This is a genomic window from Pseudomonas sp. PGPPP4, from assembly GCF_002256045.1.
Classification (GTDB): Bacteria; Pseudomonadota; Gammaproteobacteria; order Pseudomonadales; family Pseudomonadaceae; genus Chryseomonas; species Chryseomonas oryzihabitans.
The window spans coordinates 223,731-281,080 of record NZ_NKID01000006.1; the positions used below are offsets into that span (position 1 = coordinate 223,731).

Below are 57,350 nucleotides of genomic sequence, written 5' to 3' on the forward strand. Positions count from 1 at the left end.
GCTGGCGCCCGAGTTGCCAGAGCAGGCCCAGGGTGACCATGACGCAGGCCCGCTGCACCGGCACCTCGAAGCCGGCCAGCAGTCCGTAGCCCAGCGCGGTGGCGATGGTCAGCACTGCCGCGGACAGGCGCCAGGGCAGCCGCCTCGGCCAGCAGCCACGCCGCGCCAGGAGGACCACCCCGGCATAGACGCCTAGGGCGATCAGGCCGATGTGCTGCCCGGAGATGACCATCAGGTGCACGGTGCCGGTGTCCTGGAACAGCTGCCACTGGGCATCGGTGATGCCCGAGCCGTCGCCCACCACCAGGGCGGCGAGCAGCCCGCCCTGCCCGGCCGGATCGCGCCTTTGCAGGTATTGCCGGATGCCGTCGCGCCAGGTCGCCAGGCCACTGGCGGCGGTCAGGCGCTGACCATCCTTGACGCTGCCGGTGGCGCCTATGCCCTGGGCCAGCAGCCAGGCTTCGCGATCCTGGCCGAGGGGATTGACCAAGCCGGCGGGACCGCGCAATTCCGCGGCCAGGCGCCAGCGTTCGCCGGCCAGCGGGCGCGGCCCGCCGTGCCAGTTCAGGCGGATCCGCGCCGGCAGCTCAGGCGCGCGGCGGCTGGTCGCCCCGGCGAGCACGAAACCCACCGAGTCGGCGTCCACCGTGGGCAGCCCGCTGATCTCGCCGTCGATCCATAGCACCCGCTGTTCCAGCGCCCGATCCAGGCGATCGTCCAGCGCCCAATGGCCATTGAGCAGCGCCCAGGCCAGGCCCAGCCCGAGGGCACCGAGCGCCAGGAAGCGGGTGAACAGCAGCACCAGAGCCACCGCCGCCAGGGCCGCCAGCAGGGATAGCGACGGCAGCGTGGCGAAGGCGCGCAGGAGCAGCACGCCGAGGGCAAAGGACAGCAGAGCGGCGCGCATCAGGACTCCATCCATGGAGAGCCGAAAGGGCTTCAGAAGCGCGGATTAGAGCAGTTTGGGCGCCACAGGGCCAGGGGCATGGCGCCACCTGGCCCTGCAGGCGATCAGTCGTAGCGCAGGGCTTCGGCCGGTGAGGTGCGCGAGGCGCGCCAGGCGGGATAGAGGGTCGCCAGAAAACTCATGCTCAGGGCGGCCACGGCGATCAGCACCACGTCTTCCAGTTCCAGCCGCGACGGCAGGTTGCTGATGAAGTACATGTCCCCGCCAAACAGCTTGTGGCCGACCAGGCGTTCCAGGGCGGCGATCCAGCTGCTGACGTTGAGCGCCGCGATGATGCCCAGCACCCCGCCGATCAGGGTGCCGACCAGGCCGATCACCGTGCCCTGCACCATGAACACCGCCATGATCTGCCCGGGCGTGGCGCCCAGGGTGCGCAGGATGGCGATGTCGGCCTTCTTGTCGGCCACCACCATGATCAGGGTGGCGATGATGTTGAAGGCGGCCACGGCAACGATCAGCAGGAGCAGCAGGCCGATCATGGTCTTTTCCATCTGCATGGCCTGGAACAGGCTGCCCTGGGAGATCGTCCAGTCACGCGCCTGGTAGCCGTCGCCGAGGGCCTTGGCCACGTCGCGGGAGATGCGCGGCGCCTGGAACAGATCGTCCAGCGCCAGGCGGATGCTTTCCACCTGGCCCGGCTGCCAGCCCTTGAGCGGCGCGGCGTCGGCGACGTTGATCAGCGCCAGGGAGGCATCCAGCTCGGCGCCGACCTTGAAGGTGCCGACCACGGTGAAGCGCCGCAGTCGCGGGGTGATGCTGCCGGTGGCGCCGACTTCGGGGATGATCACCGTGACCTGGCTGCCCAGCTCCAGCTGGAAGCGTCGCGCGGCGATCTCGCCCAGCACGATGCCGAATTCGCCGGGCTTGAGGGCGTCGAGACTGCCCTGGGTCATGCGCTCGCCGACGATGGACACGCGTTTTTCCTGGGCCGGATCGATGCCGTCCACCAGCAGCGGCTGCATGCGCCCCCGTACCGAGAGCATGCCCTGCAACTGGGTATAGGGCACCGCCGCCAGCACATGGGGCTGCTGCTCGGCCTTGGCCGCCAGCGGGCGCCAGTCGTCCAGCGGCTGGGCCGCGCTGATGAAGGCATGGGGCACCATGCCGAGGATGCGGCCGCGCATCTCCTCCTGGAAGCCGTTCATGACCGACAGCACCAGGATCATGGCCAGCACGCCCAGCGCCAGGCCGAACATGGAGACCAGCGAAAAGAAGGAGATAAACGACTTGCGCCGCTTGGCGCGGGTGTATCTCAGGCCGATGAACAGCGAAAGCGGTCTGAACATGACGACCTCAGACCTGCCGGGCCGGCGTGGCGTCGACCAGATGGCCTTCGTCCAGGCGCAGCATCCGGTCCATCTGGCCAGCCAGCACCTGGTCGTGGGTCACCACCAGAAAGGCCGTGCGCAGCGAGGTGGACAGCTCCAGCATCAGGTCCTGGATGCCGTGGGCGGTGTGCTGGTCGAGGTTGCCGGTGGGTTCGTCGAGCAGCACCAGCTTGGGCTGGTTGACCAGCGCCCGGGCAATGGCCACGCGCTGGCGCTCGCCGCCGGACAACTCGGCCGGCTTGTGCCCCAGGCGATGACCGAGACCGACCCGCTCCAGCAGCTTGGCCGCGCGCTCGCGAGCCTCGCCGATGGAGGCCTTGCCGATCAGCAGGGGCATGCAGACGTTTTCCAGGGCGCTGAACTCGGGCAGCAGGTGGTGGAACTGGTAGACGAAGCCCATGGCGCGATTGCGCAGGAGGCCGCGGGCCTTCTCGTTGAGCGCCGACAGCTCTTCGCCGTCGAGCCAGACACTGCCGCTGCTGGGGGTATCCAGGCCGCCGAGCAGGTTCAGCAGGGTGGTCTTGCCCGACCCCGAACTGCCGACGATGGACACCCGCTCGCCCGGTTGCAGGGTCAGCTGGACATTGCTCAGCACCTCGACGGTCTGGGGGCCTTCCTCGTAGCGCTTGCCCAGGTCCTGGCAACGCAAAACGGCTCGATCATTCATAACGCAGGGCCTCGGCGGGTTGGGTACGGGCGGCGCTCCAGGAGGGATAGAGCGTGGCCAGGAAGCTCAGGGCAAAGGACGCGCCGCAGACCAGCAGGACGTCGTGCAGCTGCAGCTGCGCCGGCAGGTAGTCGATGAAGTACACCTCGGCGTTGAGGAACTGGTGGCCGGTGACCCGCTGCACCCAGGCCAGCGCGGCGCTGACGTTGAGCGCGGCGAGCACGCCGAGCAGGCAGCCGATGGCGGTGCCGATGACGCCGATGAAGGTCCCCTGGACCATGAACACCGCCATGATCTGCCGGGGCGTGGCGCCCAGGGTGCGCAGGATGGCGATGTCGGATTTCTTGTCGGTCACCACCATCACCAGGGTGGAGACGATGTTGAAGGCGGCCACGGCGACGATCAGTAGCAGGAGCAGGCCGATCATGGTCTTTTCCATGCCGATGGCCTGGTAGAGATTGCCGTGGGTGCGGGTCCAGTCGCGGGCGTACCAGTCGTTGCCCGGCAGTTGGCGAGCGATGTTCCAGGACACGTCCGGCGCCTGGAACAGGTCGTGCAGCTTGAGGCGCACGCCCTGCACCGCGTTCGCCGGCCAGCGCTGCAGCCGCGCGGCGTCTTCGATGTCGATCAGGCCCACCGAGCCGTCCAGCTCGCCGGCGCCGACGCTGAAGATGCCCACCACGGTGAATCTCTTCATGCGCGGAAACATGCCGGCCGGGGTCACGGCCACTTCCGGGGCGATGTAGGTGAGCTTGTCGCCGACCTTGACGCCCAGTTTCTCGGCGGCCAGGGAGCCGATGATGATGCCGAATTCGCCCGGCTTGAGGTCGTCGAGCCGGCCCTCGCGCATGAAGCTGGGGATGATCGAGACCTTGGGCTCCTCGGCCGGGTCGATGGCGTTGAGCAATACCGTCTGCACCGCCTTGTCGTGGGCCAGCATGCCCTGCAACTGGGTGAAGGGCGCCACCGCGGCCACCTGGCTGTTCTGCAGCGCCAATTCGCGCACGCTGCGCCAGTCGTTGACCGGCTGGTAGGACTCCACCGTGGCATGGGGAATCATGCCCAGGACGCGATCACGCATCTCGCGGTCGAAGCCGTTCATGACCGACAGCACCACGATCATCACGACCACGCCGAGGGCCAGGCCGATCATGGAGGTGAGCGAGATGAAGGAGACGAAATGGTTGCGGCGCTTGGCGCGGACGTAACGCAGGCCAAGGTAGATCGGCAGGGGTCTGAACATAGGCTCGCTTGCACGGCGGAAAGACGTAGGCGCCCTGCGGGTTGGACGGCGACACCGTGCCGGCTCGCCGGCTACACTCGGGGCCATCACCCACGGAGCGGCCCGACATGACCACCCCAGACGCGCGTGAACGGCGGGAATACTATCGCATCACCGACCGTATCGCACTGCAAATCAGCCCTGCCGACGGGGTCCCCGGCGAGACCGCGCCGCTGTTCGCACTCCTGAGCGAACTGCATCAGCTGGAATTCGAATCCCGTCACCTGCTGCGCAACCTGGACGAGCGCGACCGCGCCGTCACCGCCTGCCTGCGCCTGGTGCACAAGCGCCTGGACCTGCTCGGCCAGGCCTTTACCTGGAATCTCCTGCACGACAGCGGCGCCACCCGCGACGTGGTGCTGTCCGAAGGCGGCCTGGCCTTCGTCGATGCCGAGCCCTATGCCCTGGGCACCCGGCTCGACCTGCGCATGGCGCTGCCGCCCCAGGGCCTGGGCCTGCAGGTACTGGCCGAGGTGACCGGTTGCCAGGCCGTCAAGGGCGGGTATGAAATCGGCACCAGTTTCATCGACCTGGAAGACGCCCAGCGCCAGCTGCTGGCGCGCCACGTCCTGCGCCAGCAGGCCCGGGTGCGCCGTGCCGACCGCGGAGACGAGGCGTGAAACGCCCCTGGCTGGCGCTCCTGCTGCTCGGCACTGCCCTGCCCGGCTGGGCCGAGACCCTGCAGATCCCGCTGGGCCAGCAGGGCGATGCCGGCACCCCGCTGCCCCTGCGCGGCGACAGCCGCAGCCAGGTCCTGGAACGCTTCGGCCTGCCCGATCAGGAGCACCCGCCGGTCGGTCGGCCGGCAATCCGCCGCTGGGACTACAGAGATTTCAGCGTCTATTTCGAAAACGACCGGGTACTGGACGCGGTTCGCGATCCGCGGCGCCCGGTCCCCTCACCCTAGCGCCAAGGAGCCCTCATGACCCTTATTTACGGACACCGCGGCGCCCGCGGCGAAGCCCCGGAAAACACCCTGGCCGGCTTCGAGCTGTGCCTGGAACTGGGCGTCACGCGCTGCGAGCTGGACCTGCACCTCTCCCGGGACGGCGAGCTGGTGGTGATCCACGACCCGACCCTGAAACGCACCACCGGGCGTGGCGGCAAGGTCAGCGAAAAGGCGGTCGCCGATCTGGTCGCCCTGGATGCCCGCCAGGGCGGCCCGGTGTGGCCGCGCCCCTGCCCCATCCCGACCCTGCGCGAGCTGTTCGAGAAGTGCGCCTTCGAACATTGGCAGCTGGAGGTGAAGAGCGCCTCGCGGGTGCGGGCGGCGCAGACCGTGAGGGCCATCGCCCAGCTGGTCGAGGACTTCGGTCTGCAGGACAAGGTGACCGTCACCAGCGCCTCGCGCGAGGTCCTGCGCGCCCTGCAGCGCGACACCCCACAGCTGGCGCGTGGGCTGGTGGCGGAATACGCCTGGCTGGATCCGCTCAAGGTGGCGGCTCACTACGACTGCCACCTACTGGCGCTGAACTGGACGCTGTGCACCCCGGAACGGCTGCTCAAGGCGCAGCGCCAGGGCCTGCACGTCTCGGTCTGGACGGTGAACGACGCCAGCCTGATGCGCCGCCTGGCCGACTTCGGCGCGGACAGCCTGATCACGGATTTTCCGAGTCTGGCGCGGCGGACGTTGGGGTAGGCGCTGGCGCAGGTCGAAGCCCGGGACGTGTTGGGCTTCGCTGCGCTCAATCCAACCTACGAAAGCCAAATCTATCGGCCATCGCGGCCATGGGCCGCTTGTGTCTTGGCTTGGCGTTAGGATGAAGGTGAGAGCAGCAGGGGGCAGGCTGTAGGGCCGCAGTGTTTCGAGCACGTGTAGGAGCCGGTCCCGCCCCCTGCTGACCTCTGACGTCCCAGCCCGAACAGTTGATCGAGCTTCTACCTCGAACCGCACAAGCGTGGGCCTTCGTCAGGGGCGCTCTCCTCATCAGTATAGGAGGACTTGACGATGAAGGCAGCCTGGGTAGGAATCGATGTGGCCAAGGACACCTTGGCCGTCTGTGTGTTGCCGGATAAACGGCAGCGTAGCTACGCCAATACCGCCGAAGGTTGGGCGTACCTGCTCGATGAACTTAGCGGTTATGAGATTCAACGGGTGCTGCTCGAAGCCACCGGAGGCTTTGAGGCGGGTGTACTGCGCTATCTGGCGGCGGCTGGTCTGCCGGTGGTGCGAATCAATCCGCGTCAGGCGCGCGCCTTCGCCGAGGCCATGGGGAGCCAGGCCAAGACCGATCCCTTGGATGCCGCCCTGCTGGCTCGCCAGGCCCAGGTCCTCGACGCACCGCTTTATCAACCGCAGACGGAACAGGCCCAGGCGCTACAGGAGCTGGTCAAGCGTCGTACCCACTTGGTTGCCCAACGGGACGACGACCGGCGTCGCCTCGCCCAGGCGACCCTGCCAAGGGTGCAGGCCAATATTCGTCACTGCCTGGCCTTCCTCAATCAGCAGATCACCTCGCTTAACCACGACATCACCCAGGCCTGCCGAGAGTTGGATGACGAGCGTACCAGCGCCTGAGCAGCGTGAGCGGAATCGGACCGGTCAGCGTGGCAAATCTGCTGGCTTATCTACCGGAGTTGGGTCACCTAGACCGGCGCCAGATCGCTGCCCTGGTGGGCGTGGCGCCCTACAACGCCGACAGCGGTCCCAAGAAAGGCCTAAGACGCATCTCCGGTGGTCGCTCCGCGATCCGACGCGTGCTGTACATGGCAGCTTGGTCGGTGGTGCGGCACCAGGCCGACTTCAAACGACGCTACGAGGACCTGCGCCAGCGTGGAAAACCCGCCAAAGTCGCCCTGATCGCCTGCCTACGCGTCTTGCTGATTCGGCTCAACGCCATGCTCAGGGACGGTACACCTTGGCGATCTGAGCCGGCTCGAGAAGACAGTTGCTCCTACAAGCACGAACGTTACCGTAGGAGCGGCCGCATCGGCGGACCGCCATGGCCGCGATATGAGCCGACGCAGACCCGTAGCGTGGAAAACGGCGCAGCCTTTTCCACTGAGCCTTTGCTGCAGCTAGCGCCCTCACCCCAACCCTCTCCCACAGGGAGAAGGAGTTAGCAGACGGCCATGGCCGCGAGGCGAGCCGACTCAGAACAACCGATTCAAGCCATCGAAGGCCGCTACCCGGTAGGCCTCGGCCATGGTCGGGTAGTTGAAGGTGGTGTTGACGAAATAGCGGATGCTGTTCGCCTCGCCTTCCTGGTTCATGATCGCCTGGCCGATGTGCAGGATCTCCGAGGCCTGGTCGCCGAAGCAATGCACGCCCAGCACCTGCAGGGTCTCGCGGTGGAAGAGGATCTTCAGCATGCCCACCGGTTCGCCGGAGATCTGCGCCCGCGCCATGCTCTTGAAGAAGGCCTTGCCGACCTCGTAGGGCACCCGCTCCTGGGTCAGCTCGCGCTCGGTCTTGCCCAGCGAACTGATCTCGGGAATGGTGTAGATGCCGGTGGGAATGTCGTTGACCACCCTCCCGTTGTTGTCGTGCAGGATGTTGTCCGAGGCCGAACGCCCCTGGTCGTAGGCGGCGCTGGCCAGGCTCGGCCAGCCGATGACGTCGCCCGCCGCATAGATGTTGGCGACCGAGGTCCGGTAGTTCTCGTCGACGGTGACCTGGCCCCGGCTGTTGACCGAGATGCCCACGTTCTGCAGGCCCAGCTGGTCGGTGTTGCCGGTCCGGCCGTTACACCACAGCAGGGCATCGGCGCGCAGCTTCTTGCCGGACTTCAGGTGCAGGACGACGCCGTTTTCCTGGCCTTCGATGCGCTCGTATTCCTCGTTGTGACGAATGAGCACATTGTTGTTCTGCAGGTGATAGCTCAGGGCGTCCGAGATCTCGTCGTCGAGGAAGCTGAGCAGCTGGTCGCGGTTGTCGATCAGGTCCACCAGCACGCCGAGGCCGCTGAAGATGGAGGCGTATTCACTGCCGATCACCCCGGCGCCATAGATGATCAGCCGGCGCGGGGTATGGGTCAGCGACAGGATGGTGTCGCTGTCGTAGATGCGCGGATGGCTGAAGTCCACGTCCACCGGGCGATAGGGTCGCGAGCCGGTGGCGATGACGACCTGCTTGGCCACCAGGCGCTCCAGGTCGCCGCGCAGGTTGACGATCTCGATGGTGTTCTCGTCGGCGAAGCTGGCGGTACCGAAGAACAGGTCGACGCGATTGCGCGCGTAGTAGCCGGTGCGGGACGACACCTGACGGGCGATCACCCGCTCGGCGCTGCGCAGCACGTCGGGAAAGGAGAACCAGCGCGGCTCGCCGATGGAGCGGAACATCTCGTTGGTGTTGAACTGGATGATCTGCTTGACCGAATGGCGCAGCGCCTTGGAGGGAATGGTGCCCAGGTGGGTGCAGTTGCCGCCCACCACCTGGCGATTGTCCACCACCGCCACGCGACGGCCATTCTTGGCGGCGTTCATCGCCGCGCCCTCGCCTGCCGGTCCCGAACCCAGTACCACCACGTCGTAGCTATAGACCGCCATGCTTTCTCCTCAGAAGGTTAGCCGTCCGCAGGCGACGGCTGGAGCCGGACCGCCTCGCGAGAGGTCGGATCCGGCGCGAGATCGCCCCAGGGGGCTGCGACCTCTTGTCACGGGTCGCTATTGTGGCGCAAAACCCGGTCAAAACGAAAACGGGAGCCATGCGGGCTCCCGTTTTTTCTTGCAAGTCAGCCTTGCCTGGGCTTTGTCTGAAAAGACCTGCGCTCGTTCAGGCAGCGTTGAAAATCAACTCGGAATGCTCATTTACCACTCGTAAACTCCGCTTCCTCGTTGATTTTCGCCTTGCCTGGCCTTCGCTCGGCAACTTTTCAGACAAGCCCTAGGACGCAAGACTCAGGCCGGGAAGGCCGGCGGATTGACGCCCGCCATCTCTTCCAGCACCCGCACGACCTGGCAGCTGTAGCCGAACTCGTTGTCGTACCAGACATAGAGGACGACGCGGTTGTCGCTGACGATGGTGGCACCGGCATCGACCACACCCGCATGGCGGGAGCCGACGAAGTCGCTGGACACCACTTCCGGCGAATTCACGAAGTCGATCTGCTTGTGCAGCGGCGAGTGCAGCGCCATCTCGCGCAGGTACTCGTTGATCTCGTCCTTGCTGGTGGCGTTTTCCAGGTTCAGGTTGAGGATCGCCATGGAGACGTTGGGCGTCGGCACGCGGATGGCGTTGCCAGTCAGCTTGCCAGCCAGTTCCGGCAGTGCCTTGGCCACGGCCTTGGCGGCGCCGGTCTCGGTGATGACCATGTTCAGCGCGGCGCTGCGGCCACGGCGATCGCCCTTGTGGAAGTTGTCGATCAGGTTCTGGTCGTTGGTGTACGAGTGCACGGTCTCGACGTGACCGTTGACGATGCCGTACTTGTCGTTGACCGCCTTCAGGATCGGCACGATGGCGTTGGTGGTGCAGGAGGCCGCGGTGACGATGGTGTCTTCGGCGGTGATGGTGTCATGGTTGATGCCATGCACGATGTTCTTCAGGCTGCCCTTGCCGGGTGCGGTCAGCACCACGCGGGAAACGCCCTTGCACTTGAGGTGCTGGCCCAGGCCTTCGGCATCGCGCCACTTGCCGGTGTTGTCGACCACGATGGCATCCTGGATGCCGTACTGGGTGTAGTCGACGGTGGTGGGATCGTTGGAGTAGATCACCTTGATCAGGGTGCCGTTGGCACACAGGGTGCTGTTGGCTTCGTCGACGGTGATGGTGCCGTCGAAGGAACCGTGCACGGAGTCGCGACGCAGCAGGCTGGCACGCTTGACCAGATCGTTGTCGGCGCCCTTGCGCACGACGATGGCGCGCAGACGCAGACCGTCGCCGCTACCCTGGTGCTCGATGAGGATGCGTGCCAGCAGACGACCGATGCGACCGAAGCCATAGAGGACGACGTCCTTGCCCGTGCGCTGCTCGACGCCCTGCTTGCCGACCACGGCGGACAGCTCGCTGCGCAGGAAGTCCTTGAGATCGCGACCGGCGCCTTCGGCCTTGAATTTCAGGCTCAGGCGGGCAAGGTCGATGGAGGCGGCGCCCAGTTCCAGCTCGCTCAGGGCCTTCACCAGCGGGTAGGTGTCCTGCACGGACAGCTCGACGTTGTCGATCTGGCGGGCGAACCGGTGGGCCTTGAGAATGGAGATCACCGAACGGTTGACCAAACCGCGACCGTAAATGGAGGTCACAACATTGTTGTTACGGTACAGCTGACCAATCAGGGGAATCATGGCCTCGGCGAGCGCTTCGCGATCGATCCATTCTTCAAGGCACTGCTCAGGCTTCTGACTCACGACAAATCCTTCCCTATGTAGGAGCTGAAAAAAGGAACTACATTATGACCGCGCTGCCTGTCCCAGGCAATCTACGCGCGTCGCTGCACTGACAGCGTGAAAGCCCGGTCGTTACAATCCCAACCCTCCCGAAATCCACCGGAGTTCCGCCCGCGTGTCAGTTTTGCGTACCCCGTCAATTCCTGAAACCGCCGGCCGCCAGCAGTGGGGCAATCTGCCCGGCGCCGCGCTAGCCCTCGCCATCGCTGAAGCCGCCAAGGCCGCGACACGCCGCTTCACCCTGCTGATCACCCAGGACAGCCAGACCGCTGATCGCCTGGAGCAGGAATTGCGCTTCTTCGCCCCTGAACTTCCGGTGCTGAATTTTCCCGATTGGGAGACGCTGCCCTACGATGTCTTCTCGCCACACCAGGACATCATCTCCCAGCGTGTCGCCACCCTTTATCGGCTGCCGGAGCTGTCCCACGGCATTTTGGTAGTCCCTCTGGCGACCGCCCTACACCGCCTGGCGCCCACGCGCTTCCTGCTCGGCAGCAGCCTGGTGCTGGACGTCGGCCAGCGGCTGGATGTGGAAGCCACCCGCGCGCGCCTGGAAGCGGCCGGCTACAGATATGTGGATACGGTGTACGAACACGGCGAATTCGCCGTGCGTGGCGCCCTGATCGACCTCTTTCCCATGGGCAGCAACCTGCCCTACCGGATCGACCTGTTCGACGACGAGATCGAGACGCTGCGCACCTTCGATCCGGAGACGCAGCGATCCATCGACAAGGTCGACAGCATCCGCCTGCTGCCGGCGCGGGAATTCCCGCTGCATAAAGAGGCGGTGACCGGCTTTCGTGCGCGGTTCCGTGAAAGATTCGACGTGGACTATCGCCGCTGCCCCATCTATCAGGATCTGGCCAGCGGCATCACCCCGGCAGGCATCGAGTACTACCTGCCGCTGTTCTTCGACGAGACCTCGACCCTTTTCGACTATCTGCCGGCCAACACCCAGGTGTTTTCCCTGCCGGGTATCGAACAGGCCGCGGAGCAGTTCTGGACCGATGTCCGGAATCGCTACGAAGACCGCCGGGTCGATCCGGAGCGGCCGCTGCTGCCGCCGGCCGATGTCTTCCTGCCTGTGGAAGACTGCTTCGCCCGGCTGAAGGCCTGGCCGCGGGTGGTCATAGGCGCGGACGACCTGGAAGCCGGCGTGGGCCGCGAGCGCTTCGCCGCACGCGCCCTGCCGGACCTGGCCATCGACGCCAAGGCCAGCCAGCCGCTGGCGGCCCTGGAGCACTTCATCACCGATTTCCCTGGCCGGGTGCTGTTCACCGCGGAAAGCGCCGGTCGCCGCGAGGTGCTGCTGGAGCTGCTCGCCCGGCTGAATCTGCGCCCTGGCCAGGTCGACGGCTGGGCGGCCTTCCAGGCCAGCGCCGAGCGCATCGCCATCGCCCTGGCGCCGCTGGACGAGGGCCTGGTGCTGGATGACGCCGGCGTCGCCCTGATTCCGGAAAATCCGCTGTTCGGCCAGCGCATCATGCAGCGCCGCCGGCGCGAGAAGGGCCGTGACGCCGGCGAGAACGTCATCAAGAACCTCACCGAGCTGCGCGAAGGCGCGCCGGTTGTGCACATCGATCATGGCGTCGGCCGCTACATGGGCCTGATCACCCTGGAGCTGGACGACCAGCCCCAGGAGTTCCTGCTGCTCGAATACGCCGACGACGCCAAGCTCTATGTGCCGGTGGCCAACCTGCACTTGATCGCCCGCTATTCGGGCACCGACGATGCCCTGGCGCCACTGCACAAGCTGGGGTCCGAGACCTGGCAGAAGGCCAAGCGCAAGGCCGCCGAACAGGTCCGCGACGTGGCTGCCGAACTGCTCGACATCTATGCCCGCCGCGCCGCGCGCAAAGGCTATGCCTTCAAGGACCCGGCGGCGGACTACGCCACCTTCTCCGCCGGCTTCCCCTTCGAGGAGACGCCGGACCAGCAGGCCGCCATCGAGGCGGTGCACCGGGACATGCTGGCGGGCACGCCCATGGACCGCCTGGTCTGCGGCGACGTGGGCTTCGGCAAGACCGAGGTGGCCATGCGCGCGGCCTTCATCGCCGTGCACGGTGGCCGCCAGGTGGCGGTGCTGGTCCCCACCACCCTGCTCGCCCAGCAGCACTACAACAGCTTCCGCGATCGCTTCGCCGACTGGCCGGTACGCGTCGAGGTGATGAGCCGTTTCAAGTCGGCCCAGGAAGTCGCCGCCGCCGCGCGCGAACTGGCCGAAGGCAAGATCGACATCATCATCGGCACCCACAAGCTGTTGCAGGGCGACGTGAAGTTCAAGGACCTGGGTCTGGCCATCATCGACGAAGAGCACCGCTTCGGGGTGCGCCAGAAGGAGCAGCTCAAGTCGCTGCGCAGCGAGGTGGACATCCTTACCCTCACCGCCACGCCGATTCCGCGCACCCTGAACATGGCCGTGGCCGGCATGCGCGACCTGTCCATCATCGCCACCCCACCCGCGCGGCGCCTCTCGGTGCGCACCTTCGTCATGGAGGAGCAGAACGCGGTGATCAAGGAAGCCCTGCTGCGCGAACTGCTGCGCGGCGGCCAGGTGTACTTCCTGCACAACGAGGTCAAGACCATCGAGAAGCGCGCCCGCGAACTGGCCGAACTGGTGCCCGAGGCCCGCGTCGGCATCGGCCACGGGCAGATGCGCGAACGCGATCTCGAACAGGTGATGAGCGACTTCTACCATAAGAGATTCAACGTGCTGGTGGCCTCGACGATCATCGAGACCGGCATCGACGTGCCCAGCGCCAACACCATCATCATCGAGCGCGCCGACAAGTTCGGCCTGGCCCAGCTGCACCAGCTGCGCGGTCGCGTCGGGCGCAGCCACCACCAGGCCTATGCCTATCTGCTCACCCCGCCGCGCAAGGGCATGACCCCGGACGCGGAAAAGCGCCTGGAAGCCATCGCCGGCGCCCAGGACCTGGGGGCCGGTTTCATCTTGGCGACCCACGACCTGGAGATCCGCGGCGCCGGCGAACTGCTCGGCGAAGGCCAGAGCGGCCAGATCCAGGCGGTCGGTTTCACCCTCTACATGGAAATGCTGGAGCGCGCGGTCAAGGCCATCCGCAAGGGCGAGCAACCCAACCTGGAGCAACCCCTGGGCGGCGGCCCGGACATCAACATGCGCGTGCCCGCGCTGATCCCGGAAGACTACCTGCCCGACGTCCATGCGCGGCTGATCCTCTACAAGCGCATCGCCTCGGCGGCGGACGAAGACGCCCTCAAGGAATTGCAGGTGGAGATGATCGACCGCTTCGGACTCCTGCCGGAGCCGACCAAGAACCTGGTGCGCCTGACGCTGCTCAAGCTGCGTGCGGAAGGCCTGGGCATCGTCAAGGTGGATGCCGGGCCCCAGGGCGGACGGCTGGAATTCGCCGCCGACACCCAGGTGGATCCGCTGGTGCTGGTGAAGATGATCCAGGCGCAGCCGAAGAAGTACCGGCTGGAAGGCGCGACCCTGTTCAAGTTCCAGGTACCCATGGAGCGGGCGGAAGAGCGCTTCAACGTCCTGGAAGCCCTGTTCGACCGCCTGACGCCCGCCGCCAGCTGATCGAAGAGCCGCTCCCGGTCGATCCCGGGAGCGGCTTGAGCGCTATCAGTCCGCCAGCACCTCGGCCAGCACCTGCCGCACCTCGTCGATGCCGCTGGCCAGGACGGCTTCGATCTCGGCCATGGTGATTTCCCGCTGCACCTTGCCGGCCGCCGGATTCACCACCAGCGCCAGGCAGGCGTAGGGCAGGCCCAATTCGCGGGCCAGGGCCGCCTCCGGCATCCCGGTCATGCCGACGATGTCGCAGCCGTCGCGCTCCAGCCGGACGATCTCCCCCGCCGTCTCCAGGCGCGGCCCCTGAGTCGCGGCATAGACGCCATGGTCGCTGTGCGGCAGCTGCAGCCTGCGCAGTGCCCCGAGCAGACGCTGCCGCAGGGGCTCATCGTAGGGAAAGCTGAAGTCGATGTGGGTGACGTGCTCGAGGTCGGCCCCTTCGAAGAAGGTATGGCCGCGCCCCCAGGTGTAGTCCACCAGTTGATGGGGCACGCACAGATGACCGCTGCCCATGGCGGCATGGATACCGCCCACGGCGTTCACCGCGACGATGGCCTCGGCACCGGCCTCCTTGAGCGCCCAGAGATTGGCGCGGTAGTTGACCTGATGCGGCGGAATGCGATGGGGATGGCCATGGCGCGCCAGGAACAGCACCGGGCGCCCGGCATAGTGGCCGCGCTGCACGGGCGCCGAGGGCGCGCCCCAGGGCGTCTCGAAGGTCTGAGCCTGGTCCAGCTCCAGACCCGCGAGCGCGGTGAGGCCGGTACCACCGATGATGGCGTAGGTAGTCATGGGAATGTCCTTTAGATGAGGTCAGCCTGGCGCAACCGCCGCAGGGCAAAACTCCACTGCGGTTGCTGCCGGTAATCGAGATCGACGTGACGGCTGGCCCTCATGCTGGCCAGCCGCGGCGCGGGCGAGACGCCCAGCTGCTGCACCCGCGTCAGGGCCAGCTCGGCCGCTGCGCGGTCATTGCACACCAGCCCCATGTCGCAGCCGGCGCTGAGCGCGGCCTCGACGCGCTGGCCGGCATCGCCCGCCACGTGGGCGCCCGCCATCGACAGGTCGTCACTGAAGATCACGCCCTGGTAATCCAGTTCGCCGCGCAGGATGTCCTGCAGCCAGCGCCGGGAAAAGCCGGCCGGCTGGGGATCCACCGCGGGATAGATGACATGAGCGGGCATCACCGCGCCCAGGGTCGGCAACAGGGCCTGGAAGGGGCGCAGGTCGGTGCGCAGCAGGGTATCGAGATCGCGCTCGTCGGTGGGAATGGCATAGTGGGAATCGGCTTCGGCCCAGCCGTGCCCGGGGAAATGCTTCCCGGTCGCGGCCATACCGGCGTCGCCCATGCCGGCGATGAAGGCACCACCCAGCTCGATCACCTGCTCGGCCTTGCCGAACGAACGTGCGCCTATGACCTGACTGCGCCCATGGTCGACGTCCAGCACCGGGGCGAAGCTGAAGTCCAGCCCCACCGCCAGGATCTCGGTCGCCATCAGCCAGCCGCAGAGGCGGGCCAGTTCCGCGCTGTCCGCGCGACCGCCCAGTTGCCCCATGGCCGGCAGCCGCACCACGTCACGGCGCAGGCGCTGCACGCGACCGCCTTCCTGGTCCACGGCCAGCAGCAGTTCCGGCCGCAGGGCGCGGATGGCACGGCATAGCTCGCGAACCTGGCCCGGGGTTTCGATGTTGCGGGCGAACAGGATCAGTCCGCCCACCTCCGGCTGACGCAGCAGCTGGCGATCCTCGGCGGTGAGCCAGGTGCCAGCGATATCGACCATCAGGGAGCCTTGCATGGGTACCTCGTCCGAATGCTCCGGCGCACGGCGCCGTGAAAGGGACGCAAGCTTACCCCAGCCACCCTTGATGCCGCAGCCTAGTAGGTCTCGGCCGTCTCCACGGCGACCGGCCGCCGCGGCCGATACTGGGCCTGGGCCAGTTCCGGTGCGTGCATCGCCGTGGGCGCCCGCATGCCGGTGGCGAGGAAGGGCACCATCAGCCGCAGCACCTGGTCGGTGTGGGTATCGACGCCGAAGTCGTTCTCGCCGATCGCCCGCAGCGCCTTGATGCCGGACATGCTGAACACCGCCGCCCCCAGCATGAAGTGGGCGCGCCAGAACAGCTCCAGGGGCGGAATCTCGGGAACGGCCCGATTCACCAGCAGCAGGAAGCGGCGGAAGGCGCGGCCATAGGTCTGCTCCAGGTATTTGCGCAAGTGCCCCTGGCTCTGGCTGAACGCCAGGCCCAGCAGCCGCATGAACACCGAGAGGTCATTGCCATGCCGCGGCTTGATGGCCAGGGAGTGATCCACCAGCAGATTCAGCAGCGCCTCCAGGCTCACGTCCTCGCCATTCCTGGGCTGCCACTGATCCAGATCCCGCTCCAGGTTGAAGCAGAAGGGATCGAGAAAGCGCGAGAACACCGCCTGGATCAGGGCCTTCTTGGACCCGAAGTGATAGTTGACCGCCGCCAGGTTGACCCCGGCTCTGGTGGTGATGAGTCGCAGCGAGGTCTCGGCAAAGCCGCGCTCGGCGAACAGTTGCTCGGCCGCATCCAGAATGCGCTCCACGGTATCCGACTGCGCCATGACCTTCCCCGGTAGATGAATTCCGTTTGAAACATATGTTTCAAACGCTATCGAAGTCAATCGCGGTTCGGTCGGCGAGCGGCCAGCTGATGGCCTGGAAGCCGTGGCTTTCCACCCTCTGCGGGCTTTTGGTCACGATCGCGGCCTGTCGTCCGAAGTCGTGGTCGGCGGCCTTGCCTACCACCCGGAGTTACTGTATATAATCACAGCATCATTAGACGACGCGACGTGCATCATGCTGAAACTGACACCGCGACAAGCCGAGATCCTGGCCTTCATCAAGCGTTGCCTCGAAGCCAATGGCTTTCCGCCTACCCGCGCGGAGATCGCGCAGGAGCTTGGTTTCAAATCGCCGAATGCGGCCGAGGAGCACCTCAAGGCGCTGGCCCGCAAGGGTGCCATCGAGATGACGCCGGGCGCCTCCCGGGGCATCCGCATCCCGGGTCTGGATACCTCACGCAAGGCCGACGAGAGCCTGCCGGTCATCGGTCGGGTCGCTGCGGGCGCCCCCATCCTGGCCGAGCAGAACGTCGAGGAAAATTGCGCCATCAACCCGGCCTTCTTCCAGCCGCGTGCCGACTACCTGCTCAAGGTCAAGGGCATGAGCATGAGAGACGTCGGCATCCTCGATGGCGACCTGCTGGCCGTCCATGTGACCCGCGAAGTGCACAACGGCCAGATCGTCGTGGCCCGGGTGGGCGACGAAGTCACCGTGAAGAGATTCAAGCGCTCGGGCAACCAGGTCACCCTGCTGGCGGAAAATCCCGAGTTCTCCCCTATCGAAGTCGATCTTTCCACCCAGGAATTCGCCATCGAAGGGTTAAGCGTTGGCGTCATCCGCCGCTAACGTCTAAGGCTGGCCTCTGGGCCAGCCGTTATCACGCCTTTATGCCTTACGCCGAAGTCTTGATCGGGGGTATCTGTTCGCGCTCCGGAAAGCGCTCAAGACCAGGCTGAGCACAGTGACGTCATGTATCCGTGGTACATGATCTCGAGTGGATTTGATCGAGTCGCCTCCAGGAGGTCGCCATGCAATTTCCCCTGATGTTCGATGCGCCGCGCTCGTCGGTTCAAGAGCTGGATCTGGCACCGGAGTTCCTGCTGCAGGAGCTGACCGCCTTTCTGCCCAAGCCCGGCAAGCCGGCCCGGGAACTGCCCGCCGCTCCACTGCCGGACACCTTCAGCGAGATGTCCCTGCACGGCAGCCAGGAACAGTGCCTGCAGTTGCTGGCGCCCATCCTGCGCCAGTTGAGCGACAAGGACGATGCCCGCTGGCTGACCCTGGTCACCCCGCCGTCGCTGCTCAGCAACGCCTGGTTGCGCAGCACCCATCTGAATCCGGAGCGTGTGCTTCTGCTACAGACGCCGAGCGCTGCCAAGACGCTGCAATTGGCCTGCGAGGTGCTGCGCAAGGGGCAGAGCCATACTGTGATCAGCTGGTTGCACGACCTGAGCGATGCGGGCAAGCAGCAGCTGGCACGTGCCGCGGCCCAGGGCAACAGCCAGAGTCTGAACGTCAGATTCGCGTAGGAAGCAGGCGGCGGGACGGGATGTAGCGGCGGCATTCCAGGACGGAATGCCGGATCTGAAAAAGAATCAGTGCAGAACGCGCGGTTGATCGTCGCGCTGGAGGCTATCGCCTTCGGCCAGGCGCCCGGCCATCTGCACACCCAGGTTGAACATGGCCTTGGCCACCTCTATCTGCTGTCCATGCAGGAAATCCTTGGCATCGCTGGAAAACTCCAGGGTAACGAGGGCTTCCTCGTCGTCCGCACGGCGCAACACGATGCGACCATCGGAGAGTTCAACGATTTCCAGGTAGGCAGTAGTCATTCAGTATCTCCACAGCTAAGCGGACAGTGTAACAGCGTGGGGTCTGAGAGGCTGACTTGCCTGAGCCTTTTTCGACGGTCTGCAAGGCCATCGTCCTGACGGCCTCTATGGCATTGTAGCGAGAACTACCCTACCACTCGGTCATGGCGCCGCGGAATCTGAGCGCCGTCTGCTTGAGGCTTTCACGCCAGGCTTCCACCTCCTCGAGACCCAGCTCCGGCTCGGCCGGCTCCAGGCTGACCGCCTTGATCAAGGGCAGCGTCGGATCCTGCTTGGGTCGCCGGGGTGCCTGGGGCGGCTGCAGCAGCCGCTGGTACTCGGCGATCAGTCGCGCCAGCCAGGTCTCGGGGTTACCGGCCAACTCGATCAGCTCGCCCATTTCCGGGCTGGGCGCTTCGTTGAGCGCCTCGGGAGCGAGCAGAACGGCCAGCGAGGTGGCCTCCATGGTGGGGTGGCGGTAAAAGCCCGCCACTTCCTGACAGAGTCCCAGCAAGGCGCCGTGCAGGTGAAACAGGCAGGCTTCCCGCTCGGCCATGATCCGGCCCTGGCTTTGCGCGGCGGGCGCAGCCTGGGCCAGGCGCCAGCTTTCCAGGGCCAGACCGGCAAAGTACAGCTTCTGGTTGGTGCGGGTATAACGCTCGTTGGCCATGCCCTTCTCCTGGAGCCGGCTCACGCCGGCCTCCTGTCTGCAGTTGGCGCCAGGACTCCTAGCGCTTTTCTTCCACCTGCCACTTCTTGCCGTCGTAGAAGGCCTTCCAGCCGGTGGGCTTGCCCTCGACCTCGGTCTGCACGTACTGCTCCTTGGTCTTGCGGCTGAAGCGGATCACCGCCGGACGGCCTTCAGAGTCCTTCACCGGGGCACTGAGCAGATAATGGTACTTGGGATCGATCTCGTCGCGATGGGGTAGCAATTCGCTGACCAACGGCGCGCGGGTCTCGCGATTCTTCGGGAAGCCACTGGCAGCCAGGAACAGCCCCGAGGCGCCATCGCGCAGCACATAGGTGTCGTCGACCTTTTCGCAGCGCAGCTCCGGCATGGGCACGGCGTCCATCTTCGGCGGGGCCGGCTCGCCGTTCTTGAGCAGCTTGCGGGTGTTCTTGCAGGCCGGATTGGTGCAGCCGAAGAACTTGCCGAAGCGCCCGGTCTTGAGTTGCATCTCGCTGCCGCACTTGTCGCATTCCAGCGACGGGCCCTCGTAGCCCTTGATGCGATAGCTGCCCTCTTCGATCTCGTAGCCCGGGCAGTCCGGGTTGTTGCCGCAGACGTGCAGCTTGCGGTGCTCGTCGATCAGGTAGGCATCCATCGCCGTGCTGCAGATGGGGCAACGGTGCTTGCCGCGCAGGACCAGGGACTCGGATTCGCCCTCGTCGTCTTCGGCGATCTCGTCGCCCGGCACCAGGTTGATGGTGGCCTTGCAGCGTTCCTTGGGCGGCAGGGCATAGCCCGAGCAGCCGAGGAAGACCCCGGTGGACGCGGTGCGGATCATCATCGGCCGGCCGCAGACCTGGCAGGGAATGTCGGTCAGGGTGGGCTGGTTGGCCCTCATGCCCTTCTCGCCGGCCTCGGCGGTCTCCAGCTTCTGCTTGAAGTCGCCATAGAATTCGTCGAGCAAATTCTTCCAGTCCCGCTCGCCCTGGGCAACGTTGTCCAGGTTGCCTTCCATGTTGGCGGTGAAGCTGAAGTCCATCAGGTTGGCAAAGCTTTCGTTGAGGCGATCGGTGACGATGTCGCCCATCTTCTCGGCATAGAAGCGGCGGTTGTGCACCGTCACGTAGCCACGATCCTGGATGGTGGAAATGATGGCCGCGTAGGTGGAGGGTCGGCCGATGCCGCGCTTCTCCAGTTCCTTGACCAGGCTGGCTTCCGAGAAGCGCGCCGGCGGCTTGGTGAAATGCTGGCTCGGGTCGAGCTTGACCAGGCCGAGGTCCTCGCCCTGCTTCATCTCGGGCAGGACGTCGTCGTCGCCCGGCTTGCTCTGTTGCGGCAGGACGCGGGTGTAGCCGTCGAACTTGAGGATGCGGCCGCGGGCACGCAGCTCGAAGTCGCCCGCCGCGGCGGTCACCGTGGTGGACAGGTACTCGGCCGGCGGCATCTGGCAGGCCAGGAACTGGCGCCAGATCAGTTCGTACAGGCGCTCGGCGTCACGCTCCATGCCTGACAGGCTGTTGGGCTTGACGTTGACGTCGGACGGGCGGATGGCCTCGTGCGCTTCCTGGGCGCCTTCGCGGCTGCCGTAGACATTGGCCTTTTCCGGCAGGTACTGCTTGCCGAATTCGCTCTCGATGTAGCCGCGGGCCATGGCGATGGCATCGCCCGACAGGTTGGTCGAGTCGGTACGCATGTAGGTGATGTAGCCGGCCTCATAGAGACGCTGGGCCATCATCATGGTCTTCTTCACCCCGAAGCCCAGGCGATTGCTCGCCGCCTGCTGCAGGGTGGAGGTGATGAAGGGCGCCGAGGGCCGGCTGCTGGTCGGCTTGTCTTCGCGCTTGGCGATGCGATAGGCGGCCTTTTCCAGCTTGGCCAGGGCGGCCTTGGCCTGGGCTTCGTTCAGCGGCTTGAAGGCTTCGCCCTTCTCGCGCACCACTTCGAAGCGCACCTGGGCCTTTTTCGGCGTGGCCAGGTCGGCATGGATCTCCCAGTATTCCTCGGGGACGAAGGCGCGGATCTCGCGTTCGCGCTCCACCACCAGCTTGACCGCGACGGACTGCACCCGACCGGCGGACAGGCCACGGGCGATCTTCGACCACAGCAGCGGCGAGACCATGTAGCCGACCACGCGGTCGAGGAAGCGCCGCGCCTGCTGGGCGTTGACGCGATTGATGTCCAGCTCGCCGGGCTGGGAGAAGGCTTCCTGAATGGCCTTCTTGGTGATCTCGTTGAAGACCACGCGCTTGTAGCGCGAGTCGTCACCACCGATGGCTTCCCGCAGGTGCCAGGCGATGGCCTCCCCTTCGCGGTCCAAGTCGGTTGCGAGATAGACGGTGTCGGCGTCCTTGGCCAGGCGGCGCAGCTCCTCGATCACCTTTTCCTTGCCGGGCAGGATCTCGTAGTGGGCCTTCCAGCCGTGCTCGGGATCGACGCCCATGCGGGCGAACAGCTGGCGCCGGGCCTTTTCCTTGGGTGACAGCGCGGGCGCCTCGGCGGCGGTCTTGCGCGTCTTGGCGGCGGGCTCCTTGGCGGTGCCGGCGCCGCTGGTGGGAAGGTCGCGGATGTGGCCGATGCTCGACTTCACCACGTACTGGTTGCCCAGGTACTTGTTGATGGTCTTGGCCTTGGCCGGGGATTCCACGATGACCAGCGATTTACCCATGGGAGAGTCAGATTCCTGCTTGAAAGCGATGAGCGAGCGAAAGGCGAGCGCCGGAACGGCGAATGGAGGACCAGAACGTCTTCAGTCTGGTGCGCCGGGGGCGGTCGGCCAACGCGGCACCGCTATATATAGTGGCGATGTCGGCAAGGTCAAGGCTGCGGCGTGGCATCCAGACCCAAGGGATCGGCTTCGACGCTGATCAGCGCGAAGCGCGGCACCTGCTCGCCATCGACCTGGACGCTCTCGCGAAACATGCTCAGAGGCCGGGCCCAGAGTCCGTATTCGCCGTACAGCGCCTGATAGATGACCAGCTCTTCCTCGGTCTCCGAATGCCGGGCCACGCCCAGTACCCGATACTGCTGACCCTTGTAGTGCCGGTAGAGTCCCGTCTGCAATGCCATGTTCCACCTCGAAAAAAGAAAACCGGGGCAGCCCTGGGGCGCCCCGGTCGGATGACGCACGCTGCGGCGGATCAGCGCAGGCGTTCGAACACCGTGGTGATGCCCTGGCCGAGACCCACGCACATGGTGGCCAGGCCGAAGGTGCCGTCATTCTGTTTCATGACATTTAACAGCGTGCCTGAAATTCTGGCGCCAGAGCAACCGAAGGGGTGACCCAGGGCGATGGCACCACCGTGCAGATTGACCTTTTCCTCCATCTTGTCGAGCACCTTGAGGTCCTTGAGCACCGGCAGGGCCTGGGCCGCGAAGGCTTCGTTGAGTTCGATGAAATCGATGTCGGCGATGGTCAGACCGGCGCGCTTGAGCGCCTTCTGCGAAGCCGGGACCGGACCGTAGCCCATGATCGCCGGATCGACACCGGCCACGGCCATGGCGCGGATCCTGGCCAGCGGCTGCAGGCCGAGGTCCTGGGCGCGCTGGGCCGACATGACCAGCATGCAGGAGGCGCCGTCGGTGATCTGCGAAGAGGTACCGGCGGTCACGGTACCGCCCTTGGGGTTGAAGGCCGGCTTCAGCGCCGCCAGGCCTTCGAGGGTGGTTTCCGGACGGATGGTCTCGTCCTGGCTGAAGACCTTGAGGAAACCGTTCTCGTCGTGACCTTCCAGGGGAATGATCTCGTCATTGAACTTGCCTTCCTGGGTGGCCTTCCAGGCCAGCTGGTGCGAGCGATAGCCGAACTGGTCCTGGGCCTCGCGGGTGATGCCGTGCATCTTGCCCAGCATCTCGGCGGTCAGGCCCATCATGCCGGAGGCCTTGGCGGCGTGCAGCGACAGCTGGGGATTCGGGTCGACGCCGTGCATCATGCCGACGTGACCCATGTGCTCCACCCCGCCGACGACGAAGACGTCGCCGTTGCCGGTCTGGATCGCCTGGGCGGCGGTGTGCAGGGCGCTCATGGAGGAACCGCACAGGCGGCTCACCGTCTGGGCACCGCTGGTGTGCGGGATGCGGGTCAGCAGCGACGCCATGCGGGCGATGTTCCAGCCTTGCTCCAGGGTCTGGTTGACGCAGCCCCAGATCACGTCTTCCACCTCGGCCGGATTGACCTGGGGATTGCGGTCGAGGACCGCGTCGATCAGCCGCGCGGACAGGGTCTCGGCGCGGGTGTTGCGGTGCATGCCGCCCTTGGAGCGGCCCATGGGCGTGCGGGCGAAGTCGACGATGACGACGTCTCTCGGATTCAGACTCATTTCTTTACTCCAGGCTCAACCGAAGAAGCGTTGGCCAGCGGCGGCCATTTCGCGGAGTTTGGGGGTCGGGTGATACAGCGGCCCGAGGTCGGCGTACTTGTCGGCCATGGCGACGAATTCGGCCACGCCCAGGCTGTCGATGTAGCGCAGCGCACCACCACGGAAGGGCGGGAAGCCGATGCCGTAGATCAGGCCCATGTCGGCCTCGGCGGCGCTCTCGACGATGCCGTCTTCCAGGCAGCGCACGGCTTCCAGGCACAGCGGTACCATCATCCGCTCGACGATCTCCTCGTCGGTGAATTCACGCTGCTCGTAGGTGACCGGTGCCAGCACCTCGGCCACGGCCGGGTCGGCGACCTTCTTCGGCTTGCCCTTCTTGTCGGTCTCGTAGACATAGAAGCCCTTGCCGTTTTTCTGGCCGAAGCGCTGGGCTTCGTAGAGGGCGTCCACCGCGGTCTTGCGGCTTTCCTTCATGCGCTCGGGGAAGCCCTCGGCCATGACGTCGCGGGCGTGGTGGGCGGTGTCCATGCCGACCACGTCCATCAGGTAGGCCGGGCCCATGGGCCAGCCGAATTTCTCCATCAGCCGGTCGACGCGCTGGAAATCGGCCCCCTGGGCCAGCAGCGCGGCGAAGCCGCCGAAATACGGGAAGAGGATGCGGTTGACCAGGAAGCCAGGGCAGTCGTTGACCACGATGGGGTTCTTGCCCATCTGGCGGGCATAGGCCACGGTGGTGGCGATGGCCTTCTCGCTGGTCTTCTCGCCGCGGATCACCTCGACCAGGGGCATCATGTGCACCGGGTTGAAGAAGTGCATGCCGCAGAAGTTTTCCGGGCGCTTGAGCGCCTGGGCCAGCAGGCTGATGGAGATGGTGGAGGTGTTGGAGGTGAGGATGGCGTCCTCGCGCACCTGGCCTTCCACTTCCGCCAGCACGGCCTGCTTGACCTTGGGATTTTCCACCACGGCCTCGACCACCAGGTCGACGCTCTTGAAGTCGCCATAGGACAGCGTCGGGCGGATGCGATTGAGCGCCTCGGCCATCTTCGCCGGCTCGAGGCGACCCTTCTCGACGCGCTTGTTGAGCAGCTTGCTGGCTTCGCTCAGTCCCAGTTCCAGGGCTTCGTCGCGAATGTCCTTCATCAGGATCGGGGTGCCCTTGAGCGCGGACTGGTAGGCAATGCCGCCACCCATGATGCCGGCGCCCAGCACGCTGGTCAGCTTGACCGGCGCGGCCTGCTTTTCCAGTACCTTGGCCTTTCGCTTGAGCGCCTGGTCATTGAGGAAGAGGCCGACCAGGCTGGCGGAGACCGAGGTCTGGGCCATCTTGGCGAAACCGGCGCCTTCGACTTCCAGCGCCTTGTCGCGGCCGTAGTTGGCGGACTTCTGGATGGCCTTGATGGCCTCCAGCGGCGCCGGATAGTGCGGACCGGCCTGGCTGGCGACGAAGCCCTTGGCCGATTCGAAGGCCATCATGGCTTCGATGGCATTGAGCTGCAGCTTTTCCAGCTTGGGCTTGCGCTTGGCGCGGTAGTCCAGCTCGCCGGCGGCGGCGCGGCGGACCAGGTCCAGGGCGGCGTCGAACAGGTGCTCGGGGGCGACCACGGCATCGGCCACGCCGACCTTGAGAGCAGTGGCGGCGTCGTTTTCCTTGCCGGAAGCGATCCACTCGATGGCATTGTCGCTGCCGATCAGGCGCGGCAGGCGGACGGTGCCACCCCAGCCCGGATAGATGCCCAGCTTGACTTCCGGCAGGCCGATGCGTGCCGCGGTGCTCAGCACCCGGTAGTCGGCGGCCAGGGTCATCTCGCAACCGCCACCCAGGGCGATGCCGCCCACGGCGGCCACGGTGGGCACCGGCAGGTCTTCGAAGTCGTTGAAGATGCGGTTGATCTCGGCGATGCCGGCCTGCAGCTCTTCGGTCGGTCGGCCGAACATCTCGACGAATTCGGTGATGTCGGCGCCGACGATGAAGACGTCCTTGCCGCTGGTGACGATGACGCCGCGCAGGCCGGCGTGGGCTTTCAGGGCATCCACGGCCTGGCGGAATTCGCGCAGGGTGATAGCGCTGAACTTGTTGACCGATTCGCCTTGGAGGTCGAAGCGAAGTTCGGCGATGCCGTCCTCCACGTCGCGCACCGAAAGGGCTTTGCCTTCGAAAATCATCAGCGGGTCTCCCTTGAGTCCTGGTCGCGAAGCAGGCGGCGGCTTGGGTGGAAGCCGAGAATCGCCAGCCCCGATATTGTTCTGTGGAGGGCACCGGCCGGGCCGGGGCGAAAATTCATACAACCGTTTGAACGGCTCGCACAACCTTCTGGCAAAAGCGGGCGCTTGTCAATTGGGACGCACGGGGAAAGCGCGAGCGGGGGTTCGCGTGGCGGGCGCTTGAGCTTGGCGCGCTTCTGTGCAAGATAGCCGTGGAGCTATCCCCGACTCCTGGAGTCGAAACTACAAGTGGGCAGGGGCTTGGCTGAAAAGTCGCCGAACGAAGGTCAGGCAAGGCGAAAATCGGCGAGGAAGCGGAGTTTACGAAGGGTAAATGAGCATTCCGAGCTGATTTTTAACGCCGCCTGACCGAGTGCAGGCACCTTTCGGCCATTGCCTAGAGCCTGCGAATCGAGCGCCAGCCGCGGTACGGTCTGGCGCCCCATCATGAAGGAGAGATGTGTATGGCCTACCAACACATATTGGTTGCCGTCGACCTGACCGAAGATTGCCAGCCGGTGATCCGTCGCGCCGTGGCCATGGGTCAGTGCTGTGGCAGCAAGGTGTCGCTGGTGCACGTGGTCGAGCCCATGGCCATGGCCTTTGGCGGTGACGTGCCCATGGATCTGTCGTCGCTGCAGCAGCAGCAGATCGAGCAGGCCCGCGAGCGACTGGATGGCTTCACCACCCAGTACGCCGAGCTGGCCGGCAATTGCGTGCTGGCCTATGGGCAGCCGCGCCAGGAGATTCACCGCATGGCCAAGGAACAGGGCTGCGACCTGATCGTGGTCGGCAGCCATGGTCGTCACGGCCTGGCGCTGCTGCTGGGCTCGACGTCCAACGATCTGCTGCACGGCGCGCCCTGCGATACCCTGGCGGTCGCCCTGAAGAAAGACAAGGCGTGATCCCGTGGCCGGGCTGGATTACTCCAGTTCGGCCCAGCGCTCGATGAGGCGATCCAGTTCGGCCTGCAGCGCGTCCATGCGGGCGAGCTTGGCCTGGGTGACCTCGTTCGGCAGCTGATAGAAGCCTGGATCGGCAATGGCGGTCTGCAGGGCCTCCAGCTCGATCTCCGCGGTTTCGATGGCGCCCGGCAGGGCGTCCAGCTCACGCTGCTCCTTGTAGCTGAGCTTGCGCTTGGCCGGCGCGGCGGCAGCGGCCACGGGTGCCGCGGCGGGCGCGGGTTCGGCCTTGGTCGGTGCCGGCTTGCTGTCTTCCCGGGTCTGCACGCCGAGCAGGCGCGGCGAGCCGCCCTGGCGTAGCCAGTCCTGGTAGCCACCGACGTATTCGCGGACCCGCCCTTCCCCTTCGAACACCAGGGTGCTGGTCACCACGTTGTCGAGGAAGGCCCGGTCGTGGCTGACCATCAGCACGGTGCCCTCGAAACTCAGCAACACCTCTTCCAGCAGCTCCAGGGTCTCGACGTCGAGGTCGTTGGTGGGTTCGTCCAGCACCAGCAGGTTGGCTGGCTTGCTGAACAGCTTGGCCAGCAGCAGGCGCGCGCGCTCGCCACCGGACAGCGCCTTGACCGGCGTGCGGGCACGCTGGGGGCTGAACAGGAAGTCGCCCAGGTAGCTCAGCACATGCCGATCCTGGCCGTTGATGGTGATGAATTCGCGACCCTCGGCGAGGTTGTCGATCACCGTCTTTTCCGGTTCCAGTTGCAGGCGCAGCTGGTCGAAATAGGCGATCTCCAGCTTGGTGCCGTACTGGATCTTGCCGGCGGTGGGCTGCAGGTCACCCAGCAGCAGCTTGAGCAGGGTGGTCTTGCCCGAGCCGTTGGGACCGAGCAGGCCGATGCGATCGCCGCGCTGGATCAGCAGGGTCAGGTCGCGGATCAGGGGCTCGCCGCCGGGATGGGCATAGCTCATGTGCTCGGCGAGGATCACCTGCTTGCCGGACTTGTCGGCGGTTTCCAGCAGCAGATTGGCCTTGCCCTGGCGCTCACGGCGCTCGCTGCGCTCGTTGCGCATGGCCTTGAGCGCACGGACCCGACCTTCGTTGCGGGTACGGCGAGCCTTGATGCCCTGGCGGATCCAGACTTCCTCCTGGGCCAGGCGCTTGTCGAACAGGGCGTTGGCGGTCTCTTCGGCGGCCAGCTGCTGCTCCTTGTGCACCAGGAAGCTGGCGTAGTCGCCCTGCCAGTCGATCAGGTTGCCGCGATCCAGTTCGAGGATGCGGGTGGCCAGGGCCTGGAGGAAGGCACGGTCGTGGGTGATGAACAGCACGGCGCCCGGATAGCCGCGCAGGGCGTCTTCCAGCCAGGCGATGGCGCCGATGTCCAGGTGGTTGGTGGGTTCGTCGAGCAGCAGCAGATCCGGCTCGGCCACCAGCGCCTGGGCCAGCAGCACGCGCCGCCGCCAGCCGCCGGAGAGTTCGGCGAGGGTCTTCTCCGCCGGCAGCTGCAGCCGGCTCAGGGTGCTTTCCACCAGTTGCTGCAGGCGCCAGCCATCGCGGGCCTCCAGCTCCTGCTGGACGTGCATGAGCCGCTCCATGTCCAGTTCGCCGCTGGTGTCCTGGGTCAGGTGGTGGTACTCGGCGAGCAATTCGCCGACGCCGGCCAGGCCCGCGGCCACCACGTCGAACACCGAGCGGTCGTCGGCGCGCGGCAATTCCTGCGGCAGTTCGCCGATCTTCAGCGCCGGGGCGCGCCAGACCTCGCCGTCATCGGCCTGCTGCTCGCCCTTGACGATGCGCAGGAGGCTGGATTTACCGGTGCCGTTGCGGCCGATGATGCATACCCGCTCGCCCCGCTCGATCTGCCAGGACACCCCGTCCAGCAAGGGGGTGACGCCAAAGGCCAGGGATACGTTGGTGAACTTGAGCAGCGCCATGGGTTTCTCCGCGAAAAAGGCCAGCCAGTCTAGCAGAGACGCCTGCCCCGGCGCCGGTCGACACGAGCCGGCGAAACGCCCGGACCGCCCGACGGCAGGCCATGGCCGACGCTTTCGCCGCCTGGCGCCGGCACGTAAGCTAGACTGCCCCGTGACGGTCGGCCGCTTGCCTTGCGCAGCGCGCGCCGCCCCCTCCGCATCCAGCTTTTACGGAATTCCCATGCGCGGTCGCCTGTTCGTCATCCTGCCCCTGCTCCTCGCTCCCCTGATCGGCTCCACCACCTCGCAGGCCGCTCCCCTGGAGCAGCAGCGGCAACTCTACGACCAGGCCAAGGCGGCGCTGGACCGCGGCGACGCCAGTGTCTACCTGGCCAATCGCGGTGAATTGCGCACCTATCCGCTGGAGCCCTACCTGGCCTATGACGAGCTGATCAAGCGCGTCCCCGGGGCGAGTGACGCCGAGATCGAGACCTTTCTCGCCGAGCACGGCGATCTGCCGCAGTCCAACTGGCTGCGCCTGCGCTGGCTGCGCAGCCTGGCCGATCGCGGCGACTGGAATCGCTTCGAGAAATACTATTCGCCGGACTTCAACTTCACCGAGCTGGACTGCCTGCACGGCCAGTACCTGATCGCCCAGGGCAATGCCAGCGAGGGCTTCAAGCTGGCGGAAAAATACTGGCTGGTGGGCAAGGCCCAGCCGACCACCTGCGATGCTCTGTTCCAGGCCTGGGCGGCGCGCGGACAGCTCACCGAGGAGCGGGTGTGGGAACGCGCCAAGCTGGCCGCCGACAAGGGCGAGTACGGCCTGGTGCGCACCCTGTCCGCCCAGCTGCCAACGCTGTCCGGCCAGGCCCAGCGGCTGATCGACGTGGCCCAGAAGCCGCAACAGATCGCCAATGTCCAGGCCTTCGCCCCGGCCAGCGAAAGCCTCGCCGACGTGGTCGGCCTGGGCCTGCGCAAGCTGGCGCGCCAGGACCCGGAACAGGCCATGAGCCTGCTCGAGGTCTACAGTCAGCGCATGCCCTTCACCCGCGACGAAAAGGTCGCCATCGCTCGCCAGATCGGCCTGACCCTGGCGAAGAATTTCGATCCCCGCGCCCTGCCGCTGATGGAGCGCTATGACCCCGAATTGCGGGACGACGACGTCAGCGAATGGCGCGCCCGGCTGCTGCTGCGCCTGGGTCGCTGGAGCGATGCCCATGCGCTGATCGAGCGCTTTCCGCCGAGCCTGGCCAAGGCCAACCGCTGGGAATACTGGCGCGCCCGCACCCTGGAGCTGATGCAGCCGCAGAGTCCGGCGGTGCTGCGCGAATACGCCGAGGTCAGCCGCGAGCGCGACTACTACGGCTTCCTTGCCGCCGATCGCAGCAAGGCGCCCTATCAGCTCAACAACAAGCCGCTGATGCTCAGCGACGCCCTCAAGCGCAAGGTGCGCAACACCCCCGGCGTGCAGCGAGCCCTGGAATTCATCGCCCGTGGCGAGCCGATCAACGCCCGTCGCGAGTGGTTCTATGTCAGCCGTCACTTCAACCGTGACGAACTGGTGGCCCAGGCACGCATGGCCTACGACATGCAGTGGTACTTCCCGGCGATCCGCACCATCAGCCTGGCCAAGTACTGGGACGACCTGGACATCCGCTTCCCCATCGCCTATCGCGAGAGCTTCGTGCGCGAGGCCCAGACCCGCGGTCTGCACAGCAGCTGGGTGTTCGCCATCACCCGCCAGGAGAGCGGCTTCATGGCCGATGCACGCTCCGGGGTGGGCGCCATGGGCCTGATGCAGCTGATGCCGGCCACCGCCAGCCATACCGCCAGCAAGTTCGCCATTCCCCTGGCCTCGCCGCAACAGGCGCTGACCCCGGAGAAGAACATCCAGCTGGGCACCGCCTATCTGTCCATGGTCCATGCCCAGTTCAACGGCAACCGGGTGCTGGCCTCGGCGGCCTACAACGCCGGTCCCGGCCGGGTGAAGCGCTGGCTGACGGGCGCCCGCCACCTGGCCTTCGATGTCTGGGTGGAGACCATTCCCTTCGACGAGACGCGCCAGTACGTGCAGAACGTGCTGGCCTATGCGGTGATCTACGGGCAGAAGCTCAATTCGCCGCAACCCCTGGTGGACTGGAACGAGCGCTTCTTCGACGAGACCTGAGTGCTCGCCGACCCGTCCTGACACCACCGCAGCGGACTCGCACGCCGGGTCGCGTCCGCTGCATAGCCGCTTCCCAGAGCCGTCACGCCTTTCCGAGGCTGCATCCTGCCAGGCCTGCCGCCTCGTGACGGCTGCGCAAAACAGCGCCACCCCCTATACTGCAGCCCCTTTTTTTCCGCTATTGAACCGGAGAAACCCATGCTCAAGCGTTCGCTGGCCCTGGCAGCAGGCCTGGCCCTGTCCCTGACTTCCCTGCTCTCCCACGCCGCCGACGAACTGCGCGTCTCGGCCATTCCCGACGAGGCGCCCACCGAGCTGATCCGCAAGTTCAAGCCGCTGGGTGAATACCTGGAGCAGCGCCTGGGCATGCCGGTGAAATTCGTCCCGGTGTCCGACTATGCCGGCGTGGTGGAAGCCATGGCCTCGGATCGCCTGGACCTGGCCTGGTTCGGCGGTTTCACCTTCGTCCAGGCGCAGCGCAAGGCGCCGATGACCCCCCTGGTGCAGCGCGCAGAAGATCAGCAGTTCACCAGCAAGTTCATCACCGCCGACCCGGCCGTGAAGACCCTGCAGGACCTCAAGGGCAAGACCTTCGCCTTCGGTTCGGTCTCTTCCACCTCGGGCAGCCTGATGCCGCGCTACTTCATGCAGCAGGACGGCATCGTCCCCGAGCAGTTCTTCTCGCGGGTGGCCTATTCCGGTGCCCATGACGCCACCGTCGCCTGGGTCGCCGCGGGCAAGGCCGATGCCGGCGTGCTCAACGCCTCGGTGTGGAAGAAGCTGGTCGACGCCGGCAAGGTCGACACCAGCAAGGTCCGGGTCATCTCCACCACCCCGGCCTACTACGACTACAACTGGACGGTGCGCGGCAATCTGGATCCGCAACTGGCGGCCAAGATCAAGCAGGCCTTCCTCGACCTGGATCCGGCCAAGCCGGCCGACAAGGCGATCCTCGACCTGCAGGCGGCCAGCCGCTTCGTGCCGACCTCGCCGGACAACTACAAGAGCATCGAGGCTTCCGCCCTGGCGGCCGGCCTGCTCAAGTGAGTCTCGCCCTCAGGGGCGTGACGCTGGTACACGCCGACGGCTCGCCCGCCCTGGCCGATCTCGACCTCAACCTGCAACAGGGCGAGCAGGTCGCGCTGATCGGTCCGTCCGGGGCGGGCAAGACCAGCCTGCTGCGCCTGCTGGCCACCGGGCTGCAGCCGCTCGCGGGTGAGCTGGAGCTGCTCGGCCAGCAGCCCTGGAGCCTGGGCAACCGGGCGCGGCGCCAGTTGCGCGCCCGCATCGGCCTGATCCACCAGGCGCCGCCCTTGCCGGCGCGCCAGCGCGTCATCACTGCGGTGCTGGCCGGACGTCTCGGCCAGTGGTCGCTGGCGCGCAGCCTGGTCAGCCTGGTGCATCCGCTGGATCGCGCCGGCGCCGCGGCGGCCCTGGCGCCGCTGGATCTCGCCGATCGCCTCTACGCCTCCTGCGATCAGCTGTCCGGTGGCCAGTTGCAGCGCATCGGCATCGCCCGGGCGCTCTACCAGCAGCCGCAGCTGCTGCTCGCCGACGAACCCGTGTCGGCCATGGACCCGGTGCTGGCCGCCCATACCCTGGAGGTGCTGAGCGACGCCGCGGCGCGCCAGGGCACCACCCTGGTCACCAGCCTGCACAACGTCGAACTGGCGTTGCAGCGCTTTCCGCGCATCCTCGGTCTGCGGGCCGGGCGGCTGCTGTGGGACAAGCCCGCCAGCGCGGTCACCCCGACCGATCTCGCCGCGCTCTATGCCAACGAGGGCTTGAGCACCACCCTCAAGCCTGCCGCCCCGGCCCCGGCCGAGACGCCGCTCGACCTGCCGCGATGCTGACCTCGCCTCGCCAAGACCCGGCCGCCCGGCCCCGGCTGCTGCTCACCCTGCTGGCCCTGCTGCTGGCCTGGCCGACGCTGCGCTTGGCGGAATTCGATCTGCTGGGTCTCTTCACCGGCGATAACGCCCGCACCATGGGCAACTTTCTCGCCGGCTTCTGGCCGCCCGCCCATGACGCCGACTTTCTCGCCGTGCTCGGGCGCGCCACCCTGGAAACCCTGGCCATCGCCACCCTGGGCATGGCCCTGGCGGCGCTGATCGCCCTGCCCGCCGCCCTGCTCGCCACCCGCGTGCTGTCGATCTCCGCCCTGCCCCGCGGCGGACGTCCAGGCCGCCTGCCGCGCCTGCTCCGCGGACTGGTGCGCGGGGTGCTGATCGTCCTGCGCAGCGTGCCGGAGATCGTCTGGGCGCTGCTGTTCGTCCGCGCCGTGGGCCTGGGTCCCACCGCCGGGGTGCTGGCCATCGCCATCACCTACGGCGGCATGCTGGGCAAGGTCTATGCGGAAATCTTCGAATCGGTCGATCCCCGCCCGGCGCGGGCCCTGCTGCTGCAGGGCGCCAGTCGCCTGCAGGCCTTCGTCTATGGCGTGCTGCCCAACGCCGCGGGCGAGATGATTTCCTACAGCGTCTATCGCTGGGAGTGCGCCGTTCGCGCCTCGGTGGTGATGGGCTTCGTCGGCGCCGGCGGGCTCGGCCAGCAGGTCGATCTGTCGCTGCGCATGTTCGCCGGTGGCGAGGTGGCCAGCCTGCTGCTGACCTTCCTGGTGCTGGTGCTCCTGGCCGATGTGCTCAGTCGCCTGCTGCGCCAGGTGGAGCGTGGTCAGGGCCGGGGCCGGGGCGCTCTGACGGTGCTGGCCATGGGCGCCGCCCTGGTGGCGTCCGCCAGCTACCTGGGCACCGCCTTCGGCGAATTGCTGAGCGCTCGCGCCCTGGCGCAGATGGGCAGCTTCCTGGCCGACTTTCTCCAGCCGGACTTCTCCCTCGCCCAGCTGTCGGCCGTGGCCCACGGCGCGGTGGAAACCCTGGCCATGTCGGCCCTGGGTACCCTGCTCGCCGGGCTGCTCGGCATCCTGCTGGCGCTGCCGGCGGCCGGTCGCCTTGGCCTGGGCGCCCTGGCGCTGGCACGGCTGCTGCTCAATGCCCTGCGCGCCGTGCCAGAACTGGTCTGGGCGGCGCTGATGGTGCTGGCCGCCGGCCTGGGACCCAACGCCGGCACCCTGGCGCTGGCCCTGCACACCGCCGGGGTGCTCGGTCGGCTGTTCGCCGAAGCCCTGGAAAACACCCCCAAGGCGCCGGCCGAAGCCATTCGCCTGGCCGGCGGTGGCGCGCTGGCGGCCTTTCTCTACGGCACCCTGCCGGCGGTCTGGCCGCAGTTGCTGGCCTATCTGCTCTATCGCTGGGAAAACAATATCCGCATGGCCAGCATCCTCGGCTTCGTCGGCGCTGGTGGCCTGGGGCAGCAGCTGTACTTCAGCCTGAGCCTGTTCCAGCAGGCCCAGGCCGCCACCGTGATCCTCGGCATGCTGGTGCTGGTGCTGGGCGTGGATGTGCTGAGTAACTGGGCCCGGCAGCGCTGGGTCGTTCGTTAGAGCCTATTCAAAGGCTGTTGCGCGTCGGCCAAACAGCGTTGAAAAGACCCTGGAAGGCCAGCCCCGCCGGAATGCTCATTTACTACTCGTAAACCCGAGCGCGGGTCCGATCCGCTTCCTCAGGTCTTTTCGCGGGGCCGCCGAGGCCTTGTTTGGCTCTAGCTCGCGAGCCTTTGAACAGGCTCTTAGCGAATCTCCGGCAGCAGCAGCGCTGGCAATTGCGCGAGAAAGGCGGCTTCGTCGTCGAGCTGGCGCAGGTCCAGCCAGAGCGCATCGGCGTCGATGCGCCCTACCACCGGGATGGGTAGCTGGCGCAGACCCTCTTCCAACTGTCGCAGGGCGCGCCCACGCAGGCGCTTGCTGACCTGGGGGCGACAGCACAGCGCCGCCCCAGGCAGGCGGGCAACCGGCTGGGCGCCACTGCCGATCATGCCCAGCGCCGGCTCCACGCTGACCGCATAGGTCGTGCCCAGCACGGCGGCGAAGGCCGGCAGCAGCCGCTCGGCCTGGGTGGTGATGGCCTCGGCCGGGCGCGACAGCAGGCGCAGGCTGGGCAACCGCTCGGCCAGTCGATCCGGATCGCGATAGAGCGCCAGGGTGGCCTCCAGGGCGGCCAGGGTCAGCTTGTCGACCCGCAACGCCCGCTTGAGCGGATTCTTCTTGATGCGCTCGATGAGGTCGCGGCGACCGACGATGAGGCCGCACTGGGGGCCGCCGAGCAGCTTGTCGCCACTGAAGGTCACCAGGTCGGCGCCGTCGCGCAGGGCCTGCTGCACCGTGGGTTCGGCGGGCAGTCCCCAGCGGGTCAGGTCCACCAGGGTGCCGCTGCCCAGGTCTTCCAGCAGCGGCACGTTATGGGCGCGGGCGATGGCGGCCAATTCAGCCGTGGCCACGCTGGCGGTAAAGCCCTGGACGCTGTAGTTGCTGGTATGCACCCGCATCAGCAGCGCGGTGCGCGGGCCGATGGCGGCTTCGTAGTCGCGGGCATGGGTGCGGTTGGTGGTGCCCACCTCCACCAGCTTGACCCCGGCGCGGGCCATGATGTCGGGGATGCGAAAGGCGCCACCGATCTCGATCAGCTCGCCACGGGACAGCACCCCTTCCTTGCGCGCCCCTAGGGCATGCAGGGCCAGCAGGACCGCCGCGGCGTTGTTGTTGACCACCGTCACCGCCTCGGCGCCGGTGAGTTCGCGCACCAGCTCGGCGACCAGATCGTCGCGATCGCCGCGCTTGCCGGTGGCCAGGTCGAACTCCAGATTCATCGGCTGACGCGCGGCCTCGACTACCGCGGCGATGGCCTCTTCCGCCAGCAGCGCCCGCCCCAGGTTGGTGTGCAGCACCGTGCCGGTGAGGTTGAACACCCGCCGCACCCGCGGCTGGCTGTGCAACGCCAGGCGCTCGCCCAGGCGACCGGCCAGCACGCCCTCGTCCACCTCCACAGCGGTCAGGGTGCCGGCTCTCAGGGCCTCGCGCAGATCGTCCAGCAGCGAGCGATAGCCGCCAAGGACCTGCTCGCGACCATGGCGCTCCTCCAGCGGACGCGAAGCGGGATGGCGCAGCAGGCGGTCGATGGACGGCAGGCGGATGGCGGTCATGGGAGCCTCTTGGGTCGAGTCGACCCCCAGTGTAGCCCGAACCCGCGGCGGGTCGACCAGGCGCGCCGGACGGCCACAGGGCTGGCCCGCCCTGGACTGAGGTGGCCTGAACCCGGACCCGGGGCGTCCGGAAATGACCCCCGGGTTCCCGGTTTGCCGCGTGCCAGAGCCCGTCCTAGGATGGTTTCGCGGGCTCTTCCCAGGCGCCTATCGCGATCCTGGCGTGGAGAGCCCTGGCCACCACGTCCACCTCACGACAATAACAAAGGTGCCGTCATGTCCAAGAAATCCTCCCTCTGGGCCAGCGATGGCCTGCTCGACAACAGCGACATCGTCAGCCTCGGCAACTTCACCTACCTGCACACGCTGAAGAGCGCCGCGGCCACGCCGCTGGCGCAGACCCACTCGGCCAGCACCCCCACCGTCAGCGAATTCCTCAACGGCGCCATCAGCGAGTACGTACTGGGTGGCACGCCCGACGGCATGCGGCCGTTCCTGGTCGATGGCCATCAGCTGACGCTGCACAACTCGCTCAACGGCGCCACGGCCCATACCTGGATCACCGCCGAGAACCAGGTGCTCATCACCTATGCCGGCACCACCAGAGGCGAGAATCTGCTGATCGATCCCCTCTCTACCGCCGGTGGCCTGCTGAGCGATCTGCAGATCCTCGGCCAGCAGGTCTCCAGCGCCCAGCGGCAGTCGCTGGACTTCGCCCACCAGGTGATCGAGGCGGCGGCCAAGCAGGGTTATGGCACCCAGGACATCTTCGTCACCGGCCACTCCCTGGGTGGCATCTCGGCGGCCTACGTCGCCCAGCAGACCGGTCTCGGCGGCATCAGCTTCGAGGCCTCGGGCATTCCCCGCGATGCTCAGGCCGTGGGCCATGGGGGCAATTTCGTCAATGTGGTCACCCTGGGCGATCCGGTGGCCAACTACAGCTCCGACATCCGCGGCGAACAGCCCTTCGCGCCGAGCTTCGTCAGCCAGGCCGAGGGTGGCGGCAGCCTGCCCCACTATGGCTCGCTGTTCCTGATCGGTGCCCAGGCCGACCAGCACGACCTGACCCAGGCGGCGGCCAAGGTCGGCCACCTGTTCAACGGCGACAACGGTGGCCAGGTCAATCCGCTAGGGGCGGCCCTGCATCCGCTCAGCGTGGCCGCCGGAATCGCCGAAGCGGCGCGCCTGATCGCCGAATTCCATCTGCCGGCCGCCGAATACACCAACCTCGGGGTGACCCCTACCGGTGGTTTTCTGGACACCCTGCCGGCGCAGATCGGCACGGCCCATGGCCCGGTGCTGATGGTCGGCAACTACAGCGTGGCGGAATTGCAGGCCTTCGCCGAGACCCACGCCACCTTCGGCTAGCCGGCTCGCGGCGGCCTTGTTTCGCCGCCGCGAGAGAACTCCCTCCTGCCGTTCGGGTCTGCCCTCCTATCGTCCGGGACCCCGAGGGTCCCGTCCGCCTTAGCCCAGGAGAACCCCATGACCGCAGACGGTCCCCAGCGCATGACCGATGAAGAAGCCCAGGAATTCGCCACCGAGGTGTTCAACCTCGCGCGCACCGGCAATGCCGAGGTGCTGGCCCTGGTGCTGGAAAAGGGGCTGACGCCCAATCTGCGCAATCACAAGGGCGACAGCCTGCTGATGCTGGCCAGCTACCACGGTCACCTGGAGGCCAGTCGTGTCCTGCTGGAGTACCGGGCCGATCCGAACCTCGCCAACGACATGGGCCAGTCGCCCCTGGCCGGGGCGGCCTTCAAGAACAACCTACCGATGGCCGAACTGCTGCTGGAGCACGGCGCCGCCGTGGAGGGCGCCATGCCCGACGGCAAGACCGCGCTGATGATGGCGGCCATGTTCAATCACGTGCAGATGGTGGAATTGCTGGTCGCCCGCGGCGCTGATCCCAAGGCCCGGGACGCTGCCGGCAACACGGCGCTGAGCGTGGCCCGCGCCATGGGCGCCCAGGACACCCCCGCCGTGCTGGAGCGACTGGGCGGCGTCTGATCAGCGCTTCTGGTAGCGATAGAACAGATTGGGCTCGCTGACCACATAGAGGTTGCCGGCGGTATCCAGGGTGACGCCTTCGGGCTGGCGGATCCGCCGTGACAGGCCGCCGAAGGGCGCCACCAGGGAACGGGTATCCAGGGTATGGCCCTGGTCGTCGAGTTCGATCAGCACCCGCGACTCGTCGCTGAGCAGCAGCAGGTGGCCGGTGCGGCGATCGACATGGACCGCGGACAGGTCGCCGGTGCTGGGCGCCTGGTCCAGCCAGGCCTGGCGATCGATGATGCGCAGGGCGAAGTCGCCGTCGAAGCTCCTGAGCAGGCCACGGATTTCATAGAGCTTGCGCGGCGAGTGCTCCTTGACCACGAACAGGCGATCGCGGGCGGCGTCATAGTCCAGGCCTTCGAAACCCTGGTTGGCGCGGGGGAAGAGATCCAGGGTCAGGCTGCGGTAGTCCTTGCGCCGGAGCACGTCGTCGCCCTCGGGAATGCCTACCAGGGTCAGGGCGTTGGCACCCTCTTCCGCCAACAGCAGGCGGTCGTGGCCCAGATAGGTCACGCCTTCGACGTCGTCGAAGCCTTCCAGGCGATGGCGTTGCAGCAGCTCGCCGTCCCGGCTCAGGGCCAGCAACTCCGGCGGATTGTTGATCACCGCCCAGAGGCGATCCCGCTCCGGGTCATAGCTGAGGTCGGACAGATTCTCGGTGACGCCGGCCACCGGCTTGGCTTCCACCGCCACCCGGTAGCGACCGAGGTCCAAGGAAGTTCGGGGTTCGCTCTGCCACTGCTGGCCGAGCCAGAACAGCAACTGGCTGTCCAGATGGCTGCTGCGCAGGCCCTGGGTCACCCCCAGTGCCAGCAGCAGGGCCAGGCCCAGCAGCCAGCCGGTCCGTCCGATCCTGATCCGTCGTACCCACGCCGTCATCGCCTTGCCCCGTCATTGTTGTACGGGGCGGAGTATCCAGGGCTGTCTTTATGGTTGTGTGACAGTCCTAGCGCCGGGGCTGAACGGGGTTACCCTCCCAGCGCGAGCGACCCGGCAGGGTTTCGCCTTTCATCACCAGCGACAGCGGGCCCAGTTCCACGTCGTCGTCGACGCGGGCGCCATAGAGCACCACGCTGCGCGGCCCCAGGTTGACGCCCTTGCCCAGCTCCACCTCGCCGACCTTCATCACCCGGTCTTCGAACAGATGGGTCTGGGGACCGGCCAGGGCGTTGAGTTCGCCGTGGTCACCGAGGCGCACGCAGTCGAATTCGGTGAGGTCGGTGGTATCCAGGTAGGTGCCGCGACCCAGGCGGGCGCCGAGCAGGCGCAGCGCCAGCGGCAGCCAGGGCGTGCCGCGCAGGGCGCCGAGCAGATTGGGCACCGCCAGGGTTTCGTAGAGGCTGGTGATGGCCTCGCTGCGCCAGACGAAAAAGGTCCACATGGGTGCCGAACGCGGGCGATAACGGCCTACCACCAGCCACTTGAGCCCCAGCACGACCAGGAAGCTGGCCAGGGCGAAGGCGCTGCCGGCCAGCAGCGTTTCGCCGAGCAGTTGCAACCAGGCGCCCTGCTGCCACAGCGGCACCAGGGCCTCGGCGATGGCGCAGCCGGCGGCCACGGTGAAGCCGGTGGGCAGCACGATGCGCAGGGCTTCGATCAGGCCACGCGCCACCCGTCGCCAGGGGGCCGGGCGGAAGGTCAGGCTTTCCGGGTAGCCGGTCAGGGTTTCCCGCGCCGGCAGCCGGACCGCCGGCGAGCCGAGCCAGGTTTCGCCCTGGCGCAGGGGCACACCCTCGTCGAGTCGACCCAGAACACCGATCAGGGCGTCTTCGGGGATGTGGCAGCCGTCGGCGACATAGGCGCCGTTGCCGACGAAACTGCGCCGGGCGATGGAGGTGCGTCTGAGGGTCATCCAGCCCTGGGCGACCTGTTCGTCACCCAGCATCACGGCATCGGCGATAAAGGTCTCGGCGCCCAGCTCCAGCAGCGAGGAGACCGGGCCCTGGGCGGTGGAAATCTCCGCATCGCGACCGACCCGGGCACCCAGCAGGCGATACCAGAGCGCCGAATAGACGGTGGCATAGAGGCCCTGCAGGCTTTGCAGCGCCGACTCCTGGATCAGGTTGGCCAGCCACTTGCGCCAGTAGAAGAGGCTGTCGATCGACCACTGGCCTTCTTCCAGCCGCGGCAGGATCAGCCGCCGCGCCAGGGCGCAGCCGAGCAGGGTCAGGGCGACGCTGACCACGCCCAATGGCAGGGCCAGGACACCGTATTGCAGGGCATCGAGCAGCAGCGAAGAGGTGCGCCACCAGGGCAGCCCCCCGAAGCTTTCCAGTTCGTCGATCAGCAGCGCCAGGGGAAACAGCGGCATGAAGAACAGCACCGAGACCACCAGGCCGCTGAGGGCATAGAGGCCTTTGAGCAGAGCACGCTGGACACGGGACACCGGGGCCGGCGGCAGGACACGGGCACCGGCGGCACCCTGGTCGTGGGCCGGCGCGCCGCCCCAGTTGCGGCCGGCGGGGATGCGCTGACCACTGCGCAGGGCGGATTGGGCCTGCAGGCGCGCACCGTCACCGAGGGCGGTGTCGCCTTCGAGGATGGCATAGGATCCGACCTGGGCTTCGCGCCCCAGGGTCACGGCGCCGAGCAGCAATTCGCCGCGCAGCACCCGGGCATTTTCGAAATTGACGCCGTTGCCCAGGCTGGCGCCCTGCCCCAGGGTCAGCAACTCGGGGACGCGCAGGGTCAGGGTACCGACGAAGGCCTCGGCGCCGACCTGAGCCCCGAGCAGGCGCAGCCAGCCCCGTGCCAGGGGCGAGCCACTGAGCAGGTAGGCCGGCGCCAGGGCGAGGAAGCGCTCGCCCAGCCACCAGCGGTAGTAGGTCAGCCCCCAGAGCGGATAGCGACCGGGCTGCAGGCGGCCGGTGAGGCGCTTGCCCACCACGGCCACGGCGAATTCCAGGCCGATGGCGAGGACGAACAGACTGAGGGCGGTCAGCATCGCCAGGGGCAGCGCGGTACCGGAATGGATCAGCAGCGGGAAGGCCAGGAAGGGTGCCAGCCAGCGACCCAGGCGCAGGGTCAGCAGCGGCGGCAGGGCCACCGCCTGGGCCAGGCCACAGCGCCAGCGCCGCCAGCGGCTGGGCGGCGCCCAGGCCTCGGTGGCCGTCGTTGCGCCCGCCTCGGCGGCGTCGGCTTCCAGGGCCTCGGCGATGGCGCCCAGGGTGCGGCCGGCATAGACCGCCTTGACCGTGGCGCTGGCATAGCGCGGGTCCTGGCGCAGCCGCGAGACCAGCCGCGCGGCGAATAGCGAGTGCCCGCCCAGGTCGTCGAAGAAATCCATCTCGGCGTGCAGCGGCTGACCGGGGAAGAGTTCGGCGGTGGCCGCCAGCAGCGCACCCAGGGCGCCACTGGCCGGGGCGACCGGCGCCACCGCAGCGATGGCCAGCGGGCGCGCGCGCAGTTGCTTGCGGTCGATCTTGCCGGAATTCAGCCGCGGCATCTCGCTGAGCCATTCGAAGCGACTCGGCACCATGTACAACGGCAGGCAGCCGGCCAGTTCGGTCCGCAACAGATCGCTGCGCGGCAGCGGGCCGCCATCGCCGACCAGGAAGGCCACCAGTTGCTCCACGCCGCCCTCTTCGCGCAGCACCACGGCCACGGTCCCGACCCCGGGTTGCCGGGCCAGGGTGGCTTCGATCTCGCCCAGTTCGACGCGATAGCCGCGGATCTTCACCTGGTCGTCGACGCGGCCCAGGCAGTGCACCTGGCCGTGTTCGTCGACCCGCGCCAGGTCACCGGTGCGATAGAGCTTGAGGTCGTGGCTGCCGGTGCTCCAGGGATTGGGCAGGAATTTCTCGGCGGTCAACTCCGGGCGGCCCAGGTAGCCGTCGGCCACGCCGGGACCGGTGATGCAGAGTTCGCCCACCTGATCGCGCGGCAGCAGCGCCAGCGGCTGGCTGGCATCGGCAGGCACCACCAGCAGGCTGTAGTTGGGCAGCGGCCGGCCGATGGTCACCGGCTCGCCCGGTTGCAGCTGTGCCAGACTCGCCGAGACGGTGGCCTCGCTCGGACCATAGGTGTTGAACAGCCGCCGCTGCGGCCGACTCCAGCGCGCCACCAGGGGCTCGGGGCACATCTCGCCGCCGAGGTTGATCAGGCGCAGGCTGGGGACGTCTTCCGGCAGCAGCGCCAGCAGCGTCGGCACTACGTGCAGCACGCTGATGCGATTGGCGGTCAGGGCGCGGGCCAGCGCTTCGGGATCGGCGGTGATCTCCCGCGGCGCGAGCCAAAGGGTGGCGCCCACCAGGTAGCTGATCCAGATCTCTTCGAAGGACATGTCGAAGGCCACCGAGAAACCCTGGTAGACCCGGTCGCCAGCCTCGATGCCGAGCAGCGAATTCTCACTGCGCAGGAAGTGGCAGATGCTGTCCTGGCGGATGCCGATGCCCTTGGGCTTGCCGGTGGAGCCGGAGGTGTAGATCAGGTAGGCGAGGTTGTCCGGAGAGACCAGGCCGCGCCGGCGCAGGGTTTCACCCTGGCCCAGGGCGACGCTCAGCGCGTCGGGGGTCCAGCAGTGCAACCCGGGGCGCGCCAGCAGATCGGCGAAGGGCGCCCCGGTGATCACGCCTACCGCCTGGGCGTCTTCCAGGCACAGGGCCACGCGATCGGCCGGGGTTTCGGCGTCGCAGGGCAGCCAGGCGGCGCCGGTCTTGGCGATGGCCAGTTGCATCACCAGCAGCTCGATGCCGCGCGGCAGCCAGAGGCCAACCACCCGCCCCGGACCGGCACCGGCGGCCAGCAGCCGCGAGGCGGCGCGGTCGGCCCAGGCGTCCAGCTCGCCATAGCTCAGGCTGCGCTCGCCTTCGAGCAGCGCCGGTCGTTCGGGCGCCCGCGCCGCGGTGGCCTCGAACAGATCGGCGAGGACTTCGTCGCGACACAGCTCGGGGCGCACGGCACCTTCGACCAGACTGAGGGAGAGTTCGGCAAGCGCTTCCATGGGGACAGCCTCTGGTTGTTTAGCGCAGTTTGTATCTCCCGGGTTACGCGCTCCTTAAGGTGCGCTTAGGGTTTGCTTAAGGCTGGCAGGAAGCAGCGAAGCGGCAGTCGAAACCCCTCTAGCACGCTGACTCCAGCGAAATCACCACTGATCGCCGATGAATGGCGGTGCGGCTGCAAGACCAAAAAAAACGCCTCCCGAAGGAGGCGTTCTAGTCACCGCGCGGCGATCAACGCAGATCGAAACGATCCAGCTCCATCACCTTGGTCCACACCTTGACGAAGTCCTTGACGAACTTCTCCTGGGCGTCGGCACTGCCATAGACCTCGCTCAGGGCGCGCAGCTGGGCGTGGGAGCCGAACACCAGATCGACCCGGGTACCGGTCCACTTCACGGCGCCGGTCTTGCGATCGCGACCTTCGAAGGTGGCCTTGTCCGGACCGGTGGCCTTCCACTCGGTGGCCATGTCCAGCAGGTTGACGAAGAAGTCGTTGGTCAGGGTCTGCGGCCGCTGGGTGAAGACGCCGTGCTTGGCGCCGCCGACGTTGATGTCCAGCACACGCAGGCCGCCCAGCAGTACCGTCAGCTCGGGCGCGGTCAGGTTCAGCAGGTGCGCCTTGTCCACCAGCAGGAATTCCGGCTTGACCTTGAACTGACCGCCCACGTAGTTGCGGAAGCCATCGGCCCAGGGCTCCAGGTGCCCGAAGGACTCGACGTCGGTCTGCTCCTGGGAGGCATCCACGCGGCCCGGGGTGAAGGGTACGGTGATCGAATGACCCGCCGCCTGGGCGGCCTTTTCCACCCCGACGCTACCGGCCAGCACGATCAGGTCGGCGATGGACACCTGCTTGCCCTGACCTTGGAAGTCGCGCTGGATACCCTCCAGCACACCCAGCACCTTGGCCAGTTGCGCCGGCTGGTTGACTTCCCAATCCTTCTGCGGCGCCAGGCGCAGCCGGCCGCCGTTGGCGCCGCCCCGCTTGTCGGAACCACGGAAGCTGGCCGCGGCCGCCCAGGCGGTACCCACCAGTTCGGACACCCTCAGGCCGGACGCGGCCAGCTTGTCCTTGAGCGCCTTGACCTCGGCTTCGCCCAGGGGCGCACCTGTGGCCTTGGGCAGCGGGTCCTGCCAGAGCAACTCTTCGGCCGGGGTTTCCGGGCCCAGGTAGCGGGCCAGCGGGCCCATGTCCCTATGGGTCAGCTTGAACCAGGCGCGGGCGAAGGCATCGGCCAGCTGGTCGGGATTTTCCAGGAAGCGCCGGGAGATCTTCTCGTAGGCCGGATCGAAGCGCAGCGCCAGGTCAGACGTCAGCATGGTCGGCTGGTGCCGCTTGCTCGGATCGTGGGCATCGGGCACGGCATTGGCACCGGCGCCATCCTTCGGCCGCCACTGGTGGGCACCGGCCGGGCTCTTGAACAGCTCCCACTCGAACTTGAACATGTTCTCGAAGTATTCGTTGCTCCAGCGGGTCGGCGTGGAGGTCCAGGTCACTTCGAGGCCGCTGGTGATGGTGTCGGCGCCCTTGCCGGTACCATAGCTGTTCTGCCAGCCGAAGCCCTGCTGTTCCAGGTCGGCCGCTTCCGGCTCGGCGCCGACGCTGGTGGCCGGGCCCGCACCGTGGGTCTTGCCGAAGGCGTGACCGCCGGCGATCAGGGCGACGGTTTCCTCGTCGTTCATGGCCATGCGGCCAAAGGTCTCGCGGATGTCGTGGGCCGAGGCCACCGGATCGGGGTTGCCGTTGGGACCTTCGGGGTTCACGTAGATCAGGCCCATCTGCACGGCAGCCAGCGGATTCTCCAGCATGCGGCTGGAACCCAGGTTGCGGCTCTGCTCGACCGGATGCTGCTCGGGCTGCGCGGTCAACACGCCGTCACCGGGCTGCTCCATCTGCTTGTGCTCGCCGTAGCGGACATCGCCCCCCAGCCAGACGGTTTCCGAACCCCAGAACACGGCGTCGTCCGGTTCCCAGACGTCCTGGCGACCGCCGGAGAAGCCGAAGGTCTTGAAGCCCATGGATTCCAGGGCGACGTTGCCGGTGAGGACGATGAGGTCGGCCCAGGAGATCTTGCGGCCATACTTCTGCTTGATCGGCCAGATCAGCCGGCGCGCCTTGTCCAGGCTGACGTTGTCCGGCCAGCTGTTGAGCGGCGCGAAGCGCTGCTGACCCTGACCGGCGCCGCCACGGCCGTCACCAACGCGATAGGTGCCGGCGCTGTGCCAGGCCATGCGCACGAACAGCGGGCCGTAGTGGCCGAAGTCGGCCGGCCACCAGTCCTGGGAATCGGTCATCACGGCGCGCAGGTCCGCCTTCACCGCTTCCAGGTCGAGACTCTTGAATTCGGTGGCGTAGTCGAACTCTTCGCCCATCGGGTCGGAGAGCGAAGAATGCTGGTGCAGGAAGTTGAGATTGAGCTGGTTCGGCCACCAATCCTTGTTGGTGGTACCGCCGCCGGCGGCGTGATTGAACGGGCACTTGGATTCGGTCGACATCTTCTTGGCTACCTCAGGGTCTTGTTCATCCGGTTGTCAGCCGCGACAGCAGCACGGCCTGCAGAAGGCGTGGTTCCAGTCGCGTCGGCCTAGGGGCTCGACAGGCGCCGAGGCCGGCATCGAGCCGGCTCCAGAGAGAGCCCCACCATGGGCGAAGCGGACGTTGCGGTCATTGTTATCCCCTCATCAGATGGGCACACCGACGAAGCGGCGCAATCTCCATACTAGACGGCTTCGCCGCCCGGCGTGATAGAAGGTTTTGTGCCCCTCGATAGACTGGCTCTGCAAGATGACCCTCAGGTGACAGGGCACCCTCGAGCGACTCTTGGCGCGATAAGCAACGTTAGCAACCGCTTCGCCGAGGTTCGCGCGGCTTGGCTTCACGAAGTGGAAAAGGGCTGCGTGCGCCAGCGAGGGCCGGGCCCGGGCAGCCCGCCATATGCGGAAACAGAAGCGGCGGCGACCGCCCTGCCCCGGGCGGTCGCCGTGCCGGGTCTAGCCCGGGGCGAACAGCAGGTTGGGCGCGTGACGCTGGTAGCCCTCTTCCGCCAGGCGCACGTCCAGCGCCAGGCTGGCGAGGTCGGCGGACAGGGGTTCGCTGCGGGCGTCGTGGTCGCGATAGAGGTGCTTGAGGTAGGTCTTGCAGTGGGCACAGGTCTCGGCGCGCAGCGGGGCCTTCTGGGCATTGGCGTCGTCGGTGCTCAGGGAGTAATAGCCGAGCCCCTTGCCGGTCTCGCAGTGGCTGCACTTGACCCGCACGAAGTGCCACTCGCAGGCGCACAGCGAACAGGTCAGGTACCTCAGGCCATTGGCCTTGCCCAGGTGATGGATGACCCCGGCCATGGGCGGCGCACCGCAGCAGGGGCAGGCCGTCTGGCTGCCCTGTTCGCGCAGGGCGCTGAAGTCGCTGCGCTGCAGCCAGTGGGTCCAGGCCACCTGCAGGGCGGCGCCGAGAAAGGGCACCACGCCGGCCGGCACCAGCTCGTAGCTGCCCGCCAGCAGGGCGATGGCCCAGGCCTTGCGCTGGCCGGCGTCGGTCTGGCGCAGTTCGTCCAGGGCGGCCTGCACCGGTGCCTGAGAGAGCGTGAGGGTCTCCAGCAGGGCATCCAGCGCGGGCAGCCAGTCGCCTTCGCGGACCAGGGTGTCGTAGCCCAGGGGTGGCAGACCGTGCTGCAGACTCCGGGCGCTGCGCGCCTCGTCCAGCGGCAGGGGCGCGAGGCGGTCGAAGACCCCTTGCTGGGCCTCGCACACCTCGGCCATCAGCAACAGGTAGTCGCCCAGAGCATTACCGGCGGCCAGCAGGCGCAGGCGGTCGGCGCGATAGCCGAACAGCTCGCCACCGGGCAGCAGGATGAAATCGGGATTGACGGCCGCGGCTTCGATTTCGCCGGGCTCGAGGATCTGGCCCGCCATGGCAGGGCTCCTTAGCAGAACGGTGGAAGAGAGAGGATTCAGGATAGCGGGCGGGTTGGGGTGTTGGGCACCCTGCCCCTCACCCCAACCCTCTCCCGGAGGGAGAGGGGGTCAGATCGGTGCGCGGGGGAAATCATGCGCACCTATCCGTAGGTTGGGTTGAGCGCAGCGAAGCCCAACAGCAAAGGGCTCACTTCTTCTCGCGGGTGACCTTCTCGTACCACAGCGAGTGGTGCTTCTTGGCCCAGGCCCGGCTCACCCAGCCGGTCATCATCGCGGTCACCGAACCCTTGATCCAGATCCCGGCATAGATGTGCACGATGATCGACAGCACCAGCACGAAGGCGGCGACGGCATGGGCCAGGGCGCCCAGGCGGATCACCGGGATGGGGAACAGGTGGGCGAAGTACTGCCGCCAGATAACCACGCCGCTGATCAGCAGCACCAGCATGCAGGCCAGCAGCACCCAGAACAGGATCTTCTGCCCGGGGTTGTACTTGTCGATCGGCGGCAGCTTTTCCTCGCGGTTGTTCAGGACGTCGTTGATCTGCTTGAGCCACTGGGCGTCTTCGCGACCGATCTTGTTGTGCCGCCAGAAGCGGATCACCAGAAAGGCGAAGAACACGAACATCGCCACACCCATGAAGGGATGCAGGATGCGCGTCCAGGTGCCGCCACCGAACAGGTTCGAAAGCCAGAACAGCGCGGGATGGAACAGCGCCAGTCCCGACAGCCCGGCCATGAAGAACAGGATCGCCACGATCCAGTGGTTGGTCCGCTCGTTGGCGTTGTAACGCTGGATTTCAGGTTTCATCTCGATCTCCCAGGACGCCCCCGGTCAAACCGGGGGCGTACCCCTGCTAGGGCTGCTTGTCGTGCGGATCGAAGATCTGCACGGACGGACTCAGCTGCTTGACCTCGCCCCGGGGCGCATCGCCCTCGGGACGGGGCGGCGCCTCGACCACCTCGTCGTCGTCATCGGTCCGGTTGGGGCCGACACGCACGTAGTGGAAGAAGCCGGCCAGCACCGCCGCGCCCATGGCCAGCAGCGCCAGAGGTTTGGTGAAGCCCTTCCACAGGCCCACGGTGGGGCTGATGGTCGGGTCCTTGGGCAGGTGGTTGTACAGCTGCGGCTGGTCGGCATGGTGCAGCACGTACATGACGTGGGTGCCCCCTACCCCAACCGGGTCGTACAGACCGGCGTTCTCGTAGCCGCGACTCTTGAGATCGACGATGCGCTCGGCGGCGTGCTCCTTCATGGCGTCCTTGGTGCCGAAGGTGATGGCGCCGGTCGGACAGGTCTTCACGCAGGCCGGCTCCAGGCCGACCCCGACCCGGTCCGAACACAGCGAGCACTTGTAGGCCTTGTTGTCCTTCTTCGAGATCCGCGGGATGTCGAAGGGGCAACCGGCGATGCAATAGCCGCAACCGATGCAGTGATCCTGGTTGAAGTCGACGATGCCGTTGGCGTACTTGACGATGGCCCCCGGACTCGGACAGGCCTTGAGGCAGCCCGGCTCGGCGCAGTGCATGCAACCGTCCTTGCGGATCAGCCACTCCAGCTTGCCGGCCTCGTCCTCGTGCTCGGTGAAACGCATCAGCGTCCAGGAGTCCGCGGTGAGGTCCGCCGGGTTGTCGTAGGTGCCGTGGGTATGGCCCACCTCGTCGCGCAGTTCGTTCCATTCCGAGCAGGCGACCTGACAGGCCTTGCAGCCGATGCACTTGGACACATCGATCAGCTTGGCCACTTCCGCCTGGTTACGCACGGACGGATAGGCCGTGGTGGTCGCGGAGCGGGCATAGATATCTTGGCTTGCCATCACGCTTTCTCCACGTTGACCAGGAACGACTTGAACTCGGGCGTCTGGGTGTTCCCATCACCCACGAAGGGGGTCAGGGTGTTGGCCAGGTAACCCATCCGCGCCACACCGGAGAAGCCCCAGTGGATGGGGATGCCGACGTGGTGCACCGTCTCGCCGTTGACCTGCAGCGGACGGATCCGCTTGGTCACCACCGCCTTGCAGACGATGTGGCCGCGCTTGGAGGTGACGCGCACCAGATCACCGGCGGCGATGCCCTTCTGCTTGGCCAGCACCTCGCCGATCTCGACGAATTGCTCCGGCTGGATGATGGCGTTGAGGCGGCAGTGCTTGCTCCAGTAGTGGAAGTGCTCGGTCAGGCGGTAGGTGGTGGCCGCATAGGGGAAATCCTTGCGATCGCCGAAGTCCGCCCAGTCATCCTTGAGCACCCGCGCCGCCGGGCTGTTGAGGGCCTTGCGGTTGTTGGGGTGCAGCGGGTTGACGCCGATGGGGGTCTCGAACGGCTCGTAGTGCTCCGGGAAGGGCCCTTCGGCCATCTTGTCCAGGGCAAAGAAGCGCGCCACCCCTTCGGGGTTCATGATGAAGGGACTCATGCCATCGGCCGGCTTGGCGTCGATCTTGTAGTCCGGCACGTCGGTGCCGCCCCACTTCTGCGCCTTGTCGTTCCACCACACCAGCTTCTTGCTCGGGTCCCAGGGCTTGCCCTGGAGATCCGAGGAGGCGCGGTTGTAGAGGATGCGTCTGTTGTTCGGCCATGACCAGGCCCAACCCAGGGTCTGCCCCATGTGGAAGGGATCGCTGTTGTCGCGCCGCGCCATCTGGTTGCCCTGTTCGGTCCAGGACCCGCAGAAGATCCAGCAACCCGACGCCGTGCTGCCATCGTCCATCAGCTGGCCGAAACCGGCGAGTTGCTGCCCGGCCTTGGCCGAGACCGCGCCCTTGGCATCCAGCACATCGGTGACCGCGTAGCCGTTGAACTCCTTGGCGAGTTCTTCCGGCGCCGGCTCCTCGGGCTTGGCGTAGGGCCAGGACAGCCCCAGGATCGGATCGGGGAAGGCCCCGCCCTCCCGGGCATAGGCCTCGCGCAGCTTGAGGAACAGCTCGGACATGATGGCGATGTCGCTGCGCCCTTCGCCGGGTGCCTCGGCGCCCTTGTAGTGCCACTGCAGCCAGCGACTGGAGTTGACTAGGGAACCGTCTTCCTCGGCGAAGCAGGTGGTGGGCAGGCGGAACACCTCGGTCTGGATCTCGGCGGTGTTCACATCGTTGTGATCGCCGTGGTTGCGCCAGAACTCGGAGGTCTCGGTGGCCAGCGGGTCCATGATCACCAGCCACTTGAGCTTGGACAGCCCGCGCATCACCTTGGCCTTGTTGGGGAAGGCAGCGATGGGGTTGAAGCCCTGGCAGACATAGCCGTTGACCTGGCCCTTGCCCATCATGTCGAAGTAACGCAGGACGTCGTAGCCGGCGCCGGTGACATCGACCTTGGGCAACCAGTGGTAGCACCAGTCGTTGTCCTTGGTGGCCTTGTCACCGTACCAGGCCTTCATCAGGCTGACGTGGAACTTGCCGTAGTTCTGCCAGTAGCTCAGCTGCCCCGGGCGCAGCGGCTTGCTGGCGCGGCGGGTGATGAAGGCGTTGTAGTCCTGCTCGCCGTCACCGCCGATGGTCAGGTAGCCAGGCAGCTGGATCGACAGCAGACCCAGGTCGGTAAGGCCCTGGATGTTGGAGTGACCGCGCAGGGCGTTCATGCCGCCACCGGGCATGCCGATGTTGCCCAGCAGCAGTTGCACCATGGCACCGCAGCGGATGATCTGCGCGCCGATGGAGTGCTGGGTCCAGCCCAGGGCATAGAGGATGGTCATGACGCGACCGGGCGCCGAGGTCTCGGCGATCTCGGCCCAGACCTTCTGGATCGCCTCGGGCGGCGTGCCGCAGGTCTGGCTGGCCACCTCCAGGGTGTAGCGGCTGTAGTGCTGCTTCATCAACTGGAAGACGCAGCGCGGATCCTGCAGGGTCGGATCGATCTTGACGAAGCCGTCGTCGCCGATCTGATAGCCCCAGTTCACCTTGTCGGTGTAGGTGCGCTTCTCCGCATCGTAGCCGTTGTACAGGCCGTCCTCGAAGGTGAAGCCTTCCTTCACCAGGAAGCCGGCGTCGGTGTAGTTGCGGACGTAATCCTGCTGGATCTTGTCGTTCGTGATCAGGTAATTGATCAGCCCGCCCAGGAAGGCGATGTCGCTGCCGGTACGGATCGGCGCGTAGTAATCCGCCACCGAGGCGGAACGGGTGAAACGCGGATCGACCACGATCAGCCGGGCGTTGTTGTGCGCCTTGGCCTCGGTGACCCATTTGAAGCCGCACGGATGGGCTTCAGCGGCATTGCCGCCCATGATGAGGACGAGATTGGCGTTCTTGATGTCGCTCCAATGATTCGTCATCGCACCACGGCCAAACGTCGGGGCAAGACCTGCCACCGTCGGGCCGTGTCAGACGCGCGCCTGGTTGTCGAAGGCCAGCAGGCCCAGACTCCGTGCGATCTTGTGCGTCAGATAACCGGTTTCATTGGAGGACGCCGAGGCGGCCAGAAAGCCCGTGGTCAGCCAGCGATTGACCGTCTGGCCCTTGTCGTTGGTGGCGATGAAGTTGGCATCGCGGTCTTCCTTCATCAGGGTGGCGATGCGCCCGAGCGCCTCGTCCCAGCTGATGCGGGTCCACTCGTTGCTGCCCGGCTTGCGGACTTCGGGGTACTTGAGGCGATTGGGGCTGTGGATGAAATCCAGCAGGCCGGCGCCCTTCGGGCAGAGGGTGCCGCGATTGACCGGGTGGTCGGCGTCGCCCTCGATGTGAATGATGTTCTGGGCCACGTTCTTGGCCCGGTCGCCCATGCTGTACATGATCAGGCCGCAGCCGACCGAGCAGTAAGGACAGGTGTTACGGGTTTCCACGGTGTGCGCCAGTTTGAATTGGCGCACCTGGTCGGCGAAGGCGGCTGTGGGAGCCATGCCTAACGCCGCCAGGCTGGATCCCGCAAGGCCGACTCCAGCGACCTTGAAGAATTGCCGACGGTTCATATCCACGGTTCTTATCCTCGTTCAGGCTGGGCCCGGTGCGTAGCCGGACCCTGCACAGAGAGTAACCCAACCGTCTGACTTATCGAGCGCTTCGCTGTTGTCGCCGATCAATGGAAGTCGGCCTTCCGTCTCCTGATCCACCAACGGTCTGACGAACGGGGTGGCGAGTGGGCAGCGGATCGCGGCCGCTCATCCAGCGGATGTGCAAGGTCAAGGCCTGGCGAAAGACGTCCGGTAGAGCGGTCCATCGATCCCGTCGATTCGGCAGCGCTGGAAAGTCATGCTAAGCTCGCTAACTTTCCTCGCGATGCCTTCGGACCCCCTCACCATGTCCAAGCGCCTGCCGACGCCGCCATAGCACCACCCCTCCCCCGGTAACCGCCCCTGCGGCGGCTGCCCGTGTCTTGCTGCCCTGTCGTCTCTCCGCGATCGCGCCCCGCCGTGCCATCGCCCGTTCTGGATACGCCATGAAAAGTGTCTCTCCCCGCGCCGACATCCTGGCCGGTCTCACCACGTCCTTTGCCCTGGTGCCCGAGTGCATCGCCTTCGCCCTGGTCGCCCATCTCAATCCGCTGATGGGTCTCTATGGCGCCTTCTTCATCTGTACCCTCACCGCCCTCTTCGGTGGCCGCCCCGGCATGGTCTCCGGCGCCGCCGGCTCCATGGCGGTGGTCATCATCGCCCTGGTGGTGCAGCACGGCGTGCAGTACCTGCTGGCCACGGTGGTGCTCGGCGGCCTGCTGATGATCGGCTTCGGTCTCCTGCGCCTGGGCAAGCTGATCCGCATGGTGCCGCACCCGGTCATGCTGGGGTTCGTCAACGGCCTGGCCATCGTCATCGCCCTGGCCCAGCTGGAGCACTTCAAGCAGGGTGAGACCTGGCTCAGCGGTACCCCGCTGTACCTGATGATCGGCCTGACCGCAGCGACCATGGCCATCATCTGGCTCCTGCCGCGCCTGACCCGCGACGTGCCGCCGGCCCTGGCCGCCATCCTCGGCGTCGGCCTGGCGGTGCATTTCCTCGATCTGCCGACCCGTACCCTGGGCGATATGGCCCATATCGCCGGCGGCCTGCCGCGGCTGGCGCTGCCCGACATCCCCTGGAATCTGGAAACCCTGCAGATCATCCTGCCCTATGCGGTGCTGATGGCCCTGGTCGGCCTCTTGGAGACCCTGCTGACCCTGAATCTCACCGATGAGATCACCGAGAGCCGCGGCCGCCCCAATCGCGAGTGCGTGGCGCTCGGCGCGGCCAACCTGGCCTCGGGGCTGTTCGGCGGCATGGGCGGTTGCGCCATGATCGGCCAGACCATGATCAACCTGAGTTCAGGTGGCCGTGGCCGGCTGTCGGGGGTGGTCGCCGGCGTGCTGATGCTGCTCTTCGTGCTGTTTCTTTCGCCACTGATCGAGCGCATTCCCCTGGCGGCGCTGGTCGGCACCATGTTCGTGGTCGCCCAGCAGACCTTTGCCTGGGCCTCGCTGCGGGTGCTGCACCGGGTGCCACGCAGCGACATGCTGATGATCGTCGCCGTGACCGTGATCACCGTCTTCGCCGATCTCGCCACCGCGGTGCTCTGCGGCATCGTCCTGGCCGCGCTCAACTTCGCCTGGCAGCATGCCCGCCGGCTCTATGCCGACAGCCACCTGGAGGCCGACGGCAGCAAGAGGTACCAGGTGCACGGCACCCTGTTCTTCGCCTCCACCGCCACCTTTCTCAACCAGTTCGATCCGGCCGGCGATCCCGCGAAGGTCGTGGTGGACTGCCGCCACCTGAGCTTCGTCGACTATTCCGCCGTGGCGGCGCTGCACACCCTGCACGAGCGCTATGCCAAGGCCGGCAAGCGGGTGCGGGTGCTGCACCTGTCGCAACGCTGCAAGCAGCTGCTGCGTCGCGGCGGGGTGACGGACGACCTCGCCCTCGGCGATTGAACCCGAAACGGCGCCGCCGGGTCTTTCCCAGCAATGTCCTGCTCCCGGAGACCCGCGGCCATGTCCAAGATCCTTGCCTGCCTCGACGGCTCGGCCGTCAGCGCCGCCGTCTGCGACTTCGCCGCCTGGGCGGGGCTCGCCCTGGATGCCCCGCTCACCCTGCTGCATGTGCTGGATCAGCGCCGCTTCCCGCGGCCGGGCCAGGCCACGCCGCCGCTGCTGGTCAACCGCGAACACCTGCTCACCGAGCTGGCCGCCCTGGACGCCCAGCGCGGCAATCTCGCCGAAGACCAGGGTCGGCTGCTGCTCGATGCCGCCCAGTTGCGGGTAGAGGAGCAGCAGGCGCGCTGCGCCGGCGCCGTGCTGCAGCACGGTGACCTGATAGGTTCGCTGGAGAGTCTGCAGGAGGATTTCGACCTCATCGTGCTGGGCCGTCAGGGCGAGGACAGCCCGCCCAAGCGGCTGATCGGTCGCCATCTGGAGAGCGCCATCCGCCTCCTGCATCGCCCGTTGCTGGTGGCCGGCCACCTGTTCGTCAAACCCGACGGCGTGCTGCTGGCCTATGACGACAGCAGCAGCGCCCGCAAGGCGGTGACCTGGGTGGCCAACTGCCGGCTGTTCGACGGCCTGGCCTGCCACCTGGTGACCGTCGGCCGCGACCGCGAAGAACGCCGCGCCGCCCTCGCCCGCGCCGCCGACGAACTCAGGGCCGGGGGCCGCACGGTCACCACCGCCATCACCGACGGCGACGTGGAACTGGGCCTGGAGCGCTATCGCAAGCAGCACGGCCTGGAGCTGGTGGTGATGGGTGCCTTCGGCCACTCCCGCCTGCGCCACTTCTTCATGGGCAGCAACACCCGCAACATGCTGGAAGCGGCCGGCAGCGCGCTGATCGTGGTGCGCTAGCTCAGGCTCGCGCGCCCCTAGAAATCCACCCGTCCGCGACTGGCCTTGAGGCCGCTGCGGCGCGACTTGCCTTCCAGACGGCGCTGCTTGGAGCCGTAGGTGGGTTTGGTGGGTCGGCGCGGCTTTTCCTGGACATTGGCGGCGGCGATCAGCGCGGCCAGGCGCTCCAGGGCGTCGGCGCGATTCTGCTCCTGGGTGCGGTATTGCTGCGCCTTGATCACCACCACGCCGTCACGGCTGATGCGCCCATCGTGCAGGGCCAACAGGCGCGCCTTGAGCGCTTCCGGCAGCGACGAGGCCTGGATGTCGAATCTCAGGTGGACGGCGCTGGAGACCTTGTTGACGTTCTGGCCACCCGCGCCCTGGGCACGCACCGCGGTGAGCTGGATTTCCTGCTCGGGCAGCCTTAGGCGCTCGTCGATGACCAGGGTCACGCCGGCTGCGCGCCGCGGCTGAGCCAGGCGTCCAGCAGCGGCTCCAGTTCGTCCAGCGGCTGGTAGCCGTTGGTGATCAGCGCCAGCTGGCCGTCCCGCTCGGCCAGCAGCGTGGGGAAACCGGCGATGCCCAGATTGAGTGCCCAGTCGAAGTCGGCCTGGGTGGCCTGGTGCGCCGCCTCACCGTCGAACAGCGGGGCGAATTCGATGCGCGGCAGGCCACAGGCCTCGGCCAGCTCCACCAGCAGCGCCGGCTGGGTGACGTCGAGGGCTTCGACATAGAAGGCCCGCTGGATGCGCTTGGCCAGCGGCCAGACGGCCTCTTCGTCGAGCTGGCGGGCGGCGACCAGTGCGCGGCAGGCCGGCTCGGTGTCGTACACCAGGCCTTCCGGCGGGCCCTGGTCGAGGGCGAATGGCTGGCCGGTGGTGTCCTGCACCGCCTGCCAGTAGGCCAGGGTGCGCACCCGGCTGGCGGTGTCCTGGGCCACCCGCTCGCGGCGCAGGCCGCCGACCACCAGCTGCAGGGGAATGTCCTGGGCAGCCGCCCGCTCGGCCAGGCGCTCGACCACCGGAGCGAAGCCCCAGCACCAGGAGCACATGGGATCCATCACATAGAGCAGGCGACCGGTCATCCTAGACCTCCTCGAGGCTGGGCGTGGCGTTGAGCCGCGGATCGCGGCCGATGGGGTGAGGTTCGTTGCGCAGACGCGCCAGCTCGATCTGCTTCTGCCGCTCGCGAGCGCCGGCGCGGGTCTTTTCCGACAGCGAATCCCAGCAGTGCGGGCAAGTGATGCCGGGGCTATAGTGCGGCGACTGCATGTCTTCCGGCGAGACCGGCGTGCGGCAGGCATGGCACTGGTCGTAGACCCCCTCGGCGAGGTCATGGGTCACGGTCACCCGGTTGTCGAAGACGAAGCACTCGCCCTCCCAGCGCGACTCGGCCGCGGGCACCTCTTCGAGGTACTTGAGGATGCCGCCCTTGAGGTGGAAGACCTCGGGAAAGCCCTCCTGCAGCATGAAGCTCGACGCCTTCTCGCAGCGGATGCCGCCGGTGCAGAACATGGCGACTTTCTTGTGCTGTTGGGGATCGAAATGCTCGCGGATATAGGCCGGGAAATCGCGGAAGCTCTTGGTCTTGGGGTCGATGGCGCCCTTGAAGCTGCCGATGCCCACCTCGTAGTCGTTGCGAGTATCGATCACCAGCACCTCGGGATCGTCGACCAGGGCATTCCAGTCCCGGGGCTCGACATAGGTGCCCACGCGGCGGTTGGGATCGACGCCGGGCACGCCCAGGGTGACGATCTCCTTCTTCAGCTTGACCTTGGTGCGATAGAAGGGCTGCTCGGCGCAGTAGGATTCCTTGTGGTCGATGTCGACCAGGCGCGGATCGGCGCGCAGCCAGGCAAGCACGGCGTCGATGCCTTCGCGGCTGCCGGAGACGGTGCCGTTGATGCCCTCTTCGGCCAGCAGCAGGGTGCCCTTGACGTCGTTCGCCAGGAGGGTCTGCAACAGGGGTTCACGCAATTGGACGTAGTCGTCCAGGGTGACGAACTTGTACAAGGCCGCCACGACAATCTTGTCGGTCATCTTCGGGTTCCCAGGGGTCGCCCTCGCAAAGGGCGGACCGGTTAGACGAAAACGCCGGCAAGGATGCCGGCGCCGATCAAATTTTAACCAATACAGGCTGTCGCTGAACAGGGCTGGCGGGACTCAACCCGCCAGGTCGTGCTTGCTGCCGCCGCGGCAGGTGGGCGAATCCGGTGCCTGCCCCTGGGCCGCCCACTCTTCCGGGGTGTAGGTGTGTAGCGCCAGGGCATGGAACTGGCCCATGAGTTCGCCCAGGGTGCCGTAGACCTTCTGGTGGCGCTTCACCGCGTTGAGACCGGCGAAGTGTGGACTGACCACCACCGCCTTGTAGTGAGTCTCCTGGCCGCGGCTGTGCATGTGGCTTTCGTCCAGCACCTCCAGGTGCTCGGGTTGCAACAGGCCCAGGCTGGACTGGATACGTTCGCGCATGCTCATGGGGATACCTCGACTGTGAGAACCCGCATTCTAACGGGCTGGCGGCCCGCCCGGAATCGCTCCGGTCGGCCCATAAACGACGAAGCCCGGAACGGGTCCGGGCTTCGTGGCAACGGTGGGAATCAGCGCTTGGCGGGCGGCGGCGCGTTCTCGGCACCGGCCGGCGGCTTCACGCCCAGCTCCTTGTCCATCTCGGCGAGGATGCCGTTGACCTTGGGTACCGCCTGCTCCAGCTTGGCCTGGGTCAGCTGGGCGGACTGCGCCGACAGGCGCGGCAGGGTGGCGATCATCTTCTTGCCCAGATCGGACTGGTAGAACTTGATCAGGCCTTCCAGCTCGTCTTCGGTGAAGTTGTCGGTGTACAGCTTGACCATCTCGGGCTTGATCTTTTCCCAGCCGATGGTGCTGTCCAGCGCCTGGTTGGCGCGGGCAGTGTAGCTTTCCAGCACGGCCTTCTTGGCCGGCGCCTTGGCCTGCTCGAAATGCTGGGCGAAGAGTTGCTGGACCTGGGCATAGACCGGCGTGGTCAGCTTG

44 protein-coding genes and 2 pseudogenes (2 of these 46 cut by a window edge) are annotated in these 57,350 nt (G+C 66.8%); 17 read left to right on the forward strand and 29 right to left on the reverse strand.

Annotated features, from left to right (window positions below; genetic code table 11):
• The 4 genes from CFE50_RS13410 to CFE50_RS13425 all read right to left on the reverse strand — a co-directional run.
• On the reverse strand, positions 1-907 hold the 5' end (the start) of the coding sequence (locus CFE50_RS13410) for a DNA internalization-related competence protein ComEC/Rec2 (protein ID WP_286734256.1). It extends 1,334 nt beyond the left edge of the window; the window shows 907 of its 2,241 coding nt (coding positions 1-907); the start codon lies at positions 905-907; its stop codon lies off the left edge, out of view.
• Positions 908-1,011: 104 nt separating this feature from the next.
• Positions 1,012-2,253 (reverse strand): lipoprotein-releasing ABC transporter permease subunit, encoded by a 1,242-nt coding sequence (locus CFE50_RS13415; protein ID WP_286734257.1) that lies wholly within the window; start codon positions 2,251-2,253, stop codon positions 1,012-1,014.
• Positions 2,254-2,260: 7 nt separating this feature from the next.
• On the reverse strand, positions 2,261-2,962 hold the full coding sequence (lolD, locus tag CFE50_RS13420) for a lipoprotein-releasing ABC transporter ATP-binding protein LolD (protein WP_026083696.1): 702 nt from the start codon (positions 2,960-2,962) through the stop codon (positions 2,261-2,263).
• Positions 2,955-4,205 (reverse strand): lipoprotein-releasing ABC transporter permease subunit, encoded by a 1,251-nt coding sequence (locus CFE50_RS13425; RefSeq protein WP_027598359.1) that lies wholly within the window; start codon positions 4,203-4,205, stop codon positions 2,955-2,957. Before CFE50_RS13425 ends, lolD begins: the two co-directional genes overlap by 8 nt.
• Before the next feature lie 107 nt (positions 4,206-4,312).
• Between CFE50_RS13425 and CFE50_RS13430 the strand changes: the two genes are divergently transcribed.
• The 4 genes and pseudogenes from CFE50_RS13430 to CFE50_RS22840 all read left to right on the forward strand — a co-directional run.
• Positions 4,313-4,864 carry a PilZ domain-containing protein gene (locus CFE50_RS13430; protein WP_027598360.1) on the forward strand — a complete coding sequence of 184 codons (552 nt, stop codon included), beginning with the start codon at positions 4,313-4,315 and terminating at the stop codon, positions 4,862-4,864.
• Positions 4,861-5,151 (forward strand): phosphodiesterase, encoded by a 291-nt coding sequence (locus tag CFE50_RS13435; protein ID WP_181110255.1) that lies wholly within the window; start codon positions 4,861-4,863, stop codon positions 5,149-5,151. Before CFE50_RS13430 ends, CFE50_RS13435 begins: the two co-directional genes overlap by 4 nt.
• A 15-nt stretch (positions 5,152-5,166) precedes the next feature.
• Positions 5,167-5,883: a glycerophosphodiester phosphodiesterase gene (locus tag CFE50_RS13440; protein WP_286734261.1), complete on the forward strand. Its 717-nt coding sequence runs from the start codon at positions 5,167-5,169 to the stop codon at positions 5,881-5,883.
• A gap of 309 nt (positions 5,884-6,192) precedes the next feature.
• Positions 6,193-7,112 (forward strand): annotated as a pseudogene (locus CFE50_RS22840) (IS110 family RNA-guided transposase); the annotation flags it as partial.
• A gap of 225 nt (positions 7,113-7,337) precedes the next feature.
• Here CFE50_RS22840 and sthA read toward each other — a convergent pair.
• Both sthA and CFE50_RS13455 read right to left on the reverse strand, forming a co-directional pair.
• On the reverse strand, positions 7,338-8,732 hold the full coding sequence (gene sthA, locus CFE50_RS13450; RefSeq protein WP_058790699.1) for a Si-specific NAD(P)(+) transhydrogenase: 1,395 nt from the start codon (positions 8,730-8,732) through the stop codon (positions 7,338-7,340).
• Between the two features lie 351 nt (positions 8,733-9,083).
• On the reverse strand, positions 9,084-10,526 hold the full coding sequence (locus CFE50_RS13455; protein ID WP_286734265.1) for a glyceraldehyde-3-phosphate dehydrogenase: 1,443 nt from the start codon (positions 10,524-10,526) through the stop codon (positions 9,084-9,086).
• A gap of 154 nt (positions 10,527-10,680) precedes the next feature.
• Between CFE50_RS13455 and mfd the strand changes: the two genes are divergently transcribed.
• A complete protein-coding gene (gene mfd / locus CFE50_RS13460; RefSeq protein ID WP_145155248.1) occupies positions 10,681-14,130 on the forward strand; it encodes a transcription-repair coupling factor in 3,450 nt (1,149 codons plus the stop codon).
• A gap of 45 nt (positions 14,131-14,175) precedes the next feature.
• Here mfd and CFE50_RS13465 read toward each other — a convergent pair whose 3' ends face one another.
• From CFE50_RS13465 to CFE50_RS13475, 3 genes are all read right to left on the reverse strand, one after another.
• Positions 14,176-14,916: an S-methyl-5'-thioinosine phosphorylase gene (locus CFE50_RS13465; RefSeq protein WP_027601463.1), complete on the reverse strand. Its 741-nt coding sequence runs from the start codon at positions 14,914-14,916 to the stop codon at positions 14,176-14,178.
• A gap of 11 nt (positions 14,917-14,927) precedes the next feature.
• On the reverse strand, positions 14,928-15,920 hold the full coding sequence (nagZ, locus tag CFE50_RS13470) for a beta-N-acetylhexosaminidase (RefSeq protein WP_286734269.1): 993 nt from the start codon (positions 15,918-15,920) through the stop codon (positions 14,928-14,930).
• 80 nt (positions 15,921-16,000) lie between these two features.
• Positions 16,001-16,711: a TetR/AcrR family transcriptional regulator gene (locus CFE50_RS13475; RefSeq protein WP_027598367.1), complete on the reverse strand. Its 711-nt coding sequence runs from the start codon at positions 16,709-16,711 to the stop codon at positions 16,001-16,003.
• 235 nt (positions 16,712-16,946) lie between these two features.
• On the opposite strand from CFE50_RS13475, the gene lexA reads away from it, so the two are divergent.
• Positions 16,947-17,558 carry a transcriptional repressor LexA gene (lexA, locus tag CFE50_RS13480; RefSeq protein ID WP_007162389.1) on the forward strand — a complete coding sequence of 204 codons (612 nt, stop codon included), beginning with the start codon at positions 16,947-16,949 and terminating at the stop codon, positions 17,556-17,558.
• Between the two features lie 182 nt (positions 17,559-17,740).
• Positions 17,741-18,241 (forward strand): SOS-induced cell division inhibitor SulA, encoded by a 501-nt coding sequence (sulA, locus tag CFE50_RS13485; protein ID WP_007162388.1) that lies wholly within the window; start codon positions 17,741-17,743, stop codon positions 18,239-18,241.
• A gap of 66 nt (positions 18,242-18,307) precedes the next feature.
• On the opposite strand, the gene CFE50_RS13490 is transcribed toward sulA, so the two are convergent.
• The 6 genes from CFE50_RS13490 to fadB form a co-directional block, all read right to left on the reverse strand.
• Positions 18,308-18,544: a hypothetical protein gene (locus CFE50_RS13490; RefSeq protein ID WP_007162387.1), complete on the reverse strand. Its 237-nt coding sequence runs from the start codon at positions 18,542-18,544 to the stop codon at positions 18,308-18,310.
• Between the two features lie 130 nt (positions 18,545-18,674).
• Positions 18,675-19,193 carry a DUF6586 family protein gene (locus CFE50_RS13495; protein ID WP_286734312.1) on the reverse strand — a complete coding sequence of 173 codons (519 nt, stop codon included), beginning with the start codon at positions 19,191-19,193 and terminating at the stop codon, positions 18,675-18,677.
• A 58-nt stretch (positions 19,194-19,251) separates the two neighbouring features.
• Positions 19,252-21,858 carry a type I DNA topoisomerase gene (gene topA, locus CFE50_RS13500; RefSeq protein WP_027598369.1) on the reverse strand — a complete coding sequence of 869 codons (2,607 nt, stop codon included), beginning with the start codon at positions 21,856-21,858 and terminating at the stop codon, positions 19,252-19,254.
• A gap of 149 nt (positions 21,859-22,007) precedes the next feature.
• Positions 22,008-22,259 (reverse strand): DUF1653 domain-containing protein, encoded by a 252-nt coding sequence (locus CFE50_RS13505; protein WP_027598370.1) that lies wholly within the window; start codon positions 22,257-22,259, stop codon positions 22,008-22,010.
• A gap of 71 nt (positions 22,260-22,330) precedes the next feature.
• Positions 22,331-23,509 (reverse strand): acetyl-CoA C-acyltransferase FadA, encoded by a 1,179-nt coding sequence (gene fadA, locus CFE50_RS13510; protein ID WP_286734273.1) that lies wholly within the window; start codon positions 23,507-23,509, stop codon positions 22,331-22,333.
• 15 nt (positions 23,510-23,524) lie between these two features.
• A complete protein-coding gene (gene fadB / locus CFE50_RS13515; protein WP_027598372.1) occupies positions 23,525-25,672 on the reverse strand; it encodes a fatty acid oxidation complex subunit alpha FadB in 2,148 nt (715 codons plus the stop codon).
• A gap of 503 nt (positions 25,673-26,175) precedes the next feature.
• On the opposite strand from fadB, the gene CFE50_RS13520 reads away from it, so the two are divergent.
• The gene (locus CFE50_RS13520) at positions 26,176-26,616 is read left to right on the forward strand and encodes a universal stress protein (protein ID WP_183628608.1); all 441 of its coding nucleotides are present in this window, start codon (positions 26,176-26,178) and stop codon (positions 26,614-26,616) included.
• 18 nt (positions 26,617-26,634) lie between these two features.
• Here CFE50_RS13520 and CFE50_RS13525 read toward each other — a convergent pair whose 3' ends face one another.
• Positions 26,635-28,545, reverse strand: a complete 1,911-nt coding sequence (locus CFE50_RS13525; protein WP_286734274.1) for an ATP-binding cassette domain-containing protein — start codon at positions 28,543-28,545, stop codon at positions 26,635-26,637.
• 220 nt (positions 28,546-28,765) lie between these two features.
• Here CFE50_RS13525 and CFE50_RS13530 point away from each other — a divergent pair, with 220 nt between their 5' ends.
• The 5 genes and pseudogenes from CFE50_RS13530 to phnE all read left to right on the forward strand — a co-directional run bounded on the left by CFE50_RS13530 (position 28,766) and on the right by phnE (position 34,136).
• Positions 28,766-30,694 carry a transglycosylase SLT domain-containing protein gene (locus tag CFE50_RS13530; RefSeq protein ID WP_286734276.1) on the forward strand — a complete coding sequence of 643 codons (1,929 nt, stop codon included), beginning with the start codon at positions 28,766-28,768 and terminating at the stop codon, positions 30,692-30,694.
• 198 nt (positions 30,695-30,892) lie between these two features.
• Positions 30,893-31,741, forward strand: a complete 849-nt coding sequence (locus CFE50_RS13535; protein WP_007162378.1) for a putative selenate ABC transporter substrate-binding protein — start codon at positions 30,893-30,895, stop codon at positions 31,739-31,741.
• Entirely contained in the window at positions 31,738-32,547 is an 810-nt protein-coding gene (locus CFE50_RS13540; protein WP_286734277.1) for a phosphonate ABC transporter ATP-binding protein, read from the forward strand. Before CFE50_RS13535 ends, CFE50_RS13540 begins: the two co-directional genes overlap by 4 nt.
• A pseudogene (locus CFE50_RS13545) lies at positions 32,541-33,353 on the forward strand (PhnE/PtxC family ABC transporter permease); the annotation flags it as partial. The gene CFE50_RS13540 and the pseudogene CFE50_RS13545, both read left to right, overlap by 7 nt.
• Before the next feature lie 51 nt (positions 33,354-33,404).
• Complete coding sequence (gene phnE / locus CFE50_RS13550) at positions 33,405-34,136, forward strand: phosphonate ABC transporter, permease protein PhnE (protein ID WP_286734314.1); 732 nt, start codon at positions 33,405-33,407, stop codon at positions 34,134-34,136.
• Positions 34,137-34,321: 185 nt separating this feature from the next.
• Here phnE and selA read toward each other — a convergent pair whose 3' ends face one another.
• Positions 34,322-35,731: an L-seryl-tRNA(Sec) selenium transferase gene (gene selA, locus CFE50_RS13555; protein WP_286734278.1), complete on the reverse strand. Its 1,410-nt coding sequence runs from the start codon at positions 35,729-35,731 to the stop codon at positions 34,322-34,324.
• Between the two features lie 276 nt (positions 35,732-36,007).
• Between selA and CFE50_RS13560 the strand changes: the two genes are divergently transcribed.
• Both CFE50_RS13560 and CFE50_RS13565 read left to right on the forward strand, forming a co-directional pair.
• Positions 36,008-37,099 (forward strand): hypothetical protein, encoded by a 1,092-nt coding sequence (locus tag CFE50_RS13560; RefSeq protein ID WP_145248582.1) that lies wholly within the window; start codon positions 36,008-36,010, stop codon positions 37,097-37,099.
• A gap of 117 nt (positions 37,100-37,216) precedes the next feature.
• Positions 37,217-37,741, forward strand: coding sequence for an ankyrin repeat domain-containing protein (locus CFE50_RS13565; protein ID WP_286734280.1), 525 nt, complete (start codon positions 37,217-37,219; stop codon positions 37,739-37,741).
• Here the strand turns inward: CFE50_RS13565 and CFE50_RS13570 are convergent, their stop codons facing one another.
• The 7 genes from CFE50_RS13570 to fdnG all read right to left on the reverse strand — a co-directional run bounded on the left by CFE50_RS13570 (position 37,742) and on the right by fdnG (position 51,532).
• Positions 37,742-38,665, reverse strand: a complete 924-nt coding sequence (locus CFE50_RS13570) for an SdiA-regulated domain-containing protein (protein ID WP_286734281.1) — start codon at positions 38,663-38,665, stop codon at positions 37,742-37,744.
• A 67-nt stretch (positions 38,666-38,732) separates the two neighbouring features.
• The gene (locus tag CFE50_RS13575) at positions 38,733-42,728 is read right to left on the reverse strand and encodes a Pls/PosA family non-ribosomal peptide synthetase (RefSeq protein WP_286734283.1); all 3,996 of its coding nucleotides are present in this window, start codon (positions 42,726-42,728) and stop codon (positions 38,733-38,735) included.
• A gap of 229 nt (positions 42,729-42,957) precedes the next feature.
• Complete coding sequence (gene katG / locus CFE50_RS13580) at positions 42,958-45,219, reverse strand: catalase/peroxidase HPI (RefSeq protein WP_286734284.1); 2,262 nt, start codon at positions 45,217-45,219, stop codon at positions 42,958-42,960.
• A gap of 495 nt (positions 45,220-45,714) precedes the next feature.
• Entirely contained in the window at positions 45,715-46,632 is a 918-nt protein-coding gene (fdhE, locus tag CFE50_RS13585) for a formate dehydrogenase accessory protein FdhE (RefSeq protein ID WP_286734286.1), read from the reverse strand.
• A 190-nt stretch (positions 46,633-46,822) separates the two neighbouring features.
• Positions 46,823-47,446 (reverse strand): formate dehydrogenase subunit gamma, encoded by a 624-nt coding sequence (locus tag CFE50_RS13590; protein WP_286734288.1) that lies wholly within the window; start codon positions 47,444-47,446, stop codon positions 46,823-46,825.
• A 46-nt stretch (positions 47,447-47,492) separates the two neighbouring features.
• Entirely contained in the window at positions 47,493-48,452 is a 960-nt protein-coding gene (gene fdxH, locus CFE50_RS13595; RefSeq protein WP_286734292.1) for a formate dehydrogenase subunit beta, read from the reverse strand.
• Positions 48,452-51,532 (reverse strand): formate dehydrogenase-N subunit alpha, encoded by a 3,081-nt coding sequence (gene fdnG / locus CFE50_RS13600; protein WP_286734294.1) that lies wholly within the window; start codon positions 51,530-51,532, stop codon positions 48,452-48,454. Before fdnG ends, fdxH begins: the two co-directional genes overlap by 1 nt.
• Before the next feature lie 461 nt (positions 51,533-51,993).
• Here fdnG and CFE50_RS13605 point away from each other — a divergent pair, with 461 nt between their 5' ends.
• Together CFE50_RS13605 and CFE50_RS13610 are read left to right on the forward strand one after the other, a co-directional pair.
• Complete coding sequence (locus CFE50_RS13605; protein WP_286734295.1) at positions 51,994-53,454, forward strand: SulP family inorganic anion transporter; 1,461 nt, start codon at positions 51,994-51,996, stop codon at positions 53,452-53,454.
• Positions 53,455-53,514: 60 nt separating this feature from the next.
• Positions 53,515-54,360: a universal stress protein gene (locus CFE50_RS13610; RefSeq protein WP_286734298.1), complete on the forward strand. Its 846-nt coding sequence runs from the start codon at positions 53,515-53,517 to the stop codon at positions 54,358-54,360.
• Positions 54,361-54,377: 17 nt separating this feature from the next.
• On the opposite strand, the gene arfB is transcribed toward CFE50_RS13610, so the two are convergent.
• The 5 genes from arfB to CFE50_RS13635 form a co-directional block, all read right to left on the reverse strand.
• Complete coding sequence (gene arfB / locus CFE50_RS13615) at positions 54,378-54,794, reverse strand: alternative ribosome rescue aminoacyl-tRNA hydrolase ArfB (protein WP_502694699.1); 417 nt, start codon at positions 54,792-54,794, stop codon at positions 54,378-54,380.
• A complete protein-coding gene (locus CFE50_RS13620) occupies positions 54,791-55,426 on the reverse strand; it encodes a DsbA family protein (RefSeq protein ID WP_286734301.1) in 636 nt (211 codons plus the stop codon). The genes arfB and CFE50_RS13620 overlap by 4 nt, the downstream gene beginning before the upstream one ends.
• 1 nt (position 55,427) lies before the next feature.
• Positions 55,428-56,381, reverse strand: a complete 954-nt coding sequence (gene trhO / locus CFE50_RS13625) for an oxygen-dependent tRNA uridine(34) hydroxylase TrhO (RefSeq protein ID WP_286734304.1) — start codon at positions 56,379-56,381, stop codon at positions 55,428-55,430.
• 123 nt (positions 56,382-56,504) lie between these two features.
• Positions 56,505-56,816 carry a BolA family protein gene (locus CFE50_RS13630; protein WP_007162358.1) on the reverse strand — a complete coding sequence of 104 codons (312 nt, stop codon included), beginning with the start codon at positions 56,814-56,816 and terminating at the stop codon, positions 56,505-56,507.
• A gap of 122 nt (positions 56,817-56,938) precedes the next feature.
• Positions 56,939-57,350: the 3' portion of a DUF2059 domain-containing protein gene (locus tag CFE50_RS13635; RefSeq protein ID WP_037006907.1), read on the reverse strand. 125 nt of this gene lie beyond the right edge of the window; 412 of the gene's 537 nt are visible here — the last part of the coding sequence; its start codon lies off the right edge, out of view; it ends in the stop codon at positions 56,939-56,941.

What these genes read in the sequence shown, in the direction of transcription:
- CFE50_RS13415 (WP_286734257.1), bottom strand. Translation starts at nt 2,253, where the DNA reads ATGTTCAGACCGCTTTCGCTGTTCATCGGCCTGAGATACACCCGCGCC.
- lolD (WP_026083696.1), bottom strand. Translation starts at nt 2,962, where the DNA reads ATGAATGATCGAGCCGTTTTGCGTTGCCAGGACCTGGGCAAGCGCTAC.
- CFE50_RS13425 (WP_027598359.1), bottom strand. Translation starts at nt 4,205, where the DNA reads ATGTTCAGACCCCTGCCGATCTACCTTGGCCTGCGTTACGTCCGCGCC.
- CFE50_RS13430 (WP_027598360.1), top strand. Translation starts at nt 4,313, where the DNA reads ATGACCACCCCAGACGCGCGTGAACGGCGGGAATACTATCGCATCACC.
- CFE50_RS13440 (WP_286734261.1), top strand. Translation starts at nt 5,167, where the DNA reads ATGACCCTTATTTACGGACACCGCGGCGCCCGCGGCGAAGCCCCGGAA.
- sthA (WP_058790699.1), bottom strand. Translation starts at nt 8,732, where the DNA reads ATGGCGGTCTATAGCTACGACGTGGTGGTACTGGGTTCGGGACCGGCA.
- CFE50_RS13465 (WP_027601463.1), bottom strand. Translation starts at nt 14,916, where the DNA reads ATGACTACCTACGCCATCATCGGTGGTACCGGCCTCACCGCGCTCGCG.
- nagZ (WP_286734269.1), bottom strand. Translation starts at nt 15,920, where the DNA reads ATGCAAGGCTCCCTGATGGTCGATATCGCTGGCACCTGGCTCACCGCC.
- CFE50_RS13475 (WP_027598367.1), bottom strand. Translation starts at nt 16,711, where the DNA reads ATGGCGCAGTCGGATACCGTGGAGCGCATTCTGGATGCGGCCGAGCAA.
- lexA (WP_007162389.1), top strand. Translation starts at nt 16,947, where the DNA reads ATGCTGAAACTGACACCGCGACAAGCCGAGATCCTGGCCTTCATCAAG.
- sulA (WP_007162388.1), top strand. Translation starts at nt 17,741, where the DNA reads ATGCAATTTCCCCTGATGTTCGATGCGCCGCGCTCGTCGGTTCAAGAG.
- CFE50_RS13490 (WP_007162387.1), bottom strand. Translation starts at nt 18,544, where the DNA reads ATGACTACTGCCTACCTGGAAATCGTTGAACTCTCCGATGGTCGCATC.
- CFE50_RS13495 (WP_286734312.1), bottom strand. Translation starts at nt 19,193, where the DNA reads ATGGCCAACGAGCGTTATACCCGCACCAACCAGAAGCTGTACTTTGCC.
- topA (WP_027598369.1), bottom strand. Translation starts at nt 21,858, where the DNA reads ATGGGTAAATCGCTGGTCATCGTGGAATCCCCGGCCAAGGCCAAGACC.
- CFE50_RS13505 (WP_027598370.1), bottom strand. Translation starts at nt 22,259, where the DNA reads ATGGCATTGCAGACGGGACTCTACCGGCACTACAAGGGTCAGCAGTAT.
- fadA (WP_286734273.1), bottom strand. Translation starts at nt 23,509, where the DNA reads ATGAGTCTGAATCCGAGAGACGTCGTCATCGTCGACTTCGCCCGCACG.
- fadB (WP_027598372.1), bottom strand. Translation starts at nt 25,672, where the DNA reads ATGATTTTCGAAGGCAAAGCCCTTTCGGTGCGCGACGTGGAGGACGGC.
- CFE50_RS13520 (WP_183628608.1), top strand. Translation starts at nt 26,176, where the DNA reads ATGGCCTACCAACACATATTGGTTGCCGTCGACCTGACCGAAGATTGC.
- CFE50_RS13525 (WP_286734274.1), bottom strand. Translation starts at nt 28,545, where the DNA reads ATGGCGCTGCTCAAGTTCACCAACGTATCCCTGGCCTTTGGCGTCACC.
- CFE50_RS13530 (WP_286734276.1), top strand. Translation starts at nt 28,766, where the DNA reads ATGCGCGGTCGCCTGTTCGTCATCCTGCCCCTGCTCCTCGCTCCCCTG.
- CFE50_RS13535 (WP_007162378.1), top strand. Translation starts at nt 30,893, where the DNA reads ATGCTCAAGCGTTCGCTGGCCCTGGCAGCAGGCCTGGCCCTGTCCCTG.
- phnE (WP_286734314.1), top strand. Translation starts at nt 33,405, where the DNA reads ATGGGCGCCGCCCTGGTGGCGTCCGCCAGCTACCTGGGCACCGCCTTC.
- selA (WP_286734278.1), bottom strand. Translation starts at nt 35,731, where the DNA reads ATGACCGCCATCCGCCTGCCGTCCATCGACCGCCTGCTGCGCCATCCC.
- CFE50_RS13560 (WP_145248582.1), top strand. Translation starts at nt 36,008, where the DNA reads ATGTCCAAGAAATCCTCCCTCTGGGCCAGCGATGGCCTGCTCGACAAC.
- CFE50_RS13565 (WP_286734280.1), top strand. Translation starts at nt 37,217, where the DNA reads ATGACCGCAGACGGTCCCCAGCGCATGACCGATGAAGAAGCCCAGGAA.
- CFE50_RS13570 (WP_286734281.1), bottom strand. Translation starts at nt 38,665, where the DNA reads ATGACGGCGTGGGTACGACGGATCAGGATCGGACGGACCGGCTGGCTG.
- CFE50_RS13575 (WP_286734283.1), bottom strand. Translation starts at nt 42,728, where the DNA reads ATGGAAGCGCTTGCCGAACTCTCCCTCAGTCTGGTCGAAGGTGCCGTG.
- katG (WP_286734284.1), bottom strand. Translation starts at nt 45,219, where the DNA reads ATGTCGACCGAATCCAAGTGCCCGTTCAATCACGCCGCCGGCGGCGGT.
- fdhE (WP_286734286.1), bottom strand. Translation starts at nt 46,632, where the DNA reads ATGGCGGGCCAGATCCTCGAGCCCGGCGAAATCGAAGCCGCGGCCGTC.
- CFE50_RS13590 (WP_286734288.1), bottom strand. Translation starts at nt 47,446, where the DNA reads ATGAAACCTGAAATCCAGCGTTACAACGCCAACGAGCGGACCAACCAC.
- fdxH (WP_286734292.1), bottom strand. Translation starts at nt 48,452, where the DNA reads ATGGCAAGCCAAGATATCTATGCCCGCTCCGCGACCACCACGGCCTAT.
- CFE50_RS13605 (WP_286734295.1), top strand. Translation starts at nt 51,994, where the DNA reads ATGAAAAGTGTCTCTCCCCGCGCCGACATCCTGGCCGGTCTCACCACG.
- CFE50_RS13610 (WP_286734298.1), top strand. Translation starts at nt 53,515, where the DNA reads ATGTCCAAGATCCTTGCCTGCCTCGACGGCTCGGCCGTCAGCGCCGCC.
- CFE50_RS13620 (WP_286734301.1), bottom strand. Translation starts at nt 55,426, where the DNA reads ATGACCGGTCGCCTGCTCTATGTGATGGATCCCATGTGCTCCTGGTGC.
- trhO (WP_286734304.1), bottom strand. Translation starts at nt 56,381, where the DNA reads ATGACCGACAAGATTGTCGTGGCGGCCTTGTACAAGTTCGTCACCCTG.
- CFE50_RS13630 (WP_007162358.1), bottom strand. Translation starts at nt 56,816, where the DNA reads ATGAGCATGCGCGAACGTATCCAGTCCAGCCTGGGCCTGTTGCAACCC.